The following is a 57,671-nucleotide window of genomic DNA, read 5'->3' on the forward strand; positions in this document are numbered from 1 at the left end:
CGGGCGAATGCCGCAGGCATTCAGGTCCGCATGTCTGAGGTCCGCGCAGCGGGCCGAGTTGGCGGACCGGCCCGTCAGCCCGTCCCGCCCGAGGGAACCCGCCTGCCCCGCAGGCGGGCGCAGCCAGTCGCCGCCGCCGCCCGACCCCAGCCAGCGCCGGCCCGGCCCATCACCCCCGAGCCAGGCTGAGCAGCGTGGCGAGGCTGTCCGCCTCCTCGACCCGCTTGTCGTGGCGCCAGCGCAGGATGCGCGGGAAGCGCACCGCGATGCCGCTCTTGTGGCGCGGGCTCGGCGCCACGCCCTCGAAGCCCAGTTCCATCACCAGCGTCGGCGTGACGCTGCGCACCGGGCCGAATTTTTCCAGCGTGGTCTTGCGCACGATGGCGTCGACCTGACGGATCTCGTCGTCGCTGAGGCCGGAGTAGGCCTTGGCGAACGGCAGCAGCACGCGGCCGCCGCCGTCGGGCGCGTCGGCCCACAGCGCGAAGGTGTAGTCGGTATGCAGCGAGGCGCGCCGGCCGTGGCCGGCCTGGGCGTAGATGAGCACCGCGTCGATGCTGAGCGGGTCGATCTTCCATTTCCACCAGCCGCCGCCCGGCGTGCGTGCGCGGCCGATGCCGTAGGGGCTGGCGCGGTGCTTGAGCATCAGCCCCTCGACGCCGCGCGCCCGGCTTTCGGCGCGCAGTGCGGCGAGCGCGGGCCAGTCGAGCGCCGCAGCCTGGGACGCGGCAGCCGGCGACGCGGCGGCGGCGTGCAGCTCGGCGCTGGCCGCCCCGCCCAGCAGCAGCGACAGCTTGAGCGCGCCATCCGCATCGCCGGCGCTGGCCGCCGTCACCACCGCCTCCAGCCGCGCGCGCCGTTCCTGCTGCGGCCGCGCGCGCCAGTCGCTGCCGTCGGCTTCGAGCAGGTCGTAGGCGATGAACGCGGCCGGATGCTCGGCCAGCAGCTTGCGGCCGAGCGTCTTGCGGCCGATGCGGGTTTGCAGCGCGGCAAAACTCGCCGGACGGCCGTCGCGCCAGACCAGGATTTCGCCGTCGAGCACCGTGCCGTCGGGCAGGCGCACGAGCGGCGCGGCCAGCTCCGGAAAGCGCTCGGTCACCAGCTCCTCGCCGCGCGACCACAGCCAGAGCTGGCCGGCGCGCCGCACCGCCTGGGCGCGGATGCCGTCCCATTTCCATTCGGCCAGCCAGTCGGCGGCATCGCCGAGCGCACCGATGTCGCCGCCGTGCGGCTGGGCCAGGAAGAAGGGATAGGGCTGGCCGTCGCTGCGCGCGGGCGCGTCGGCGCTGCCGGGCGCGGCCGGGTCGGCGGCCAGCGGCGCGATCAGCGCGAGGTAGTCGGCGGCGCCGGGCAGCCGGGCGGCATCGGTGTAGCCGACGATGCGTTCGGCCACGCGCTTGGGATCTAGCCCGGCCTGCTCGGCCAGCGCGCGCACCACCAGCGCCCGGCTCACGCCGACGCGAAAGCCGCCGCCGATCAGCTTGGTGAACAGAAAGCGCCCGGCCCAGTCCAGGCCGCGCCAGTGGTCGCGCAGCCGCGCGATCAGCGTGTCGGGGTCGAGCCCGCGCAGCGGCGCAAGACGCTGGTCGAGCCAGTCGGCCAGGCCCAGATCGTCGTCGCGCTCGGGCGGCGGCAGCACATGGGCGATGGTCTCGGCCAGATCGCCGACCGCCTCGTAGCTTTCGTCGAACAGCCATTCGGGCAGCCCGGCCTCGGTGCGCGCGGCTTCGCGCAGCAGCCGCGACGGCACGCTGCGGCGCGGCCGGCCGCCGGCCAGAAAATAGACCGCGACCGCCGCATCGCGCGCCGGCGCGGCAGCGAAATAGCCGCGCAGCGCCGCGATCTTGTCGAGCGTGGCGCTGCTGGCATCGAGCGCGGCGTAGAGGCGTGAAAAGGCTTTCATCGACGACGGAAAAAGACGGCCAACCGCGTTGGACCGCGCGCGCCGGCCGGCGTTGCAGCCGCTGCGCGCCCGCTTCGGCCCGGCACCACCGCCGCGCCCGCGCCGGCTTGCGGCAAGCCGCGCGAGCCGCAATCATCCGCGACCGGCTGCCATCCCGCAGCCGCCGCGCCCGGGAGACAGGGCGCCATCGCACCGAGAGAAGGACCGACGATGTCCACCCGATTCCGCCCCGCGCGCCGCGCCGGCCTGCTTGCGCTGGCTGCCGCACTCGCGCTGCTGCCCGCCGCCGGCCGGGCCGCCGCGCCCGCGCCCGACATTCCCGCCGACCCGCTGCGCTCGCCGTCCTGGGACGTGATGGTCCGCGCCTTCCTCGGCGGCGCGCCCATCGTGTTCGACGACCGGGTCAAGGTGTTTTTGCCGCGCGCCGCCGAGGACGCGCTCAACGTGCCGGTGCAGGTCGATGCGCGCGAGCTGACGGGCGTCACCCGCATCCTGGTGTTCGCCGATCTCAATCCGATCCCGCACATCCTCGAATACCGGCCGCTGCATGCGCGGCCCGAGATCGCGTTCCGCTTCAAGGTCGAGCAATCGACGCCGGTGCGCGCCGCCGTGCTGGCCGGCGACGGCGTGTGGCATGTGGGCGGCGGCTGGCTCACCGCCTCGGGCGGCGGCTGCACCACGCCCAGTCTGGGCACCGGCAGCAAGCAATGGTCGGATGTGCTCGGGCAGGTATCGGCGCGGCTCTGGACCCGGCCCGACGGCGGCAGCCGGCTGCGGCTGCGCACCATGCATCCGATGGACACGGGCCTCGCCGCCGGCATCCCCAAGTTCTACATCGAGCTCATCACCATCACCGACGATGCCGGCCGCGAGCTGGCCCAGATCGAGCCCTGGGAGCCGGTGTCGGAGAACCCGATGCTCAGCCTCGACCTGGACAGCGCCGGACCGGTGCGCATCGTCGGCCGCGACATCCAGGGCAATCGCATCGCCGGCCGCGTGCTGCCGGGCGTGCTGCCCGAGGTGAAGCCATGAAGCCGCGCAGCACCGCACTCGCGCGCCTGCTGGCGGCGCTGGCGCTGGCCGCCGGCAGCGCCGTGGCCGATGCGCCCGACTACCGGCTGGCGCCGGCCCGGGTCGCGCCCGAGGTCTTCGTCGTCGAGGGCGTGCGCGAGCATTTCTCGCTGCGCAACGGCGGCGCCATCGTCAACACCGGCTACATCGCCACGCCCGACGGCGCCATCGTCATCGACACCGGCCCGTCGCGCCGTTACGGCGAGGCGCTGCGCGCGGCGGCCGGCGGCAAGGTCGCGGCGGTGTTCGTCACCCATGCGCATCCCGACCACTTTCTGGGCAATCAGGCCTTCGCCGGCGCGCCCATCGCCGCCCTGCCCGGCAGCATCGAGGCGATCCGCACGCGCGGCGAAAAGCTGTCCGACAACCTCTACGGCCTGCTCGCCGGCTGGATGGCCGGCACCGTGGTGGTCGTGCCGCCCAAGGTCGCCGCTCCCGGCCGCGTGACGGTGGCCGGCCGCGAGCTGGAGCTGATCGCGCTGGCCGGCCATACCGGCGCCGATCTGGCGGTGTTCGACGTCAAGACCGGCACGCTGTTCGCCGGCGATCTGGTGTTCTTCGAGCGCACGCCGACCACGCCCGATGCCGACATCGACCAATGGCTCGCGGCGCTCGACCGGCTGGCGCAGGTGCCGTTCCGCACCCTGGTGCCGGGCCACGGCCCGGTCGTGCACGGCACCGAAGCCATCGCCCAGACCCGCGACTATCTCGACTGGCTGCGCGCCAGCCTGCGCGATGCCGCCGAGCGCGGCCTCGACATGACCGAGGCGATGCGCATTCCGGCGCCGCCGCGCTTTGCCGGCATGGCAGTGCTGCGCGAGGAGCTGGAGCGCTCGGTGGTCCACCTCTATCCGCGCTACGAGGAAGCGAGCCTCGGGCGCTGACGCCGTCAGCGCCCGAATTCGTCCAGATGGCGCGCGACCGCCGCGCCGAAGGTGGCGCGGAACTCGGCCTCGGAAAAGCGCTCGGCCCAGTCGCGGCAGCTGGCGGCGCTGAATTCGCCGGCGCGCGCCTCGAAGGTGGCGACCGCCGCCGCGATCGCCTCGGCGCTCTGCTCATGAAAGAACAGCCCGGTCGGCGCCGGCCCGTCGGCGCGCACCGTCTCCAGCGAGCCGCCGCGCCCGTAGGCGATGACCGGCGTGCCGCAGGCCTGGGCCTCGACCGGCGCAATGCCAAAGTCTTCCTCGGCCGCAAACACCAGCGCCCGCGCGCGCTGCATGTAGGACACCAGCGCCGCATCCGACTGATAGCCGAGCACCGTCACATTCGGCGTCGCCAATGCTCGCGCGCGCTCGTAATCGGGCCCGTCGCCGATCACCACCAATTTGCGCTCCGGCATGCGCGCAAATGCCTCGACGATCAGCGGCACCCGCTTGTACGGAACCATGCGCGACGCGGTCAGATAGAAATCCTCCTTCGCCGCCTGCATCTCGAACCGGTCCACATTCACCGGCGGATGAATCACTTCGGATTCGCGCCGATACACCTTGCGAATGCGCCGGCCGATGAAGGCCGAATTGGCGACGAACCGGTCCACGCCCAGCGCCGAGCGCGCATCCCAGTTACGCAGGTAATGCAGCATCAGCCGCACCACCGCCGAGGCAATGCCGCGCTCCAGCCCCGATTCGCGCAGATATTGATGCTGGAAATCCCAGGCATAGCGCATCGGCGAATGCACATAGCTCACATGCAATTGATGCGGCCCGGTAATCACGCCCTTGGCCACCGCATGATTGGAGGAAATGATCAGATCGTAGGCCGACAGATCGAATTGCTCGACCGCAATCGGCATGAGCGGCAGGTAATGGCGAAAATGCGTGCGCGCAAACGGCATGCGCTGGATGAAGGAGGTGATCGGCTTGCGCCCGCCAAGAAAGCGCCGATCCTTCGGCGCGAGGAAATCGACCACCGCGAACAGATCGGCCTGGGGATAGAGCAGCAGCAATTGCTCGACCACCTTCTCGCTGCCGGCATAGGACGCGAGCCATTCATGAACGATGGCGACCTTCATCGTGCCGCCCCGGAAACCAGCCCGGCGGCTTCCTGCTTGCGCTCGAGCGCCACTTGCAGCGCCTCGATGAATCTGTCGCCGGAGCGTTCCCAGGCATGCCGGCGATAGAAATCGGCTGCCCGCAAATGCCGCCCGGTCGCCAATCCGCGCACGATGCCGTCGGCAATCGAGCTGGCATCGAAATCCACCACGATGGATTCGTTCTCGCCGGCCTCGATCAATTCGGGCACCCGGGTCACCACCGTCGGCGTGCCCCAGGCGCGCGCTTCGAGCACCGGAATGCCAAAGCCTTCATAGCGCGACGGAAACACCAGCAATTCGGCATTGGCATAGAGCGGGCCCATCAATGCCTCGGGCACATAACCGGGCAGGGTCACGCCTTCGGGCGCCAGGGCGGCAATGCGCCGATAGGCATCGGAACCGATCCAGCCCTTGGCGCCGGCAATCACCAATTGCATTGGCGCCGGCAAACGGCCCGAGCGCTTGAGCGCGACAAAGGCATCGACCAGGGCCGGCACATTCTTGCGCGGCTCCAGCGTGGAAACGGTAAGCAGATAAGGCGGCACGATGCCCAGCGCCTGCAAGGCCGACAATTGGCTGCCACGGGCCGAATAGCCCTGGAATTCGGACGGCACAGTCACGCCGAGCCGGATGATGTCGTCGGCATCGATGCCGAGCTGGCGCAATAGCCGGTCGCGCGTGCCGGCCGAATTGACATAGACGCAATCGGCGCCCGCCACATCGCGCTCGAACCACAGCCGATGCGAAATGCGGGTACTCGCCTGCATGGTTTCGGGCACGACCAGATGATTGAGATCGTGCACCGTGGTGGCCAATACCCGGGCCGCGCCCTTGCCGGGCGTAAGTGTGCGGCCGGCCCAGAAAACATCGAGATCGTCCTTGCGCGCCAATTGCCGGCCGAAAGTCTTGAGCCAGAGAAACGACGGCAGTTTTTGCCGCAGCGGATTCGTCTCCTGCCGATAAATCCAGCGCTCGGACGGGAAGCGCAATGCCGCGCGCGGATAACGGCCATAGCCAAACAGCTGCGCCGCCGGCAGCCGTTTTTCGATATGCGCGCAAAACTCGTAAACATAGCGCCCGACGCCCGACATCGGACTGCGCAATGCCTCCGCATCGATGCCGAGCCGAAGCTGGCTGAATTTGTACTCTGAGGTCATGCCGACATCTGCAAAGGATTACCGGAGTTCGAGCACGCGCGCCGGATGCAGCCGCTTGCGCAGCAGATCGACCAGCGCGAGTGCGTTTCCACGCAATCGCCCGCGCCGGTCGACCCAGGGTTCCGGGGCCAGCGATTTGACGAAATTGCTCAGGCAGTTTCTCCAGATATGCCTGAACGCATATTTGAACGAAATACTGCCCTTGCCCACCATGTAAATCGGATTCGCCACTTGGGAATACCCGAGCCGAATTCCGGGGCTGCGGCCCTTTTTTACCGCCAGGTGAACGCCTTCGAGTTGGCGAGAACTCACAACCTCACCAAAACGGGCCAGACGACGCGTGAAATCGATATCTTCGAGCCAGCCATAGAGCGGCAGGTTTTCATCGAAGCGAAGTGCGTTTTCATATACCGGACGCAACCGGATCGCCATGTTGCAGCCATAGCCGCCATAAGTCGGCACGAAAGCCGGCTTTTGCGTCGGGCGCGGATAAGCCGCCAGCAGACGCTCGGCTTCATCGGGTGCAATTCCGGGGCCGGTCGCGCCGTCATGCGCCGGATGGCCGGTCGCCACCACAATCCGGTCATCGGCAGCAAGAATTGCTTGCAGCGTGTCGAGATACCAGGGTGAGGGGTAGTAATCGTCATCCAGAAACAGCGCCACATCGGCGTCGGTGCAGCGCTCAAGAATCTGGTTGCGCTGGGCCGGCAGGCCGGGCTTGCGACAGGCAATCACTTCCACCGGCACCGGCCAGCGCGCCAGATTGCCGGCATCGAAATCTTCCGGCCGCGCCGGGCAGACATAAATGCGCTCGGGCAATCGCGTCATTGCGCAAATGCGGTCGAGCGTGAGCGGCATTTGTTCCCGGCGCCCGGCCGTGGCAATGGCAACGACGATGCGAAGCGATTCACTCATGCCGACAACCTCCCTTGTGCTGCCAATTGACGCAATACGATTGCGCTGACGATCGTCATGACCAGATATCCCGCCAATCGGCCCGCCACCGCGCCGGCCGAGGAATGGGCCGAAGCCAGCAGCAATACCGCCAGCGTGGTCACGACAGTGCCGACCAGACTGATGAGCGCAACCCGGCGATCGCAGCGCAATGGCACCAGAATCCAGCCGGTGGTCACCTGGGTGAATAGCGCGAGCGGAAACACGAAGATCAAGGCGCGCACCAGCGCAATGCTGGCGCCGAAATCGCCGCCAAAAATCAGGGGAATGGCGAATGGCGCAATTGCATAGGTCAGCAGCGCCACCAGCAGACCCAGCGAAGGCGCGATCAGCAGCGCCCGGCACATGAGCCGGAAGGCGTCGGCACGCCGCTGCGGCTCGGCCAGGCGGCTGGAAATCGTGCCGATCAGCACCTGGTTGGCTGGCGCGATCAGGCTCAGGCCCACGGTCACCAGCCGGTCGGCGGCGCCGTAATGGCCGATCTCGGCCGGCGTGGCGTACAGGCTCAGCAGATAGGTGGTGGCACCGGCCAGCACCAGCGAAATGCCCGAATGGATGAACAGCGGCACATTGCGCCGGACAAAGCGCGCGCCCTCGGCGAGCCGGCCGAGCAGCGAAACCCGCCAATGCAATTCGCGCAGCACCAGAAAATGCGCAATTGCCGTGCTGACGCAGCCGGAAAAGATCAGCACATAAAGAATGCGCGCACCGTCCTGCGGTCCACGCACCAGCAGCAGAATCGCCGGCAGATTGATGGCAAAGCCCAGCAATTCGAGCGCGATCGACTTGCGGAATTGCAGCGTGCCCTGGAAATACCAGCCTAGGTTGAAGGCCGAGATCAGCGCCATCAGCACGGCGCACACGCCGAATTCATGGGGATTGGCCAGCGCCTCGGAAAAATGCGCGGCAATCAGGCCGAGCGGCACGAAAACCGCAGCGGTAATCAGGCGACCGCACATCTGCGTGCCGTAAAGCTCGGCACGCGCCGCAATGCTGCGATTCTGGGCCACATCGCGGCCACCGGCCGAGGGCATGCCCCATTCGATCAGCAGCCAGACCACCTGATACAGCGACATCGCCGCCAATACCCGGCCATATTCGCCGGCGCCCAATACCCGGCCATAGAAGGGAATGAGAATCAGCAGATAGACGTAGCGGAAGAAATAGCCCGCATACACCACGATCAGCGAAGCCCGGGTCGAGGCCGGCCGGCGTTCCTTGGCCTCGGCGGCGGCAATTGCGCTCATGCGCGCCCCCGGCCCAATTGCCGCGCAATCAGATCGAGATAACAAAGCGCGGCCTTGTCCCAGCTGTAATGCTCAAGCCGGGCCCGCGCGGCATTGCGCAGCACCGCGGCGCGCGCCGGATCGGTCTGCAATTCGGTGATCGCGGCGGCCAGTTGCGCCGGCGATTCCGGATCGAAATAGCTGGCGGCATCGGCGCAGACCTCGCGCAATGCCGGCGCGGTCGAGGCGATGACCGCCGCACCGCAAGCCATTGCCTCCAGCGGCGGAATGCCGAAACCCTCGTAGAAGGACGGCATGATGAAACCGAGCGCATGCTCGTAAAGCGCCTTCAATTGGCCGTCGGAGACATAGCCGACATGCTCGATGCCGGCCTCATTGCCGCCGGCGCCGCGAAATACCCGCTTGTCGGCCGCGCCGACGGCAATGCAGCGTGGCGCGCGCTGGCCGAGCGATTCGAGCGCCGCAGCCACGACGGCAAAATTCTTGTGCCGCGCCGGACTGCTCACCACCAGAAAGTATTCATGATGGCCGAGTGCCGAATCGCGCAATACCGAGGGATCGGATTCGACTGCCTGGATATGCTGCCAGCCCTCGCCGCAGACATGCAGCCGATCGGCCGGAATGCCGAAACATTCGGTCGCCTCGCCGGCGCTGAATTGCGATACGGCCATGGTGGCGGCGGCCCGGCGGCCGATCAAGCCCACCGCAAACCGATACCAGAGCCGGAATTGCGCGCTATAGCCTTCGGGCATGCGCACCACCGCGCCGTCATGCACGGTCACGATCTGATTGCGCTTGATGACCGGCCCGGTAAATCCGGGATTGACGAGCAGATGGCTGCCGACGCGCCGGGGCAGCGTCAATTGCTCCCAGCGATGGCTGCCATTGCCGGCGAGCGTCTCGATCTCGAGGCTGGCGAATTGCGGCAGCACCGCGTCTTCGGGTGCCAGCACCGTGATGTGGAATTGCCGATCGCCCGCGCGATCCTGCGCAAGGCAACGGTCGATGGCTTGCAGCAATTCGCGGCCAAAGCGTTGCACGCCGGTAATGCGTTGCGCCAGAAAGCGGCCATTGATGAAGACCCGTGGCCGGCCAGTCGTTTTGTCGTTCATTTCAGCCTGCGGCCGCCCCCAATTGCAGGCGCGCGCCGGTCTTTGCCGATGCTTGCGCCTTGCTGTTTCCGCGATACGCCGCGACGGCGCAATACATGTAAAACGCCATTCCAAGATCGAATACCGCGCCGGCCAATGCCGCCCCCATGAGCGCAATCATCATGGCGTGGCGGGCGCCGCAGCGGATCACCTCCGCCTCGGCCGATTGCGCAGGCCGCTTGCAGAATGCCGCCTGAATCGCAAAGGCAATGAAGCTGCCGGCGCCAACCACGCCCAGATTGGACAGCAGCACCATCAGATAATTGCTGGCGCGGGCACTGCCGACACCCACGCCGATTCCGTAACTGTCGAGAAAGTTTTCCCAGGCCTGCATGTTCCAGGAATGCCGTTCGAGCGCCGAATCGGAATCGAGCTTTTTGTAGAGCAGGTTGTAGCCGTATTCATAGACGCGATCGACCGCTGACGGAAAGGCGAGCGCGCCGGCAACCAGCAGCACCAGTACCAGCCAGACCAGGGCGGCAATCATGCCGAATCGCAACTGGCGGCCCGAAAACAATCCGCCAATACCCTTGAGCAGCATGAACTGGAAATACAGCACCAGCGCGCCCATTGCGGTGGACGAGGTCGAGGCGATCAGCGACAGCAGGGTCAGCAGCGCGACCGTGCCGCTGAACTGGCGCCGGAAATTGCCCAGATAAAGCGTGAATGCGAACGCAAATACCGGCAACGAAAAGCCGGCGAAACTCGATGGCTCGGAAAAGGTGCCAGAAATGCGCACCAGCCCGGCGACTTCGCCGTTTTCCATCACCGCGTATTCCGCGTTCTTGATCAGCGCCAGCATCGGCGGCGCATGCGCATAGTTTTCGAGCAGATTGAGCAGCACCGCCACCAGATTGAGTCCGCCGAGCCAGAGCACGCCATTGGCGGCGGCTTTCAGCCGTTCTTCGGATTGGAGCAGGCAGCGCGCGGCGACAAAGGCCACGGTGCTCAGCAATGCATAGGCGGATTGGGTCAGATTGCCGGAAATCGGCCGCAGCAGCATCTTGGTGACGCCGCCACCATTGAGTGCCGCCGACCGGTCAGTGCTGAAGACATACATGTCGCCCTGAAACAGGCGCGGAAAGAAAAAGGCGCCGACCAGAATCCAGAGCGTGAGCACGCCAAGCCAGAAACCTGGCTGCGGAAATGCCAATTCGGCAAAAAGCATTCGCCCGCCGCGATCCTTGAGCGCATACCAGAGCAGAAATGGAATCATCCCGACCGCCGGCGTGATCGGCGCGCCGCCGAGCGCGGTCATGGCCACGACCGCCGTGGCACCGAACAGCGCGGCGGCGATCACGCCACCGACCACGCGCTGCGGACCGAGCCAGAAGCCGAAGCCGAGCAGCAGGATCAGGAAGGGCTCGATCCTCATTGCGCCGCCTCGGCTGGCGCGCAACCCGGGCGACCGCGCGACGCGACGACGGCGCCGGCGCGGCTCCAGTCGCCGGCCAGATAGACCGGCCCGGCGTCGAGCGCGAGGCAGGCGTGGCCGTCGGCGCCGCGCACCGGTTGCAGGACCGCGCCGTCGAAACCGACCGCCGTGCCGGCGCCGGCGAGATCGAGCTTCCAGGGCTCGGTTCCGGCATTCCAGATCACGATTCGGGCGGCGCCGTCGGCATTGACGAGGCGAAATCCGTGCAGGCCCTCGACATTGTCGGCACTGCCGAAAACGCGCGATTCGAATTTCAATTGCCCCAATTGGGCGGCAAGCGTGCGATAGGCATCGTAGGCCGGGCGCCGGCCACCCTGATTGGTGGTCAATCCCATTGGGCCGTCGACGCTGTCCTGACTCGAAAACCAGCAATTGGCGGCAATGCCGGCTTCGGCCGCGAGCAGAAATGCGCGCGGCAGATACTGCGCGACTTCGGTTGCGCTGAATGCCGGCGGCCGGGTCTGCACCGGCCAGCCCCATTCGGTAATCCAGATTTCGGGCACCCGGCCCAGCCGCAGCAAGGCATGGGCGCGCAGGCGCCGTACCGCCGAAAGAAATGCGCGGCTGCGATCGACCAGCTGATAAGGTCGGGTCCAGTCGGTGTCATGTGCGACGGCAGCCCGCTCGGGAATGCCGTTGACATAGGGATGGACCGAAAGTCCGTCGATCTCGGGCGACAGGCCGGCATCGAGAAAGCGGTATTGGATGATCCACATGTCATCCTGGGCCAGCAGCTTGACGGCGGGATTCCAGCCCTTGACCGCGGCGACTGCCGCATTGGCCATGCGCACATAATGCGCAACCCATGGCGATGGCGGTGCGGCATTCCAATTGCCGCCCAACAGCGGCAGCAGCGAGGAATTGTGCGGCTCGTTGCCGATTTCGAGCACGAAACGCACGCCCTCGCGTTCGAGCGCCTGGGCCGCCGCGAGCGCGAATCGGCCAAACGCCTCGGGATCGTAGGATTGCACCGAATCGCCACCACCCGCACCCGGATAGGCGACCGGATTGCGCAGGGAGAGCAGCGCCACCAGTCCGATATCGTGCTCGCGATAGAAGGCCAATTGACGCAGCAATCCGGGCGCAAGTCCCGCGTATTGGCCCGGACGCGGCTCGAATTGCTCCCAGGCCACATGCTCGCGCACCCAGCCGACGCCCAGTTCGCTCATCATCGGAATCTGGCGCTCGGGCTGACCTTGCGAAAACTTGGCCACCAGACAAAGCGATGCGCCGAACTCGGGCGGATCGGCCGCCAATAGCCGGGCCGGAATGCCGGCCAGCAGCAGCCAGATCAGCAGCGCGAGCGACCGGAATGCCTGCCGGTCGGCAAACGGGATCGGGCCAATGCGCCAGGGCTTCGCGGTGAATGAATCATTGGCCTTCATTGCCGAGCGCCAGTTGTTGCAATTCGCGCGGGGCATGTTCGACCAGCCCGGTGAGAAAGCCGCTGAGCAGGGCCGCCGTCTGGGCATCGTCGGCCGGATCGGGCGCCGCGACCGAAGCCCGCAGCAGCACGCCATCGGGAATCCGGCCGGCCAATCCCTCGGCAATCAGATGGATCCGGGTTTCGACCGCGTTTTCGCTGAACAGCGAGCCGATGCGAATCCAGTAGGCAATCAATTGGCGCCCGCCGGGGCCGCGACTTTCGGCCACCATCAGCTTGCCAGGCACGCGCCGGTTACGGTCGCCGAGCCGGATATCGAATTGCGCCGGCTGCACCTGCGAAACCGTATAGCCCTGGGCCGCATAGCAGAGTTCGGGCCGGTGAATCTTGACTTCCTGGCGCTGATTCTGGCCCCAGGCAATTGCCAGCGACAACACCTGACCATTGGCATTGCCATAGGTACGATAAAGCACCTGGTCATAAGGCTGGTCGGTGGAATCGCCGCCGACGATCAGCATCGGATTGCCCGTGGCAAGCCCCAATACCTTCCAGCCGTCGAATATCAGCGGAACGTCGCGGTCGAGTGCCACGCTGTCGACCGATTTGAGATCGGCCGGCACCAATGCCCGCGACAGATAGCCGCACAATGCGCAAAGCAGGACGATGCCGAGCAGCACCCGGTAATCGTAGGACCGAATCCGGCCGCCATCGGTCTGAATTGCACTCATTGCTGCACCTGCCCGGCACGCGCCTGCCAGCGGCGCCGAAGACCGCGAAAGATGTTGTCGACCGAGGTAATCAGCAGCAAGGCCGTCAGAAACAGCACCACGCCCGAGAATTCATGCAGAAAGCCCTGACCGGCCGCCTCGCCGAAATGAAAACTGATGAGCCCGATGAAAACCACCCGGGTCACATTGGCCACATAGCTGATCGGCACGATCAGCATTGCAAGCAGGGCATTGCGTGTCAGCGATTCATGCCGCACCACATTGATATAGGTGAGCCCGAGCGCTTCGAGCGCGAACAGCGAACTCAATCCGGAACAGGCATCGGCCACCAGCAGCTTGTAGGGCCCGAGCGTGAGAATGACCCCGGCGCGCGCCACCGGATAACCGAGCCAGTCGAAGACATGGGCCGCGCCGAAAGACGCGGCAATCTTCATGGGCTGGGTCAGGGTATCGATGACCGATCCGGGCCAGGGAATCGCGAATAGCGCGAGTACATAGCCGAACCAGGCACGGCGCAATCCGCCGAGCCCGGTCATGCAGGCCTGCATGCCGGCAACCACGAAGGGCAGTCCGGCCATTTCGAGTGCGACGAATTGCTGCGAATGCCCGATTGCCGCCGCCGCCAGCCCGAGCAGCAGCAGCAGGATGCCGACCGGCAATGCCGCGATACCGATTTGCGCCGATTGCGGCGGACGGAAAGCGCCCTTGGAAACCAGCAGATAGGCCGAAAGCATGAGAACGATCGGACCGTAACTGCCCATGTCCTCCTGCCATATCCCGCCAGCCAGCAGGATGAAGGTGGGCAGGTACAGCGCAATTGCGCAGGCAGCGAGAACGGCGCCACAAATCGCCATCCGACGTGGCCCGTGTGCGAATTGCCGGAATGGCGCCGATGCGCCCGCTTTTGCGAGCGGGGCGACATCGCCGAGTTTCGGCAGATTGGAATTGGTATTGCTCATGGATGCGGTCTGGCCCGGTCAGCTGGCAATCGGAGAAGTCGCCGGAGCTGGCTGCAATCTCCGAAGTCCTTGCCGGTGCCGATAGCTGCTTGCAAGCCAGAAAGGACAGTGGTTGCTTCAGCCAATAGCGTCGGGCCATTTGGCGCGCATCGACAAACCCCGGCGCGCAAATTTGCGTATTGATCGAGGTATTTTGCATCGCATATCAAGATACGGCATTCGAAGCGAGTACTCGACGATCACGCCGTTTCGCCCGGATGACGGCCGTTGGCCGAGGCTGGCGGCAGGCGCAAATACCCCGGCGGCGCTCGGGGCGACCGCCTGCGGTATCGCCTGGCGAAATGACCTACTCCAGTCGGCATCGATCGCCAATCGCCGGCGATTGCGGGTCCGGCGATGCCACGGCGCCAACAAAAAGGAATTGACACAAGCGCCCGTTATTGGCTGCAGCGGCCGCGAACGGAGCCCGAGTGAGGAAACGCGGAGAATTTCCGATATTTCGCAGAATGAAGTCGGCAAGAAACCCGATTCCGCGAGATGGCATGCAATCGAATTACTGCCGGGATTGCGCCGCCGACAGTCGCCTGGGCTGCATGCGAGGCCCGGGCGCCGGCATGGCCGACAAGCTTGCACCCACATCCGGAGGTTTCCGGCAAGTGGAATCGCGGCCTAGCATCTTTCAATAAGCGGACAGCGACACTTATTGCACATGCTGAGTCATGGCCGGCAAATGAGAAATGCCACAACAATTCAACCGGGATTCGCGGGCCGCACCGGATGGCCGGGCCGGCTCGCGTAAGCTAGTCCGGCTGAGTCCGTCGGCAGATCGGCCGGCTCGCGATCCTCCCCGGCATGCCGGTCCGCATGGGATTGCAATACCGCCCGCAGATGAAACGGCGCGGGTCGATGCGGATTCGCCACCCCGAATTCCAAGCCGCCGAAATCAATTCACATGAGTCCATTTCAGCTTGTCCTGATCCTGCGAGCGCGCTGGATTTCAGCGGTCGCAACGATCCTGATTGCAGTCACCGGCATTACCGCCGTCACGCTGCTGCTTTCGCGGCAATACACCGCGAGTACCGCCTTGCTCATCAGTCCGCAAACCAGCGATCCGGTGAGCAATGCATTGACCGCTGCCGGCGGCACCGTGACCAGCGTGATTGCCACCGAACTCGATGTCATTCAGAGCGAGCGGGTGTTGCGGCGCGCAATCCGCAATGCCAATCTCGACGCCGATCCGGTGCTGAATGCGCGCTGGCAGCGCGAAACCGAAGGCAAGGGCGATTTCCAGACCTGGGTCGCCAATTCGCTGCGGCGCAATCTCGATCTGCGGCCGACCCGCGATTCCAAGGTGATTTCGCTGCTGTTCACCAATGCCAGCCCGGAATTTGCCGCCCTGATGGCCAATGCGATCACCGATGCCTATGTGAGCACCACCACCGATCTGCGGGTCGAGCAGGCCAAGCGCTATTCAGAATTCTTCGACGAACGCACGCGCGACATGCGCGACGCGCTCGAATTGGCGCAGAACCGGCTGTCGGATTTCCAGCGCAAGGCCGGCGTGGTGATTCCGGACGACCGTTTCGATACCGAGAACATGCGGCTCAGCGAATTGTCGAGCCAATTGGTGGGCTTGCAGGCCACCCTGGCCGATAGCGAGAATCGGCAGAAACAAGCCGGCAGCAATGCGGGCAATGTGCAGGAAGTGCTCAACAGCCCGGTCATCATTGCGCTGTCGTCCGAATTGGCGCGCCAGCAGGCCAAGCTGGAAGAAACTCTCGCGCGTTATGGCGGCAATCATCCGGCGGTCCTCGAACAGAAAGCCGTGGTCGAGAAACTGCAATCGCGCATCGACGAGGAAGCGAAAAAGGCGACCAACAGTCTGGGCGCCAATACCGCCGTCAATGCCGGTCGGGTGGCGGCCGTCAAGGCGGCGCTCGAACAGCAGCAGGCGCGGGTATTGCGAATGACCAGCATGCGCGATGAAGCGGCGGTGCTGAAACGCGATGTGGAAAACGCCCGCCGAGCCTATGACGCGCTGCTCAACAAGGGCACGCAAAGCACGATGGAAAGCCAGAACAATCAGCCGAATGTCTCGGTACTGCAGAATGCCACGCCGCCGGTTTCACCGTCGTCGCCCAAGGTGGCGCTCAATATCATTCTGGGCTTTGTGCTGGGACTGCTGCTGGGGATTGGCGTGGCGATCGGACGCGAATTGAGCGATCGCCGCATCCGCTGCGAAGTGGATATCGAGGAACTCGCCGACATTCCGGTGCTGGGCATTCTGACCGGGCAGAAAAAGGCCAAGCTCAACCTTCAACCGCGCATGGTGGCCATGCTCGATTCTGGCAGTGGCAGCAGCCGGGCCAATGCCGCGCTGGCGCGCGCCGAATGAATGAGCCGCGCCAAATCGGCCGAGGAAGCGATTGCACAATGAATGAACAGACGATATTCCTGGATCAGCCGCGCGGCGCGACCCGGCCGGTCAATGCCTTCAGCACCGAAAAGCCGCTCGGCCGCATCCTGAAGGAATTGCTCGGGCTGAGCGACGAGCAGCTGGCGGAGATTTCGCGCCATCAGGCCGAGCAGGGCATCCGGTTTGGCGAAGCGGCCATCGCGCTCAATTACGCGCGCAGCGAGGATGTGCTGTGGGCGGTGGCGCAGCAATTCCAGTATCACTACACGCCGGCCAAGTCCACACCGTCGATTCATGCCGAATTGATCGTGGCGACCGCGCCGTTCTCGGACGAGGCCGAGAAATTCCGCGCCTTTCGCACGCAATTGATGCTGGGTGCCACCGCCACCAGCAAGCGGCCGGTCATTTCGGTTGCCAGTCTCGATTCTGGCGACGGCAAGACTTATTTCGCGGCCAATCTGGCGACGAGTTTCAGCCAATTGGGCGCACGCACCCTGCTGATCGACGCCAACATGCGCGCGCCCCGGCTGCATTCGCTGTTTGGCTGCGAGACCGATTCGGGCTTGAGCGCGGCGCTGCTCAAGGGCCGGCTGCATACCGACGATATCGTCGGCCTGCCCTATCTGCCCAATCTGTTTGTATTGCCGGCCGGCAGCATTCCGCCCAATCCGCTCGAATTGCTGCAACGGCCCGAATTGGCGCGGCTGATCGATGTGGCGCAGGAGCGTTTCGATCACGTCATCATCGATACGCCGGCGGCCAGCCTGGGCGCCGATGCGCGCGTCATCACGGTGGAATGCAGCAATTGCCTGGTGATGACGCGCAAGGGCGTGACCCGGGCCGGCGCGCTCAAGAATTTTCTCAACGATCTCAAGCGCGACGGGCCGGCGTCGCTGGCGGCGATATTGAATTCGAATTGAGTCCGGATTGAATTGCGCCGCCCGCAACTTCACCAGATGGTGACCCGACGCTCGGGCGCGAGATAGAGCCGGTCGCCCGGCTGCACATCGAAGGCCGAATAGAAGCCCGGCTGATTGGCCAGCGTGGCATTGGCGCGCACCTCGGGCGGCGAATGCGGATCGATCTTGATGCGGCGCAGCGCCTCGGCCTCGCGCAGCTTGCCGCGCCAGACCTGGGCCCAGCCGGCATAAAAGCGCTGCTCGCCGGTCATGCCGTCGATCACCGGCGCGGGCCGGTTGCCGAGCGAGCGCCGGTAGGCCTTGTAGGCGATGGCCAGGCCGGAGTTGTCGGCGATGTTCTCGCCGAGCGTGAGCCGGCCGTCGAGATGGAAGCCGGGCACCGGCTCATAGGCCGAGTACTGCTCCACGAGGCGCGCGGTGCGCTGCTCGAAGCGAGCGCGGTCGTCGGCGGTCCACCACACACGCAGATTGCCGCGCTCGTCGTACTGGCTGCCCTGGTCGTCGAAGCCGTGGCTGATTTCATGGCCGATGACCGCGCCGATGCCGCCGTAGTTGGCCGCGTCGTCGGCGGCAGCGTCGAAGAACGGCGGTTGCAGGATCGCGGCCGGGAAGACGATCTCGTTGAGCCGCGGGTTGTAGTAGGCGTTGACCTTCTGCGGATTCATGAACCACTCGTCGCGGTCGACCGGCTGGCCGAGCTTGGCGATCTCGCGCGCGGCCAGGAAGCGGTTGGCGCGCTGCACATTGCCGACCAGATCGTCGCGCCTTATGTCCAGGCCATCGAAGCTGCGCCAGCGCACCGGATAGCCGATCTTGGGCTTGAAGGTGGCGAGCTTGCGGCGTGCGGCGGCGCGGGTCTCGGGCCCCATCCAGTCGAGGCTGTCGATGCTGTCGGCATAGGCGGCGAGCAGGTTGGCGACCAGCGCCTCCATGTGGCGCTTGTTCTCGGGCGGGAAGTAGCGCTCGACATAGACCTTGCCGAGCGCTTCGCCGAGGCTTTCGTCGACCAGGCCCACGCCGCGCTGCCAGCGCGGGCGGTTCTCGGGCGTGCCGCTGAGCTGGCGGCCGTTGAAGTCGAAGCTGGCATCGACGAAGGGCCGCGACAGATAGGGCGCATAGGCGGCGATGGCCTTCCAGCGCAGATAGTCGCGCCAGTCGGCGAGCGGCACGCTGGCAAAGCTGGCGGCGACCGCCGTGAGATAGCTCGGCTGGCCGGCGTTGACCTCGGCGACGCTGGCCGGCACGCCCGAGGCGGCGAGAAACGCCGCCCAGTCGTGGCCGGGCGCGGCGGCGGCGAACTGGGCCCGGCTCAGCTTGTTGTAGCCCTTGACCGGATCGCGCCGCTCGACCCGGCTCCACTGGGCGCGCGCGAGCGCGGTTTCGAGCGCGAGGATGCGGTCGGCCGCGTCGGCGCCGTCGCTGCGGCCGGCCAGCGCGAACATCGCCGCGATGTGCTGCCGGTAGGCGTTGCGCGCGGCGACCAGCGCCGGCGCATCGGCCAGGTAGTAGTCGCGGTCGGGCAGGCCGAGGCCGGACTGTTGCAGCTCAAGCAGGTAGCGCGAGGAGTCGCGCGCGTCCTGCTCGATGCTGATGGTGTAGGGGCCGTTGATGCCGATCAGGCCCAGCTCGCCGAACAGCGCGGGCAGCTCGCCGGCGTCGCGCAGCGCATCGATGCGCGCCAGCAGCGGCGCGAGCGGCGCGGCACCCAGGCGCTCGGCGAGCGGCTCGTCCATGTAGCTGGCGTAGAGGTCGGCGACGCGGCGGGTGTCGGCATCGGCGCGGCTGCGGTCGATGGAATCGAGGATGGTGTGGAGCTGGCCGAGGCTGCGCTCGTTCAGCTCGTAGAAGCTGCCCCAGGCCGACTTGTCGGCCGGGATCGGCACGCTGGCGAGCCATTTGCCGTTGATGTGGCGGAACAGGTCGTCGGCCGGGCGCACCGCCGGATCGACAAAGGCCAGATCGATGCCGCTGGCCACTGGCGCCAGGCTGGCCGGCGGCTGGGCCAGGGCAGCGCTGCCGGCGCCGTCATAGGCGGGCAGATGGGAACAGCCGGCCGTCATGCAGGCGGTCACGGTGATGCAGCAGGCGGCGAGTCTCAAGCGCGGGCTCCTTGGCAGGACGCCGGTCGGCGACCGGGTTGCAAGGGACTGTGCCAAAGGCGGGCGGGGAGCGCCATTCAGACGGCGTAACCGGGCGCCGACGCGGGCTTGAAAAACAGGGGAGGAAACAGCTGGTGCCCGGAGCCGGACTCGAACCGGCACACCTTGCGGCGGGGGATTTTGAATCCCCTGCGTCTACCGATTTCGCCATCCGGGCAGGATGCGGGGCTGAGCTAGACTGGCCGCCCCGTGAAAGGAAGGCGCGGATTATCGCAACCGAAGCCGATTTCGCCAAACGCGCCGGGTTGTCAGCCTGGCCACGACCGCATGACCGCAGAAACTTCCCCCAATCTCCCCGCTTCATCCAGCGCCGGCCTCACGCCGTCCGACTTTGAATTTGCCCTGCCGCCCGAGCTGATCGCCCAGCATCCGGCGGCCGAGCGCAGCGCCAGCCGGCTGCTGCATCTGCCGGCGCCCGCGTCGGACAACGACCCGTCCCCTGCCCTGCGCGATCTGCATTTCCCCGAGCTGCGCGGCCTGCTGCGTCCGGGCGATCTGCTGGTGTTCAACGACACGCGCGTCATCAAGGCGCGGCTGTTCGGCCGCAAGCCCACCGGCGGGCGCATCGAGCTGCTGGTCGAGCGCGTGCTCGACGGCAATTGCGCGCTGGCCCAGGTGCGCGCCAGTCATGCGCCGGCGCCGGGCAGCAAGCTGCATTTCGGCGACGGCGCCGATGAAGCCAGCGCCCAGGTGCTCGATCGCGACGGCCGCTTCTACCTGCTCGAATTCGACAGCGACGTATGGGCGCTGCTCGACCGGCTCGGCAGCCTGCCGCTGCCGCCCTACATCGAGCACGCCGCCGAACAGGCCGACGACGAGCGCTACCAGACCGTGTACGCCGCCAACCCCGGCGCCGTGGCCGCGCCGACCGCCGGCCTGCATTTCGACGACGCCATGCTGGCCGCGCTGCGCGCCGACGGCGTGCGCCTCGCCTTCGTGACGCTGCATGTCGGCGCCGGCACCTTTCTGCCGGTACAGGTCGACCGCATCGCCGACCACCGCATGCACAGCGAGGTCTATTCCATCGGCGCCGACACCGCTGCCGAGATCGCCGCCGCGCGCGCCGAGGGCCGGCGCGTGATCGCGGTCGGCACCACCTCGCTGCGCGCGCTCGAAGCGGCATCGCAGCACGGCCCGGTCGCGGCCGGCCGTGGCGAGACCGACATCTTCATCACGCCGGGCTACCGCTTTCGCACGGTCGATGCGCTCATCACCAACTTCCACCTGCCGCGCTCGACGCTGCTGATGCTGGTGTCGGCCTTCGCCGGCATCGAGCGGGTGCGCGCCGCCTATGCGCATGCGGTGGCCGAGCGCTACCGCTTCTTCAGCTACGGCGACGCGATGTTCATCGAACGCAACCCCCACGGAGCCGCCGCATGAGCGCCCTCGAATTCACCCTGCACAAGGGCGGCGCCGCCGGCCCGCGTCGCGGCACGCTCAAGCTCAACCACGGCACGATCGAGACGCCGATCTTCATGCCGGTGGGCACCTACGGCAGCGTCAAGGCCGTCGGCCCCGACGAGCTGGAAAACGACATCCAGGCAAGGATCGTCCTCGGCAACACCTTCCACCTGTGGCTGCGGCCGGGGCTGGATGTCATCAAGGCGCATGGCGGGCTGCACCGCTTCATGGGCTGGAACCGGCCGATCCTCACCGACAGCGGCGGCTTTCAGGTCTGGAGCCTGGGCGCTTTACGCAAGATCAGCGAGGAAGGCGTCAAGTTCGCCTCGCCGGTCAATGGCGACAAGCTGTTCATGGGCCCGGAAGAGTCGATGCAGATCCAGCGCGTGCTCAACAGCGACGTGGTGATGATCTTCGACGAGTGCACGCCCTATCTGGTGGACGGCCAGCCCGCGAGCGAAAAGCTCGCCGCCGACTCGATGCGGCTGAGCCTGCGCTGGGCGCAGCGTTCGCGCGACGAGTTCGACCGGCTGGAGAACCCGAATGCGCTGTTCGGCATCGTGCAGGGCGGCATGTTCGAGCACTTGCGCACCGAGTCGGCCGAAGGGCTCAAGCGCATCGGCTTCCACGGCTATGCCATCGGTGGCCTGAGCGTCGGCGAGCCGAAGGAAGACATGCTGCGCATCCTCGACCACACCGCGCCGCTGCTGCCGGCCGACAAGCCGCGCTACCTGATGGGCGTCGGCACGCCCGAGGATCTGGTCGACGGCGTCGCGCGCGGCATCGACATGTTCGACTGCGTGATGCCCACGCGGAATGCGCGCAACGGCCATCTGTTCACGCGCTACGGCGACCTGCGGCTGCGCAACGCGCGCAACAAGAACGACCTGCGCCCCATCGACCCGAGCTGCTCCTGCTACGCCTGCCGCAACTTCACGCGCGCCTATCTGCATCACCTGGACAAGACGACCGAAATCCTCGGCAGCCGGCTCAACAGCATCCACAACCTGCACTACTACCTTCAGCTGATGCAGGACATGCGCGACGCCATCGATGCGGACGATTTCGAGGGCTTCCGCGCGCGCTTCGCGGCTGATCGGGCGATCGGCGTCGATGCCGCGCCCGAGGCGCCCGCGACGCCAGACGCGCCCGACCCGTCCGCGCCGACCGCCGCGCCGGCGAGCGCCGCATGAAGCCGCGCGCGCTCCTGCTCGCGGCACTCGCGCTCGGCCTGGCCGCGCCGGCGCCGGCCGCCGACATCGCCGCCCACGACGCCGCCACTGGCGAGGCCGCCATCGCCGCCTACTGGACCGCCGCGCGCATGAAGGCGGCCCGACCCTATTCGCCGCGTCAGGCACCGCGCGCCAAGCTGGTGACCGGCGACGCCACCACCACCGCCGCCAGCGCCGGCCTGCCGCAGACCACCGCCGGCCACACGCCGCTGGCCGCCGAGCCGCCGGTCAATGAACGCCTGTTCGACGCCGCCACCCAGGCCCGGCGCCCGCAGGCCGCCGCCAGCAGCGGCGCCACCGCCCAGGACTGGGGCACGGTCAAGGCGCCGTTCAGCACCCGGCGCGCCGACATCGGCTTTGCGCGCATCGAGCGCGTCTATCCGTGGCGCACCGTCGGCAAGCTCTACTTCAGCTACGCCGGCATCGACTACGAATGCTCGGCCGCCGTCATCCAGCGCCGGATCATCCTCACCGCCGGCCATTGCGTGCATGAAGGCTCGGGCGGCAGCGCCGGCTGGCACGACAACTTCGTGTTCGTGCCCGGCTTCGACGGCGCCAACGATGCCGAAAGCGCCATCGCGCCCTGGGGCCGCTGGACCGGCGGCCATGCCATCACCACCGCCGCCTGGCTCAACGGCGGCGGCGAGGTGCCCAATGCCGGCGACTACGCCGTGATCGAGATCGCCGACCGCGCCGTCGCCAGCGGCGGTCCGCTGCGCCGCCTTGGCGAGCTGACCGGCTGGCTCGCCACCCAGACGCTCAGCCTCGGGCTCAACCACACGACCAAGCTCGGCTATCCGAGCAACTTCGCCAGCGGCCTCAAGCTCATCGAATCGACCAGCGCCAACTACCAGCGCGTCTATCCCAACAATGTCGAATACGGCTCCGACCTGAGCCACGGCTCCAGCGGCGGCCCCTGGGTGCAGAACTTCGCGGTGGCGGTGTCGGACACCGACGGCAGCGGGCTGAAAGGCGGCAGCAACCGGGTGGTCGGCGTGACCTCCTACGGCTATGACGGCGGCACGCTGCGGGTGCAGGGCGCGTCGATCCTCGACAGCAACTTCACCGCGATGTTCAACAGCATCTGCGCGCACCAGACCGGCAATTGCAAATAGCAAGGGATGGCGTCACGCGGCGGGCCGGCCTCCCGCCGCAGCGACGGACAGTTCGCGCCAGTCTGTAAAAGCCGCCGGCGGATCGATGGAATCGGATGTTTCCCGTCCGTTTCCGGAGTCGTCCCATGCATCGCCCCGCCCTTGCGCTCGCCGCGCTGTCCGTCCTGTTTGCGCCTATTGCACGCGCCGCCGATCTGCCCGCGCAGGCCGGCTCACCCGATGCGGCGCTGGCCTACTGGACGCCCGAGCGCTTCAAGGCCGCCAGGCCGCGCCCGATGCCGCAACCGCTGCGCGCCAATGTCGTCACCGGCGACGCCAGCGCGACCGCCGCCTCGGGCGGCCTGTCGCAGGCGGCGGCCGGCCATGCGCCCGCGCCCGGCCTCAAGCCCATCCACGAACCGCTGTTCGACGCCAGGACGCCGGCGCTGCGCCCGGCCGCCGAGACCGAGCCGGTCACGCCCAGCCCGCAGGACGTGGGCTCGGCCAAGGCGCCGTACAGCACCCGCACCGCCGACAGCAGCGGCGCCGGCGACATCGAGCAGTACTACCCGTGGAGCACGGTCGGCAAGCTCTACTACAGCCACGGCGGTCAGAACTGGATCTGCTCGGCCGCCGTCATCAAGCCGCGCATCGTCGTCACCGCCGGCCATTGCCTGCACGAGGGCGACGGCAGCCAGGGCGGCTGGCACAGCAACGTGGTGTTCGTGCCCGCCTATGACGGCTCGAACAGCTTCGTCACCGCGCCCTGGGGCCGCTGGAGCGCGGCCCTGTTCTGGGTCTCGCCCGCCTGGTTCAACGGCGGTGGCGGCGTGCCCAACAAGGCCGACCTCGGCGTGATCGAATTGCAGGATCGCGCCCTGTCGCCGTTCGGCAGCGCCCAGCGCATCGGCGACGTGACCGGCTGGCTCGGCTACCGCACGCTCGGGCTGACCAACAACCACACCACCAAGCTCGGCTATCCGTCCAACTTCGCCGGCGGCGAAAAGATGATCGAGTCGGCCAGCGGCTGGCACAACGCCGCCTTCCCCAACAACGCCGAATACGGCGGCGACCTGGGCGGCGGCGCCAGCGGCGGGCCGTGGATCGAGAACTTCGCGGTCACCACGCCGGCCGAGGGCGGCGCGCTGGCGGGCGGCGCCAATCAGCTGGTGGGCATCACGTCCTACAAGTCGGTCGACGGCGCCCGGCGCATCAACGGCGCCTCCATCCTCGATTCGAGCTTCACCGCGCTGCTCAACACCGCCTGCAAGCACAAGGCCAGAAACTGCTGAACCGCAAGTAACAAGCAGCCCTGTCGCACTGCACAAAAACACCGGTCTGCGGCCGATAAGCCCGCTTATTCGGGCTTTGGCCCAGCCTAAAGATCCGTAACTTGCGTCCTCAGTCGCCGGGTCGATCCGATCGCCGAAGTTCAACTTCAATTGCGTTCGGGCCGATCCAATCCCGCAAGTTGCGACCTTGCCTTTCGCCGGATTGCGAAAACCATGAACACCATTTCCCTGGATGTTCTGAGCCCCAGCGCTCAGACCGCCGAGCCGCTTGAGCTCGTCCAACTGGCCCGTCAGGCCGTCCTCGAACAGTTCTCGTCCTTCCAGATGGCGCCCGAAGTCGTGCGTCTCGCGCTCAGCGACATCGCCGAAAGCCATCTGCTGCGCGATGCCCGCGCGCTGGTCGCCAACCAGGAAGACAGCATCCTGCGCGGCACCGCGCTGGGCCAGTACACCCTCGCCTGCAAGCTCGCGCGCCGCCTGTTCCGCTTCATCGAGGAACGCCAGCACAGCACCGTGCGGCGCCAGCTGCTGCGCGTGATGGGCGCGCGCTTCGCCTACGACGTGGGCCTGCGCGAAGACTGAACGCCGCGCGCGGGCGGCCGGCACCACGCCCGGCCGCCCGCGCAGCGCAAGGCGCCCGTCCCGGCGCGCCCTGCCGCTCCGCGCTACTGCGCCGCGCTCGCCACCACCGGCAGCACCGGCACGCCCACGCCGCCGAGCGCCTTGTAGATCGCCACCACGCCGGTATTCACCTCGGCCTCGCCGCGCGCCAGCGCGTCCTCGGCCGCGAGCTGGCCGCGTTGCGCCTCCAGCAGCGTGAGGAAGTCGGTGCCGCCTTCCTTGTAGCGGACCTGGGCCAGCTCGGCCGCGCGCCGCGCCGCCGCCACCTGCTCGCCGACGGTGCGCAGCGCCTGCTGCTGGCGGGCGTAACCGGCCAGCGCGTTCTCGGTGTCTTCCAGCGCCAGCAGCACGCTGCGTTCGTACTCGGCCAGCGCCACGTCGGCGTTGGACTTGCTCGCGCGCAGCCGCGCCCGCGTCGTGCCCAGATCGAGCGCCGACCAGCTCAGGCTCGGCCCGATTTCCCAGGCGCGCGCATCGCGGCCGCCGCCGCTGCGGAACAGCGAGCCCAGATCGCCCGACAGAAAGCCGACGAAGCCGCTGAAGCTCAGACGCGGAAACAGGTCGGCCGTGGCGACGCCCACGCGGGCGGTCGCGGCGGCGAGCCGGCGTTCGGCCGCGCGCACGTCGGGGCGCCGGCGCAGCAGCTCGGCCGCATCGCCGATGGGCAGGGCGCGCGCATAGGCCGGCGTGGCGACCGGCGCCAGTTCGGCATCGAGCGCGCCCGGCCGTTCACCGAGCAGCACGGCGATGCGATAGGCCGCGCGCCGCGTCGCACTGTCGAGCTGCGGCAGCGTGGCTTCGGTCTCCTTGTAGCGGGCGCGCGCCTGCTGGGCGTCGAGTTCGCCGCCACGGCCGAGTTCGCGCCGCACCTCGGTCAGCCGCAGCACCTCGGCCTGATTGGCCAGATTGCGCCGCGCCACGTCCAGCCGCGCCTGGGCGCCGCGCAGCTCGAAGTAGTTGCGCGCCACTTCGGCGGCCACGCTCACCTGGGCGTCGCGCAGCGTGGCCTGGGCCACTTCCACCTCGGCGCCGGCGGCTTCGGCGGCGCGCTGCACGCGGCCGAACAGGTCGATTTCCCAGCTCGCATCGAAGCCGACCTTGTAGCTCTCGATGTCGACCCGGCGCGTGCCAAAGCCCGGGAACTGCTCGCGCGTGTGGCGGTAGTTGGTGGTCAGCGGCACATGCGGCAGCTTGTCCAGCTCGGCCTCGGTGAAGGCGGCGCGCGCCTGCTGCACCCGATCCACGGCGATGCGCAGATCGAGATTGGCGCCGAGCGCCCGGTCGACCAGCCGGCCCAGCACCGGATCGTCGAACTGGCGCCACCAGGCCGACTCGGGCTCGGCGCTGAGGTAGAGCGGATCGGTCGTCGCCGTCGCCGGCGCATTGGCCGCCGCCGTCAGCGGCGAAGCCTCGGTGCCGGTCGCATTGACCAGCGTGGCGACCGGCGTGGCCGGCGTCTTGTAGTCGGGCCCGACCGCGCAGGCGGCGAGCGCCGCCGACATGGCGACCAGCAGCAGCCCGTTCACCCGCCGGCGACCGGCGGGCCGCGTCGCTTCAAACCCGTATTCGAGGTTCATCTTCATCTCAATGGCTCCCGGCATCGGTGGCCACCGGCGGCAGGCCGGCCGGCGCATCGGTGCGCGCGCGACGCGAGGTCAGCTTGCGCACCACCAGATAGAACACGGGCGTGAGCAGCAGCCCGAAGAAGGTCACGCCAAGCATCCCGGAGAACACCGCCACGCCCATCGCATGGCGCATTTCCGCGCCCGCGCCGGTGCTCGTGACCAGCGGCACCACGCCCATGATGAAAGCGAACGAGGTCATCAGGATCGGGCGCAGCCGCAGCCGGCAGGCGTCGAGGATTGCCTGCTTGAGCGACTCGCCCTGGGCCTCGCGGTCGCGCGCGAACTCGACGATCAGGATCGCGTTCTTGCACGCCAAGCCCACCAGAACGATCAGCCCGATCTGCGTGAAGATGTTGTTGTCGCCGTGCGCGATGTTGACGCCGGCAATCGCCGACAGCAGGCACATCGGCACGATCAGGATCACCACCACCGGCAGCGACAGGCTTTCGTACTGGGCAGCGAGCACCAGGAACACCAGCAGCACCACCAGCGGGAACACGTACAGGCTGGTGTCGCCGGCCAGGATCTGCTGATAGGTCAGCTCGGTCCATTCAAAGCTCATGCCGTTCGGCAGCTCGCGCTTGGCCAGGGCTTCCATCGCCGCCTCGGCCTGACCGCTGCTGAAGCCCGGCGCCGGGCCGCCGTTGATCTCGGCGGTGGCATAGCCGTTGTAGTGCATCACGCGGTCGGGGCCGGAGGTGGGCTGCATCTGCACGAAGGCGGCGAGCGGAATCATCTCGCCACGGTCGTTGCGGGTCTTGAGCTTGAGGATGTCCTCGGGCTCCAGCCGGAAGCCTTGCTCCGCCTGCGCATTGACCTGATAGGTGCGGCCGAAACGGTTGAAGTCGTTCACGTAGAGCGAGCCCAGATAGATCTGGAGCGTGTCGAACACGTCGCCCAGCGCCACGCCCGAGGTCTTGGCCTTGTCGCGGTCGATGTCGGCATAGAGCTGCGGCACGCTGACCTGAAAGCTCGACAGCATCGGGCCGAGTCCGGGCGTCTGCATGCCCTTCATCACGAGGTTCTGCGTCTGCTTGAACAGCTCCTCGAAGCCGAGATTCGAGCGGTCCTCGATCTGGATGCGGAAGCCGCCGATCGTGCCCAGCCCCATCACCGGCGGCGGCGGGAAGATCGCCATGAAGGCGTCCTGGATCGAGCCGAACTGCTGGTTGAGCGCGCCGGCGATGGCGCCTGCCGACAGCTCGGGCGTGGTGCGCTCCTCGAAGGCATCGAGCGTGACGAACACGATCCCGGAGTTGGGGCTGTTGGTGAAGCCGTTGATCGACAACCCCGGGAAGGCGACCGCGCTGGCCACGCCCGGCTGCTTGAGCGCGATGTCGCTCATGCGCCGGATCACGTCCTCGGTGCGGTCGATGGTGGCGGCGTCGGGCAGCTGCGCAAAGGCCACGAGGTACTGCTTGTCCTGGCCCGGCACGAAGCCGGTCGGCGTGCGCGCAAAGCCGAAGAACGTGAGCGCGACGAGGCCGCCGTAGACCAGCATCACCACCGCGCTCATGCGCATCAGCCGGCCCACGCCGCCCACATAGCCGTTGGCCGACTTGAGGAAGAAGCGGTTGAACGGCCGGAAGAACCAGCCGAGCCCGGCGTTCATCAGCCGCGTGAGCCGATCCGGCGCGGCGCCATGCGCGGGCAGCAGCAGCGCCGACAGCGCCGGCGACAGCGTGAGCGAGTTGAAGGCCGAGATCACCGTGCTGATCGCAATCGTCAGCGCGAACTGGCGATAGAACTGCCCGGTCAGGCCGCTGATGAAGGCGGTCGGGATGAACACCGCGCACAGCACCAGCGCCGTCGCGACGATGGGCCCGGTCACTTCCTTCATCGCCTGCCGAGTCGCGTCCATGGGGCTCAGGCCGGCCTCGATGTTCCGCTCGACGTTCTCGACCACCACGATGGCGTCATCCACCACGATGCCGATGGCCAGCACCAGGCCAAACAGGCTCAGCGCATTGAGCGAGAAGCCGAACATGTGCATGACCGCGAAGGTGCCGACCAGCGACACCGGCACCGCGATCAGCGGAATCACCGACGCGCGCCAGGTTTGCAGGAACACGATCACCACGATGACCACCAGCACGATGGCTTCGAGCAGCGTGTGGATCACCGCCTCGATCGAGCCGCGCACGAACACCGTCGGGTCGTAGACGATGGAATAGTCCACGCCCTCGGGGAAGTCCTTCTTCAGCTCTTCCATCTTGGCGCGCACGCGGGTCGAGATGTCGATGGCATTGCTGCCCGGGCGCTGGAAGATCGGGATCGCCACCGCCGGCTTGTTGTCGAGCAGCGAGCGCAGCGCATAGCTGTCGGCGCCCAGCTCCACGCGGGCCACATCGCGCAGCCGCGTGATCTGCCCGGCCTCGCCGGTCTTGAGGATGATGTTGCCGAACTCTTCTTCCGTCGTGAGGCGGCCCTTGGCGTTGACCGCGAGCTGGAAGTCGGCGGTGCCGGGCGCGGGCGGCGCGCCGAGGCTACCGGCCACCACCTGCACGTTCTGCTCGCGGATCGCGCGCACCACGTCGCTGGCGGTCATGTCGCGGCTCGCGACCTTGTTCGGATCGAGCCAGACGCGCATCGAATAGTTGCCGGCGCCGAAAAGCTGCACATCGCCGACACCTTCAAGCCGCGCGAGTTCGTCCTTGACCCGCAGCACGCCGTAGTTGCTCAGGTAGAGCATGTCGTAGCGGTTGTCGGGCGACAGCAGGTGAACCACCATCGTCAGGTCGGGCGACGACTTGTTGGTCGTGACACCGAGCCGCTGCACTTCCTGCGGCAGCTTGGGCAGCGCCTGACTCACGCGGTTCTGCACCAGCACCTGCGCCTTGTCGATGTCGGTGCCGAGCGCGAAGGTGATGGTCAGCGTCATCGTGCCGTCGGTCGTGGCCTGGGACGACTGGTAGAGCATCCCTTCCACGCCGTTGATCTGCTGCTCCAGCGGGCTGGCGACGGTCTCGCCGATGGTCTGCGGATTGGCGCCCGGGTACTGGGCGCGCACCACCACCGTCGGCGGCACCACGTCGGGATATTCGCTGACCGGCAGCAGCGGCAGCGAGATCAGGCCGGCGATCAGGATCAGCGCCGACAGCACGGCGGCAAAGATCGGCCGCGAGATGAAGAACTGGGAAAGTTTCATGGCTGGGTTCCCGCTCAGTTGGCGCGCGCGGCAAGGCGAACGCTGTCGCCGCCCTTGCTTGCGCTCGGGCCGGCGTCGCGGCTGGCTTCGGCCGCCGCCTTCAGGCCATCGACCGGCGTGCCGGTCACCTGCGCCACGCTGCGGCCGTCGGTCTTCATCGCGACCTTGGTCGGCACCACCTTGGCGCCGGGCCGCACGCGTTGCAGGCCGTTGACGACGATGGTTTCGCCGGGCGCGAGGCCGCTCTTGACCACGCGCAGGCCGTCGACCGCCGCGCCGAGGGTGACGGCGCGGTAGTCGACCGTGTCGCCGTCCTTGAGCACGAAGACGAACTTGCGGCCGAGGTCGGTGCCGACCGCGCGGTCTTCGATCAGCACGGTGTCGCGCGACTCGTTGCCGACCAGCCGGATGCGCGCGAACAGCCCGGGCGTGAAGGCGCCGCCAGCGTTGTCGAACACCGCGCGGCCGCGGATGGTGCCGGTGCGCGGATCGACCCGGTTGTCGATGAAGTCGATCTTGCCTTCGTGCGGATAGCCGTCTTCGCTGACCAGCCCCATCTGCACGCGGAATTCGCCGTGCTTGGCGAGGCCGGCGTAGCGCAGATAGGTGTGCTCGTCGGCATCGAAATAGGCGTAGACGCGGTCGTCGGCCACCACGGTGGTGAGCAGGCTGTCGGGCGTGACCAGGTTGCCGGCGGTGATCGCGGCGCGCGAGATGCGGCCGTCGATGGGCGAGCGCACTTCGCTGAATTCGAGGTTGAGCTTCGCGGCGTCGAGCGCAGCGGTCGCGGCGGCGACGGCGCTGGCGGCGGTCGCGCGGTCGGTGGCAAGCCGGTCGGCTTCTTCCTTGGCGATGGCGTTCTGCGCCAGCAGGCGCTCGGCGCGCTCATGGTTGCTGGTGGCGAGCGCCAGTTGGGCGGCGGCGCGGTCGCGCTCGGCGCTCAGGCGCGCCACCTCGGCGCGAAACGGCCGCGCATCGATGGCGTAGAGCAACTGGCCCTTCTTCACGCGCGCGCCGTCGGCAAACGCCACGCGGTCGATGAAACCGCCGACGCGCGGATGGATGTCGACCGTGCTCACGGCATCGAGCCGGCCGGTGAATTCATCCCAGTCGTTGAGCGACTTGTGCGCCACCTCGGCCACCGTGACCGGCATGGCCTGCGGCAGCGCCGGCGGCGCCTCGGCCTGACTCGAACCGCAGCCCGGCAGCAGGGTGACGGCGCCGGCGGCGCCAAGCGTGAGCGCGGACGACAGCAGCGCGCGGACAGTGAGCTTCTTGATGGCCATGTGAGTTTTCCTGGAAATCCCTGAGCAGCTGATGCAGGCCGACTTGTCCGCTTGACGCGGTTTCGGAAGTTGGCGGATGCTGGCTTCAATGACGTTACCGATCGGTAACGTCCTGACCGAACGTTAGTTACCGGTCAGTCACATGTCAACAGGAGAATGGGCCGTGAGCAGCAAGCCCGTCGGTGCAGTCGAGTCGCAGTGCAGCAGCACGCCGGACAGCGCCGAGCCGAACAAATGCAAGCCCACGCGGGTGCGCGACCGCATCTTTTCGAGTGCGCGCGAACTGTTTTCGCGCCACGGCTTGCGCGGCGTCGGCGTCGATGCAATCGCCTGCGACGCCGGCACCAACAAGATGAGTTTCTACAGAAACTTCGCGTCCAAGGACGAATTGGTCGCCGAATGCCTGCGCGAATCGGAGCGCGAATTCTGGCAATGGTGGGATGAATTGACCGGCCCGTTCGAGGGCCAGCCGAGAAAGCAGATCGAAACCCTGTTCGACGCCTTCGTCACGAAAGTCTGCAATGACGAAGACCGCACGCGTGGTTGTGCGCTGGCAAATGCGATCGTCGAAATTCCGGATGTCGATCATCCGGGCCGCATTGTCACGGTGGAATTCAAGGCGCGAATCCGCGCCCGCTTCGTGCAATGGACGCGCGAATTGCGCGCGCGCGATCCCGAGGTATTGGCCGACAGCCTGTTTCTGCTGATGGACGGCAGCTATCTGTCGCGGCTGGCCTTCGGCGACAGCGGCCCGATCCGACATGCGGGCCATGCAGCGCGCGCGCTGATGGACCAGCATTGCGCTGGCCGCGATTGCACCGGCTGATTAGGCCGCGCGGCGCTTGCAGGCATTGGCCAATTCGGCATCCATCGTCATCAGATGGGTGTGCAGCCAGGCCGGCAATACCTCATCCACATAGCCGCGCACGAATGCGGTTCGGCCTTTGACGGCGCGGGCGCGCATCTGATCCATTTCGCCGAGCACGCGGGCGTGATCGCCTTCGTGCTCCTTGCGCGACGACAGACTGGTTTCGGTCATCAATTCGGTTTCGCGCGCGAAATGCGCCTGCGTATGCGCATAAAGCGCTTCCATCGCTGCGCCGAGTTCGGCATCGGCGGCCGATTGGGCGCGCGCCAGCAATTCGACGAATCCGTGGTGAATCGAATCCATTTCGGCTTGGCCGAGGGCGTGGCTGTCCTGCCAGGTGATGGGCGTGGTCATGGCGGTCTCGTGAGGGAAAGGGCGGCGCAAAGGATAGAGGCGCGCCGCCCGGCGCTCAGTTGGCCGCCACCAGCCAGGGCATGAGCGCGTCGAAATTGAGCGAGCCGAGCCCGGTCGGAAAGTCGTAGCCGGCGCGGGCGATGCAGCCGGTGCTGCATGTGCCGTTGGCGCCGGTCTTCACGTCCGCGAACACGCTCGCGTAGTTGCCGGCCACGGCGGCGACCGCGCCGTAGAGCGTGGCGTGCGGCTTGCCGAGCGTGGCCTTGCCGGCCAGTTGGCGCAGCGCATTGGCGGCCGCGAAATGGCCGGCCACGGCCGGCGCGCCGGCGCTGGTGCCGCCCATCGACAGCCAGCTCGCCGCGCTGGCGCCGCTGGCGGTGAAGGCGGTGAACACGCCGCTGTACGGATCGGCGTTGAAGGCCACATCGGCATCGACGCGGCGGTTGCCGGTGGGCATCGACGGCAGGCCGGCGAGGCCTTGATAGGCCGGCCGCGCCACCACGGTCGAGGCGGCGCCGCCGGCTGACGCCCAGGCCTTTTCAGTGCGCGTGCCGCTGCCGGTCCAGCCGAGCGTGGTGCCGCCGACCGCCAGTACCGAGGCCGAGATCGCCGGCCAGTTGGCCTGCGTGCCGCTGTCGCCGGTCGAGGCGACATAGGTCATGCCGGCGGTCGAGAACAGCGCGCCGTCGTAGCCGCTCATCCAGCCGCCCTCGCCGGCGCCAAAACTCATGCTGACCACGCCGCGGCCGAGCGCATTGGCGAGCCTGATGGCGCCGGCCAGCTCGACGGTGCTGGCGCTGACCGCCTCGATCAGCACGATGCGCGCGAGTGGCGCCAGCGCATGCGCCCATTGCACGTCGAGCGCGGCTTCCTGGGCCCAGCCGGCGCTGTAGCCGGGCACGGCCGGGTTCACGCCGCCGGCGGCGGTGGCGGTCAGGCGCACGAAGCTGCATCCAGCGGCAGCGCTGGCGGCAAGCAGCGGCGGCTTGAAGCCGGCGGCAAGCGCCGTGGTCGGGCAGGCGGGCAGGCCGAAGCGCGCGTTGAAGGCGGCGAGATCGGCTTCGAGCTTGGGTGCGCGGTAGGCGCCGATCACGTAGATGGTCTGGCCGGCGCCGAGCGCGGCGCGGTCGGCCGCCGCCAGCTTGGCGATCTGGGCCGCCGCCGGCACGACGGGCAGCCGGTAGGCGGCACGGATCTGCGCCGGCGTGTAGGTGACGGCGCCGGTGCTGCTGGCGGCGGCGCTGGCGCGCGGCGGCAGCGCCGCGACCTGGGCGCGCGCCGACTCGAGCGTGAGCCCGCGCGTCTCGATGGCGCCGGCGCCGGCCGGCAGCGTGACCGGCGTGCCGGCGCCGGCGGCCGAAGCGCCCGAGCCGTCGGCATCGGACTCGGGCGGCTCGACCGTGACCGGCAGCATGGCGAACACCGGCGTGGCGACCGGCTCGACGGCGGCGGCGCTGGCGGCGGTCGCGCTCGATTCCGGCGCCTGCGATCCGCCGCCGCAGGCGCCGAGCGCGAGCGTTGCGACACCGGCGACCAGCGCGCGGCGCGCGGCGGCGCCGGATTGCTTGCGGCTTTGCATGAGTGCTCTCCTGGCTGTTCGCGCCGGACTCTGGCGAGGCCGTCTTGACGCCTTGTTGCGCTGGCGCGGATCGGAGGAACTACGGCACGCCGGGCGCATTTCGTAGCGCCGGCGAGACGGGCGGCGGAATCAGCGCGCGCCGTCCTGCCAGCGGAAGGCCAGCGTCGCGAAGCGGCCTTCGGCATCGATGGCGGCGAGCCGGTGCGGGCCGGGCTCGGCCACGGCGATGGACACGGTCTGCGCGGCTGGCGCGCTGGCCACCACCCGGTCGTCGAGCAGCCAGACCACGCTGGCGCGGGCGCCGACGGCGCGCAGCGCGAGCACGGCGGCGGTCTTGCCCGGCGCCGGGCGCAAGGTGGCGCCGGGATCGAGGCCTTCGATGTGCAGCGTGCGCTGCGGCGCATCGGGCCGGCAGCCATCGGCCCAGGGCCAGGCGGCCTCGGGCGCGCGGCGTTCGGGCGCGAGCCAGGGGTCGAGCAGCGTGGGCCAGCGCGGGATGTCGATGCGTTCGGGCGCGGCGGGCGTGGCGGCGGCGACGGCAGAAGACGCGAGCGCGGCGGCGTTGGCGTGCGTGGCGCCGTCCGCGCCGCCGCGCAGGCAGTCGGGCCGCAGCCGGCGCTGGTGGGCGCGGTCGATCCACAGCGTCTCGGTCCAGCCGCCGCTGCGCAGCCGGTCGGGCAGCGTGGGCGGCGTGGCGCCGTCGAGCGTCCAGGCGCGGCGGCGCTCGCGGCACAGCGCGGGCTCGGTCTGGCTCGCGGCGAGTCCGCCGGGCCAGCAGATGTCGGCCGCGACCACGCCGGGCGGCGCGCCGCGCTGGACGAGCGCGCCGGGCGGTGCCGAGCCGGGCAGTGCGGAGCCAGGCGCAGTGGTCCGGGCCGGATCGGGCGCGGCACCCCGAGCCGCATCGGCAGCGCTCGCGGCGGCGGCGGCGGCGTCCGGCCCGGCACCGACCGCGCGCGGCAGCGCCAGCATCAGATCGCGCACCAGCGGCGCCGAGGTGTTGGCGCCGAAATGCCCGGGATTGGGCGTGCCGTCGGGCCGGCCAACCCACACTCCCACCGTGTACGCATCCGTCACCGCCACCGCCCAGGCATCGCGGAAGCCGAAGCTCGTGCCCGTCTTCCACGCGATGCCGGCGGTGTCGAGGTTGAACGGCCGGTCGGGCTTGCCGCCGTTCTCCAGGATCTCGCGCACGATGAAGGCGGCGCCGGGGCTCATCAGCCGGGTTTCCACGACCGGCGCGTCGGGCACGAAGCGGGGACGTCCGGCAATGCCGCCGCGCGCGAACGCGGTGTAGGCGCCGACCAGTTCCTCCAGCGTGGTGCCGCCGCCGCCGAGGATGAGGCTGAGATTGGGCTCGGCGCCGCCCGGCATGCGCAGCCGCAGACCGGCGTTGCGCAACGTGCCGGCAAAGCGCGCCGGCCCGAGCCGGTCGAGCAGATCGACCGCCGGCACGTTGAGCGAGCGTTGCAGCGCCTCGCTGACGCTGACCGGCCCGCTGAACGCCGCCTGGAAATTGCCCGGCGCATAGCCGCCGAAATCCTGCGGCGCGTCGATCAGCAGGCTCTCGGAATGGATCAGCCCCTCGTCGAGCGCAAGCGCATACAGGAAGGGCTTGAGCGTGGAGCCGGGCGAGCGCACGGCGCGGACCATGTCGACATGCGCGGCGCGGCTGGCGTCGCCGAAATCGGCCGAGCCGGCATAGCCGCGCACCGCGAGCGTGGCGTTCTCGACCACCAGCGCGGCGATGGACACATGCGCCGGCAGGCTGCCGAGGCGGTCGAGCAGCAGTTGCTCAAGGTGGCGCTGGATGCCGGCGTCGAGCGTGGTGCGCAGCACTTCGCGGCCGCTGGCGTCGCGCTCGGTGGTGGCGCGCGCGGCGCTGCCGGCCGGCGCGGCGGCGCCCGCTGCATCCCGCGCTGCACTCTGAGCCGCGCCGCGTGCCGCGCCGGCCGGGCGCGCTTGCTGGCGCAGCCGCTCGGCCGCCAGCGGCGCAAGCCAGTGCGCGCGGATCGGCTGGGCAATGATGGTTTCGATGCGCGCGTCGGCGACCGTGGCCGCATCCCAGGCGCCGCTGGCCTGCATGCGCGCGAGCAGCTTGTCGCGCGCGGCGCGGGCGGCGGCCGGTGCGCGGTCGGGTCGCAGCCGCGACGGCGCCTGCGGCAGCACCGCCAGCAGCGCGGCCTCGCCGGCGCTCAGCTCGCGCGCCGGCTTGCCGAGGTAGGCGCGGCTCGCCATCTCCACGCCCTCGACCATGCCGCCCATCGGCGCGCGGTTCAGGTACAGCTCAAGAATCTCGCGCTTGCCGAGGCGCGCCTCGATCTGCATCGCGCGCACGGCCTGCCTCAGCTTGGTGGCGAGCGAACGGCGCGCACCCGGCGCCGGCGGCTCCAGCAGCCGCGCGACCTGCATCGTGAGCGTCGAGCCGCCCGACACGACGCGGCCGTTGCGCGCCCATTGCCAGCCGGCGCGCGCGAGCGCCAGCGGATTGACGCCCGGGTGCTGCCAGAACGCACGGTCCTCATAGCCGACCAGCGCCTGCACATAGAGCGGCGACACCGCGTCGAGCCGGACCGGCACGCGCCACACGCCGTCGCGGCTGGGGTAAGTGCGCAGCGGCGTGCCGTCGGCGGCCAGCACCACCAGCGCGCCATCGGCACCGGCGCGCGGCAGCGGCGGCGGAAAGACGCGGTCGAGCAGCAGCACGGCGGCGCAGATGCCGGCGGCAATCGCAGCGGTGATGCGGCGCGCGCGGCGGTCGAGCGCGCGCCGCGCGGCCTGCTCGGCGCGGGCGGTCGACGCCGGGTCGGCCACGCCGTCCACGCCAGCCGCCCCGCCCGAGCCGTCCGCGCCGCCGCCCTCCTCCGCGCTCACTTGCGAACCGGATCGACCACCGTGATGTCGGCCTCGGCCTTGCCGATGCCGCGCAGCGCCGGCCGGTACATGTCCTCGGCAAAGCTCGGCGGCACGCCGTAGCGGCCGGGCGTCACCACCCGCACCACGTAGTACAGATCGACCGGATTGCCGTCGAGGTTGAGCGCCGCCACAAAGCGGTCGTCGCGGAACTCCACATGCCTGATGCGCGGATTGGCCATCGCGCCGGCCAGCGCCACGCCGTCCACCGTGTAGGCGCCGGCGCCCTGCCCGTCGACGAGGTTGAGGTTCTCGATCTCCACGCCGGCCGGGATGCGGTCCACCACCAGCCCCTGCGCGATCGGCTGCTTCGCCGTCGCGCGCACCCGCACCAGATAGACCTCGCCGGTGCGCAGCTCGCGCGTGCTCAGGCGCTTGCCGTCCACCGTCCACCAGCTGCGGTCCAGCTCGATGCGCGGATCGGCGATGACCGGCGGCTTGACCGGGAAGCCCTCGGTCGCCACTTCAACCCACAGCGCCGCGCTGCCCGTGTTGGTCACGGCGATGCCGCGCTTGAGCGTGTCGCCGGTCCAGCCGCGTTGCAGGCTGCCGCGCGTGCTCACGGCCTCCTTGGCGCCGCCGGCGTCGATGTCGAGCTTGAGCTCGGCGCCCTTGGCATCGGCCGGGCCGGAGCCGGCGCCGCGCGCGGCCAGGAACAGCGCTGCCTGCTCCTGCGTGGAGTGGTAGTTGCCCCAGCCGCGCTCGCGCCGCTCGTCGAAGGCGTTGACCAGCTCGGCCAGCATTTCGCCGCTGCGCGCGGGCGCGGCGTTGTGGCGCAGCAGCAGCGCCAGCGCCAGCGCGGTATCGCGTTCGCGCGAGCCGTATTGCGTCAGCCAGTCGTCCCACCAGCCGCTGGCCGAGGGCACGAGGCCGTAGGGCCGCGCAAAGGCGTCGTCGAGCGCGACCTTGGCGCGCGCCTCGTCGCCCATCAGCCGCAGCGCGATGCCGAGCTGCACCAGCGGCAGCGGCGAGCGCGCATTGCCGCGGAACTCGTCATGCAGCCGGCGCAGCGTGGACAGCGGCGCGCGCGCCTCGCGCGCCAGCACATAGCCCTGGTAGGCGGCGGCGTCGAAGCGCGCATGCGCGTTGCGCAGCAGCTCGCGGTCGTTCCAGTTGGGCCGGCCCTTGTCGTCGGGCTTGATACCGGCCGGCAGCGTGAGCTGGCGCCCCGGCTGCTGCTGGAACTCGGCCAGCAGGTTGTCGAGCGAGCTTTTCAGCATCGCCTCGGGCGGCAGGAAACCGGCCTCGCGCGCATCGAGCAGGAAGGCGGTGGCATAGGCGCTGAGCCAGTCTTCATACGGGCTCGACGCGCTCCACAGGCCAAAGCCGCCGCGCGACTGCTGCATGCCGGCCAGCCGCGAGAAGGCCGAATCGAGCCGCTTGCGGCGTTCCTCGGGCGCGGCCGGCGTCAGGCCCCAGAGCAGCGCGGTCGGCTCGTCGATGTAGACGTTGGGATAGGCCGAACTCACGGTCTGCTCCAGGCAGCCGTAGGGGTAGCGCAGCAGGCCGCGCACCGCCGAGCGCACGTCGATCGGCGGGCGGTCCGACGCGCTCAGGCCGACGGTCGCCGAGCCGAGCCACAGGCCGTCGAGCGCGCTGGCGTCGAGCTTGACCGTGGCGCCCGGTTCGATGCGCAGCCGCTTCACGTCGCGTTGCAGCGGCGTGGCCGGACGCACTTCGAGCGCGGCCTCGCGCTTGAGCGAAACGGCGCCGGCCGTGAGCGCGAGCCGCAGCGGCGCGATGCCGGCCGCGTCGCTCGCCTCGACGCTGAAGCGCAGCGTCTGGCGTTCCTTGTCCGCGAGCTTGACCGTGCGTTCGCCGCCGGCAATCCGCAGCGGGCTGTCGGCCGTGAGCTTGAGCGCCACGTCCTGCGGCGCGCCCGTCATGTTGGTCACGTCGAGCGCGATGCTGGCCTGATCGCCGGGCGAGATGAAGCGCGGCATGGCCAGCTCGGCCACGATGGGCGCGGCCACGGTCATGTCGGCCTGGGCGCTGCCGAAGCGGTCGGCGCCGCTCGCCACCACCATCAGCCGCAGCGTGCCGTTGAAGTCGGGCAGATCGAGCGGCACCGTGGCCTGCCCGTTGGCATCGACGGCCACCGGGCCGCTGAACAGATCGACCAGCTTCACCTTCTGCGGCGGGCTTTTGGTGTCGCGCATGCCGCTGTCGCCGCCAAAGCGCTGCTTGGCCAGATTGCCGTCGAGCTTCTCGATGAGCTTGCCGTAGAAGTCGAGCAGGTCGGCGTCGTAGCGGTGCTTGCCAAAGAAGAAGTCGAACGGGTCGGGGGTTGCGTAGCGGGTGATGTCGAGGATGCCGGTATCGACCGCCGACACGGTGACGATCACCGGTTTGCCGGCGCTGGTGGCGGGCGCGGCGTAGGGCTTGCCGTCGGCGCCGGTGAGCTTGACCTTGAGGTTCACGCGCGTCTCGGGCACGACCTTAGCCGGCGCTTCGAGCGCCACCTTCAGCCGGCGGTCCTCGCGCGCGATGGGCAGATAGGCCACGCCGACGGCGCGCGCCGGCGTCACTTTGTCGCCCTCGGAGCCGGGGCGGAAGGCGACGACCGTCAGATAGAGGTCATGCCGGTTCCAGTCGGCGCCGATGGGCAGCTCGACCTTGGTGCCGCTGCTGCGCAGACGCAGCCGGCTGCTCCAGAGCACGCGGTCGCCCTCGACCGTGACGAGCGCTTCGCCGTCATGCGGCGGCGTGAGCGTGACGCTGGCCTTGGCGCCATTGGCATAGGGCGCGCCTTCGAGCTTGATCTGCACGCGGTCGGGCCGGTTGCCGGCTTCTTCCGCGTCCTGCGCGCCCCAGCCGGAATAGAAGGCGTAGCGCGCGGTCTGGCCGCTGTCGCGGTCGGCGATCTCCAGCCGGTAGCGGCCGTAGACGACCGGCAGCGCGAGCTTGATGCGCTCCTTGCCGGCCACGAGGCTGCGCGTCTCGACGATTTCATCGCTGTCGTCATAGCCCGATTGCCAGCCGCCCTGGTCGCTGTGGCGCCAGTACCAGCGCCGCTCCTCGCGCACCAGCTTCACGTCGAGCTTGCCGCCGGGCGCGGGCTTGGCGTCGCGGCCGACGCGGATGACCTCGAACTCGGCCAGCCCGCCTTCGGCCGCCACGTCGCGGTCGAACAGCGGGCGGATGCCGACCAGCGCCTCGGCCGGCCACCAGTCGCGCTCGATCGAGCGCACGACCGGGCGGCCGCCGGTTTCCAGCAGGCTGAAGCTCGCGCGCACCAGCAGCGGCGAGGTACGGCCGTCGGTGTCGAAGGGCACGGTCACATCGGCATGGCCGGCGCCGTCGAGTGCCGCCTCGCTCAGATCGGCGCGCTTGCGGGCGCTGTCGTCGGCAAAGTCGCCGAACACGAAGCCCGGCCATTGCTGCGGCAGCGCGAACTTGTGCCGCTCGACGTAGACGCTGCCGAGCAGCCGGTTGCCCGAGGCCGGCGCGCCGTAGCGGTAATCGCCCTGCACCGCCACGCTGAAGCTGTCCGCGCCGCCGAGCACGCCGGCCGGCGCCTGCAAGTCGAGCTTGAGCCGCTCGGGCAGGAACTCCTCGACCTGGAAGCTCCATTGCGCATCGGGCAGCTTGGCGCCCGGATCGGTGCGGGCTTCGAGCGTCCAGCGGCCGGTGGCTGCATCGGGCGGCAGCGCGATGCGCTGGCGGTAGTAGCCGGTGCCGAGCTGCACCGAGGTGACGGCATTGGCGGCCGGCGGTGCGCTGGCTTCGGCCGGCCTGGCCGGCGCGGCGGCGCCCGGCACCGTGGCGATGCGCGCCGTCGCCGGCCGCAGCAGCGTCTCGCTCACCTTCTCGCCGTCGGGCCGCTTGAGCCGCAGCATGACCGGCGTCGCCGCATCGACCGCGCGGCCGTCCATGTCGCGCGCCAGCACCGACACGTCGAAGCCTTCGCCCGGCCGATACAGATCCCGCCCGGCATAGACAAACAGCTTGCTGGCGCGCGGCAGATGGCCGTTCACGTCGAATTCGGACAGGTCGAGCGCCGGATCGCGCAGCGCCAGCAGCGAATGCTCATCGCCGCGCTTGGCCAGCAGCACCGTGGCCTGATCGGCATTGCCGGTGAATTCGGCATGGCCCTGGCTGTCGGTGCTGGCGCGCGCCAGCGTCTTGCCGGCGGCGTCGAGCAGCTGCACTTCCACGCCCTTGATCGCCTCGCCGCGCTTGAGCGAGGTGGCGAACACATCGGTCTGGGCCGCATGCCGGCGCGCATGCAGGCCGATGTCGGTCACGTAGAAATAGCTCACCTGGTATTCGCCGGCGAAGCTGCCCGGCGCGTTCATCACGGCCAGATAAATGCCCGGCTCGCGCAATTCCTTGATGCGCTCGACCGGCAGAAAGCTGACGTTGCGGCGGTTGGCGCGCGCGTCGGTGCTGAAGCGGCCGAGGTAGACGCTCTGCGCCAGTTCCTTCAGCTCGTCGAGCTCGTAGTACGAGGTCTGGCCGCGCCAGCGGTTGGGGCGCTGGTAGCTGTAGCCGTCGTAGCCCTCCTCGGCGTCGGCGGTATCGGCGTCGTTTTCCTGCGCGCGCCGGCCCGCGACCATGTCGAAGAAGCGCGGCAACTGCGCCGGCGCGATGCGCAGGAACTGCACATCCACTTCGGGCGTGTTGATGGTGACGACCGGCAGCCCGCCGCTCTCGCCGGCCGGCAGCACGATGCCGCGGCTGGCGAAATAGAACGACGCCGGCATGGCCTCGCTGCGCGCCGCGCATTCGGCCGCGTTGCCGAGCTTGTCGCCGCCGCGCGCCGCGAGCGCGCCGTCGAGCTTGACGGTGTAGTCGTGATCGGGCGTGGCGAACGGCAGCCAGAGCACGCGCGGGTTGTCGCCGAGCACCCAGCGCGGCGCCACGTCCTGACCGTTGTCGCTCGCATGCAGCAGCTTGCCGAAGTCCTGCTTCGGGTCGAGCGGCCGGGTGAAGTCGAGCGCGATGGCCGGCGTGCCGTCGAGCAGGCGCGGCTTGCAGCCGGCCAGCTCGAACGGTGCGGCGGCGCCGATCTCGGCGCTGGAGCCGGCCTTGTCGCCGCCGCAGCCGGCCAGACCCGCCAGCATTGCAAGCGCGCCCAGCGCGCGGGTGGACCATCGTTTCGCGATTGCGAAGCTCATTGCGCTCTCCTGTGCAGGCGGGCGCGAGTCTAGCGATGCCGGCTGGAGCCGTCATGCCGCGTGGCTATAATCCGCGCCTCGCATAACGCCTTGATTCATCGAAAAAACTTGGAGTTCGCATGATTTCTGTCGCCTACGCGCAGACCGCCGGCGCGCCGGCCGGCCCCGAAGCGCTGCTGTTCCAGTTCGGGCCGTTTGTTCTCATCTTCGCGGTCATGTACTTCCTCATGATCCGGCCGCAGATGAAGCGCCAGAAGGAAATGAAGGCGATGCTCGATGCGCTGCAAAAGGGCGATGAAGTCATCACCGTCGGCGGCGTGCTCGGCAAGGTCAGCAAGGTCACCGACCACTACCTCACGGTCGAAGTGGCCAGCATCAAGGAAGGCCCGATCGAGCTGCTGGTGCAACGCCAGGCAGTGCAGTCCGTTCTCCCCAAGGGCACGATCAAGAGCCTATGAACCGCTACCCGCTCTGGAAGTACCTGCTGATCGCCTTCGCGCTGCTGTTCGGCCTGCTGTATTCGGTGCCGAACTTCTTCGGGCAGAGCCCGGCGGTGCAGGTATCGAGCGGGAAAGCCACCGTCAAGGTCGAGCCCGCGCTGCTCGACCGCACGACCCAGCTGCTGGGCGACGCCGGCCTCAAGGCCGACGCCGCCGTGTTCGAGGCCACGCAGACCGGCGGCACGCTGCGTCTGCGCTTCCACGACACCGACACCCAGCTCAAGGCCAAGGACGCGCTGCAGAAGGCGCTCGCGCCCGACGTCGACAACGCCGATTACGTCATCGCGCTCAATCTGGCGACCGACACGCCGCTGTGGATGCAGTCGATCCGCGCGATGCCGATGTATCTCGGCCTCGATCTGCGCGGCGGCGTCCACTTTCTGATGCAGGTCGACACGGCCGCCGCGCTCGGCAAGAAGCTCGACGCGCTGCAATCCGATCTGCGGCTGCAATTGCGCGACAAGAACATCCGCCATGCCGGCATCAGCCGCGCCGGCAATGTGGTGAGCATCGCCTTCAATGCCGACGACCAGCGCCAGCGCGCGCGCGACCTGCTCGCCGACAATTTCCGCGACTTCACCGTGACCCAGTCGGGCGAAGGCAGCGACCTCAAGCTGAGCGCCACGCTCGGCGACAAGGCGCTGATCGCCGCCAAGGACGCGGCCGTCAAGCAGAACATGACCACGCTGCACAACCGCGTGAACGAGCTCGGCGTGAGCGAGCCCGTGGTGCAGCAGCAGGGCGCCGACCGCATCGTGGTCGAGCTGCCCGGCGTGCAGGACGTGGCCCAGGCCAAGAAGATTCTCGGCCGCACCGCCACGCTCGAAGTGCGCATGGTCGACGACTCGCCCGAAGCCACGCAGGCGCTCGCCGCCGGCAGCGTGCCCTTCGGCCTCGAGCGCTATGTCGAACGCGGCGGCCGCGCGCTGCTGCTGCGCAAGGACGTGGTCCTGACCGGCGACAACCTGCAGGACGCGCAGGCCGGCTTCGATTCGCAGAAGCAGGTGCCGGCCGTGCATCTGGCGCTCGACGGCAAGGGCTCGGCGATCTTCCGCACCGTCACGCGCGACAGCATCGGCAAGCGCATGGCCATCGTGCTGATCGAGAAGGGCCGCGGCGAAGTCATCACCGCGCCGGTCATCCAGAGCGAAATCTCCGGCGGCCGGGTGCAGATCAGCGGCTCGATGACGACGCAGGAATCGGCCGAACTGGCGCTGCTGCTGCGCTCGGGCTCGCTCGCCGCGCCGATGGAAATCGTGGAAGAACGCACCATCGGCCCGAGTCTCGGCGCCGACAACATCGCCAAGGGCTTCCATTCGGTGCTGTGGGGTTTCGTGGCGATCGCCGTGTTCATGGCCATCTACTACGCGGCCTTCGGCGTGTTCTCGGTGGTGGCGCTGGTCTGCAACCTGATGCTGCTGGTGGCGCTGCTGTCGCTGATGCAGGCCACGCTCACCCTGCCCGGCATCGCGGCCATCGCGCTCACGCTCGGCATGGCCATCGACGCCAACGTGCTCATCAACGAACGCATCCGCGAGGAGCTGCGCGCGGGCCTCGCGCCGCAGCAGGCCATCAAGGCCGGCTACGAGCACGCCTGGGCCACCATCCTCGACTCCAACGTCACCACGCTGATTGCGGGCGTGGCGCTGCTGGTGTTCGGCTCGGGCCCGATCCGCGGCTTTGCGGTGGTGCACTGCCTCGGCATCCTCACCTCGATGTTCTCGGCCATTCTCGTGAGCCGCGCGCTCGTCAACCTGGTCTATGGCCGCCAGCGCAAGCTGCAAAAGGTGGCGATCGGGACGGTCTGGAAATCCGGCGCCTCGGCTTGAGCCGCCACTAGAGAAACAGGCAAATGGAATTCTTCCGAATCCGGCGCGACATCCCGTTCATGCGCCACGCGATCGTGTTCAACGCGATCAGCGCCCTCACCTTCGTGCTCGCGGTGGTCTTCATCGCGATCCGGGGCTTCCACTTTTCCATCGAGTTCACCGGCGGCACGCTGATGGAAGTGAACTATGCGCAGGCCGCCGACGTGGCCAGCGTGCGCGGTCTGGTCGAGGCCCAGGGCTATGCCGATGCCCAGGTGCAGGCCTTCGGCACGCCGAGCGATGTGCTGATCCGCCTGCCGCTGCGCAAGGGCGAGAGCAGCGCCCAGCAGAGCGACGAGCTGCTCAGCGTGCTCAAGGCCGATCCGGCCGGCGCCGGGCTCGAACTGCGTCGCGTGGAATTCGTCGGCCCGCAGGTCGGCGAGGAGCTGTTCGAGAACGGCGCGATGGCGCTGCTGGTAGTCGTCATCGGGATCATGGTCTACCTCGCGCTGCGCTTCGAATGGAAGTTCGCGGTCGCGGCCATCGTCGCCAACCTGCACGACGTGGTCATCATTCTTGGCTTCTTCGCGCTGTTCCAGTGGGAGTTCTCGCTGTCGGTGCTGGCGGCGGTGCTGGCCATCCTCGGCTACTCGGTCAACGAGTCGGTCATCATCGCCGACCGGATCCGCGAGAACTTCCGGAAGATGCGCAAGGCCAGCGTGGACGAGGTGATCGACAACGCCATCACGTCCACCATCAGCCGCACGATCATCACGCACAGCCTCACGCAGGTGATGGTGCTGACCATGCTGATCTTTGGCGGCCCGACGCTGCACTACTTCGCGGTGGCGCTGACCATCGGCATCTGCTTCGGCATCTACTCGTCGGTGCTGGTGATGGCGCCGCTCACGCGCTGGCTCGGCGTGTCGCGCGAGGATCTGGTCAAGCCGGTCCGCAAGGACGACGGCAACACGGTCGAGCCCTGATGAAGCTGCGCGTCTGGGATCTGCCGACCCGGGTCTTCCACTGGAGCTTTGCGGCGGCGGTCACGGCGGCCATCGTCAGCGCCAAGGTCGAGGCCTTCGACTGGCATTTCCGCTTCGGCTATGCGGCGCTGGCGCTGCTGGCGTTCCGGCTGGTCTGGGGCGTGGTCGGGCCGCGTTATGCGCGCTTCGCCGGTTTTGTGGCGGCGCCGGCGCGGGCGCTGGCCTATCTGCGCGGCGCGCCGCATGACGCGCCCGGGCACAACCCGCTCGGCGCCTGGTCGGTGCTGGCGCTGCTGGTAATCGTGGGCGTGCAGGCGGTCACGGGCCTGTTCACCAGCGACGATGTGATGGCCTCGGGTCCGCTGATCGACACGGTGGCGAGCGGCACGGCCGATCTGCTCGGCCGGCTGCATCGCTTCAATGCCACGACGGTCTACGCCATCGTGGCGCTGCATGTCGGCGCGGTGGTCTTCTACGCCCGCGTCAAGCGCAAGCCGCTGGTGCCGGCGATGCTCACCGGCGATGCCGAGGTCGCCATGGCCGCGCCGCCGGCGCGCGACGATGCGCTGGTGCGCCTCGGCGCGCTGGCGCTACTCGCGGCCTGCTCGGCCGGCGTGTGGTGGCTGGCGACGCTGCTGCCGGCCAGCGCCGGCTGACGCGCCCCGCCGCCTTCAAGCAAAAAAGCCCGACGCGCAAACGTCGGGCTTTTTTGTTGTGCGCGGCTGCCGCCGGCCTACTTGCGATAGGACTCGTGGCAGCTCTTGCAGCTGCTGCTGGTGGTGGTGAGCTGGCCGCGCAGGCCATCGAGCGTGGCGGCGCTGGCCGGCAGCAGCTTGGCCTGCACCTCGAACTTGTCGGCCAGCTGCTTGAACTCGGCGGCGTTCTTGATCGGATCGGCCTTCAGCTCGCCGAGCGTGCCGGGCACGAAGGCTTCCCAGGGCAGCGTGGACAGCGTTGCGATCAGCTGGGCCGAGGCTTGCGCCTTGGCCGCGTCGAACGGCACATCGCCCTTGGCCATCGCGCCCAGACGCTTCATGTGCGTGCTCATGATGTTGAACACGCCTTCGCGGTACTCGACCGCTTCCTTGGGCTTGGCAAAGCCATCGGCGGCGTGGACGGGCGCGGTGGCAAGCACCAGCGCGCCCAGCGTGGCGGCGCGCAGCAACTTCGACTTCATGACGAATCCTCGGGCAGTGGGAAGAAGCCCGGGATTCTAGGTGCGGCCGATTGCAGGCTTATTCGGCCTTCACGCCCTCGACCTGGATGCGCAGCGTCACATCCATCTTGAAGCCGTAGCCCTTGCCGTAGTCGATGCCGAAATCGGCGCGGTTGAAGGTGCCGATCGCATCGGCGCCGCAGGCTTCGCGCTTGAGCATCGGATGCGGCTTGCAGAGGAACTTGTCGATCTTGAGCGTGACCGGCTTGGTCACGCCATGCAGCGTGAGTTCGCCGTCCACTTCGGTCGGCGTGTCGCCGTTGAACTTGACCAGCTTGCCCTTGTAGGTCGCGGTCGGAAACTTCTCCACGTCGAACATCTCGGGGCCCTTGGCGTGCTCGTTCATCTTGGCGTGGCCGAAGTTGATCGAGGCGGTGTCGATGGTCACGTCGACCGCGCCGGTCTTGGCTTCCTTGTCGAGCACGACCGTGCCGCTGTTCTTCTCGAACTTGCCGCGCCAGGTCGACAGGCCGCCCATGTGGTCGGCTTCGAAGCTCGGATAGGTGTGGGCCGGATCGAGGTTGTAGGTGACCGGGGCGGCAACGGCGGCGGCCGAGGCCAGCGCGAGCGAGGCGGCAATGACGAGTGACTTCATGAACGAACTCCTGGGCAGAGGTTGAGGCGGGAAAAGCGGCCGCGCGGGCAGGCGCGGACCGGAAAAAATCGATGCGGGCTTACTTGCCGGCCGGCACGGCCAGCTTGAACTTGATGACGACCTCGTCGGCCACCATGCCGGTGTCCTTCCATTCGCCCTCGCCGATGTCGAAGGCGAGGCGCTTGATCGGCAGCGCGCCGCTGAACACGGTGGCGCCGGCGCCCGGCGCGACGGTGACCGGCACGGTCAGCGTCTGGGTCTTGCCCTTGATGGTCAGCGTGCCGGTGGCGTCGAACTTGCCGGCCGCGCCCGGCTTGACCGCCGTGGTCACGAAGCTGGCCTTGGGAAACTGGGCCGCGTTGAACCAGTCCTTCTTGAGCACTTCCTTGTTGTATTCGGGATCGCCGAGGTCGAAGCCGGCCACGTCGATGTCGATGCGCGCCTTGGCCTCGGCGGGCTTGGCCGGGTCGTAGGTCACGTCGCCGGAAATCTTGCGGAAGGCCGCGTCGACCGGCACGCCCATCTGCTTGAAGGTGACGCTGACGGCGCTCTTGGCCACATCGACCGGCGCGGCAAAGGCCAGGGCGGGAAGTGCCAGGGCGAGCGCCGCCGCAGCACGCACGAATACGGGCTTGTTCATGTCCAACCTTTCAGGGGATGGCGCCGCCTTGCGCGGCGCGATGGAAGTTCAGTCGCTCAGCGCGGGCCACCCGGCAACATGCGACGCAGCACATCGTCGCGATCGATGAAGTGATGCTTGAGCGCCGCCGCCGCATGGCCGGCCACCACGGCCGCCATGGCCCAGGCGATGAGTTCGTGCGCTTCCTTCAGCACCGGCTTGAGCGCCGGATCGGGCCCGATCACCACCGGCAGCGGCAGCACGCCGAGGTAGACCACCGGAAAGCCGGCCGCCAGGCTGTACAGATAGCCGACGAAGGGCACGGCAAAGATGAAGAAGTACAGCGCCAGATGACCGCCGTGGGCCAGCAGCTTTTCCCAGGGCTTCATGTGCGCGGGCAGCGCCGGCGGTTCATGAAACAGCCGCCAGATCAGGCGCAGGCAGGCCAGCCCGAACACCGTCACGCCGAGCCACTTGTGCCAGTTGAAGTACTTGAGCTTGGTCGGCGTCATGCCCGGCATGTCGGTCATCACCAGCGCCAGCCCGAAGGCCAGCACGATGAGCAGCGCCACCAGCCAGTGCAGCAGCTTGGCGATGCCGGTATAGCCGCGAATGTCAGTCATCGTTTTCTCCGTTGTTGGCAGCGGCGGACTGCGATCCGCCAAAGTTTTCAAGGCTGTGCAGCAGCCGCGCGAGCCGTTCGTTCAGCTCGGCCAGTTCCTCGCAGCCGTGGGCGTCGAAGGCCGACGAGCAATGCGCGAGCTGCTGCGGAAACACCTGCTCGAACAGCGCCTGACCACAGGCGGTGAGCCTGACGCGGGTGCTGCGTCCGTCCGATTCATGCGCGCAGCGGCCGACCAGCCCGCGCGCCTCAAGCCGGTCGACCACGCCGGTCAGCGTGCCCTTGGTAATCAGAGTCCGCTCGCCCAGTTCGCGAAAGGTCATGCCGTCGGTATTGCCGAGCGTGGCCAGAATGTCGAACTGCGGCCCGGTCAGGCCGAACTTGCGCACGTTGGCATTCGACAGGCGCTCGAAGGCCTGGAAGCAGCGGGTGAGCAGCCGGATCGTCGGCAGCGCGCGCTTGTAGTCGAGTGGATCGGTCGGATTCATGTTGGTTCGCATTAGAACTAAATCGGCAGCGGCTGTCTATCGGCAGCAAATACTTGTGATGTAACAAAAAGGCCGCCGCGTCCGGAGACGGCGGCGGCCTTGAAGGCGGCAAATCGATGGCGGCAGCGGTGCAGCGGCTGAGTTGCGGCCACGGCTGCGGGCGGCATGGCGCCAGCCCGGCGCGCACGCGGCAGGCGCCACCGCCCGCCCGGCGATCAGGCGCGGCGCGCCAGCTCGACCGCCTTGCCGATATAGCTGCCCGGCGTCAGCGCCAGCAGCGGCGCCTTGGCCTCCTCGGGAATCGCCAGCCCCTGGATGAAGGCGCGCAGCGTCTCGGCGGTGATGGCCTTGCCGCGCGTCAGCTCCTTGAGCTGCTCATAGGGATTGGCCACGCCGTAGCGCCGCATCACGGTCTGGATCGGCTCGGCCAGCACTTCCCAGGACGCGTCGAGGTCTTCAGCGATGCGCGCCGGGTTCGTCTCCAGCTTGTTCAGCCCGCGCAGGCAGCTGTCCCAGGCCAGCGTCGAATAGCCGAAGGCCACGCCGATGTTGCGCAGCACGGTCGAATCGGTGAGGTCGCGCTGCCAGCGCGAGACCGGCAGCTTCTCGCTCAGATGCTTGAGCACCGCATTGGCCAGGCCCAGATTGCCTTCGCTGTTCTCGAAGTCGATCGGGTTGACCTTGTGCGGCATGGTGCTGGAGCCGATCTCGCCGGCCTTGAGCTTCTGCTTGAAGTAGCCGAGCGAGATGTAGCCCCAGACGTCGCGGTTCAGGTCGAGCAGGATGGTGTTGGCGCGCGCCACGGCATCGAACAGCTCGGCCATGTAGTCGTGCGGCTCGATCTGGATGGTGTGCGGATTGAAGGTCAGGCCGAGCGAGTTCTCGACCACGTTCTTCGAGAACGCCTCCCAGTCCAGCTCCGGATAGGCCGACAGATGGGCGTTGTAGTTGCCGACCGCGCCGTTCATCTTGCCCAGGATCTGCACCGCCTCGATGCGGGCGATCGCGCGCTTGAGCCGCTCGGCCACGTTGGCGAATTCCTTGCCCAGCGTGGTCGGCGACGCGGTCTGGCCGTGGGTGCGCGACAGCATCGGCGTCTCGGCCTCGGCATGGGCGATCTCCACCAGCCGCGCCAGAACCTTGCCCAGTGTCGGCAGCAGCACCTCGGCGCGCGATGCGCTCAGCATCAGGCCGTGCGAGGTGTTGTTGATGTCTTCGCTGGTGCACGCAAAGTGGATGAACTCGGCGGCGGCCTCCAGCTCGGCATCGCCCTTCACCTTCTCCTTCAGGAAGTACTCGACCGCCTTCACGTCATGGTTGGTGACGGCCTCGATGGCCTTGATGCGCGCCGCGTCTTCGAGCGAAAAGTCGGCGCCGATGGCGGCCAGTCGCGCGCGCGCGGCGGCGCTGAACGGCTTGAGCTCGGGCAGGCCGGCATCGGACAGCGCGACCAGCCAGGCCAGCTCGACGCGCACGCGGCTGCGCATGAAGCCGGCTTCGGAAAGATGCTCGCGCAGCGGCTCGGTCTTGCCGGCATAGCGGCCATCGAGCGGCGACAGCGCCAGCAGCGCATTGGCCAGTTGCGGCGCGATGGCCGGGGAAGAAGCGGAAAGGTTGTCGTTTGCCATGGTGATCCGTCGAAAATCTGGCGCGGATTCTACGCGCCGGCCTGTCCTGCTCCGCGCCACAAGCCAAGTGGAATCAGGCACTTGCGCGAGGGTGGCCGGCTATACTCGGCGCCACTTCGATCGCTGCATCCCAAGACATGAAACTTATCGGGTCCCTCACTTCTCCCTACGTGCGCAAGGTGCGCGTCGTCCTCGCCGAGAAGAAACTCGACTACAAGTTCGAACTCGACAATGTCTGGGGGCCCGACAGCCGCATCCTCGACACCAATCCGCTCGGCAAGGTGCCCTGCCTGGTGATGGAAGACGGCAGCGCCATCTTCGATTCACGCGTCATCGTCGAATACCTCGACGGGCTCAGCCCGAACGCCAAGCTCATCCCGCCCAACGGCCGCTCGCGGCTTGAGGTGCGCGTGCTCGAAGCGCTCGGCGACGGCGTCTGCGATGCGGCGGTCGCGATCCGGCTCGAATCGCTGCGCGCGCCCGAGAAGCAGGACGAAGCGGTATTCGTGCGCAATCGCGCCAAGCTCGATCACGGCGTCGCCGCCTTCGCCACCAGTCTCGGCGACAAGCCCTGGTTCAGCGGCGTGACGCTCACGCTCGGCGACGTTGCCGCCGGCGTGGCGCTCGGCTATCTCGACTTCCGCATGACCGATCTCGACTGGCGCGCCGCCCATCCCAACCTGGGCCGCTGGTTCGACAAGTTCGCCAAGCGCCAGAGCTTCATCGACACCGCGCCGCCGGCGGCCTGAAGCCGGCCGCCGCGCCATCCGCGCGGCAGATCGTCCGGGCATTCCCTGCAATCCATGAACAGCGCGCCTCGCCGGCCGCTGTTTGCCCGCATGCGCGCCGGTCGCGCCACTTACCGTGGGGTCCCTGTCCGGCGTGAGCCTGCGTCTGCCGTCTGCCCACGCGCCACGCCGCTGCCCAACATCCACCCGGAGGGACCGTGCGCCTCGAAACCCTGTTCAAGCAGCCCTATGCGCTGCCCGCCATTCCCAAGGTCGTCCACGAACTGATCGCCAGCTTCGAGCAGGAAGACATTCCGGTCGAAGCCCTGAGCAACAAGCTCGCGGCCGATGCCGTGCTCACCGCCAAGCTGCTGCGCATGGCCAACTCCACCTACTTCCATGTGTCGAAGACCGTGGGCACGGTGCAGGACGCGGTGCTGATGCTCGGCTTCATGAATGTGCGCACGCTGGTCATCAGCTCGGGGCTGGCGGCGGCCAACAAGCCGCTGCCCGGCATCGACATGAAGCATTTCTGGCGCTACAGCCTGCACACGGCGGTGGCCGCGCGCTGGCTGGCCGGACCGGCCGGCGTCAACAGCGAGCTGGCCTTCACCGCCGGGCTGATGAACGCCATCGGCGAGCTGGTGATGCATGCCGGCATGCCGGCCGAGATGCTGGAGCTGTCCAAGCATGCCGACACGCTCGATGCGCGCCGGCCCGACATGGAGCGCACCTCGTTCGGCTATGACCATTCGGCGGTCAGCGCCGAGCTGGCCCGGCAGTGGAAGTTTCCGGCCGATCTGGTCGAGGCGCTGCGCGGCTGCGTCGATCCGCTGAGCGTGGCGCCGGCGTCGCGGCTGGCGGCGGTCATCCACATTGCGGCCTGGCGCGCGCGCGCCGACGAGAAGGGCCTGGCGCAGGAGGAGATCGACGCGACCTTCCCGGCCGCCGTGGCCGAATCGATCGGCCTCGCGCCCGACCTGGTGCTGCGCCGCATGCCGGCGCTGAGCGCCCTGGCCGAAGGACTGGAAGCGATGGTGAACTGAACCGCACCCGCACCACGCAAGGGCGGGCGGCCGCGATGGCCGCCCGCCCTTTTTCCTTGCCGCCACGCATTGCCTGGGCCCGTGCCGACGCGCGCCCTCTCGGCAATGCCCCGCTCAGGCCGCAGCCGCCGGCGCGCGCGGCGCAAAGCTGTCGCTGCGCGCAAGCGGCCAGTACTCGCGGAACACATGCTGCTGCACCTCGGCCGCATCGCCGGCGCCGCGCAGCAGCTCGCCCGGCTCAAGCCAGGGCAGCAGATGGCTCAGCAGCCGCACCTCGGCTTCGGACAGCCGCCGCACGATGTGCATCGGCCCGAGCTCATCCGGATGCGCGAGGCCGGCAGCGGCCAGCAGCTCAGCCAGCGCCTTGAGTGTGTTGCGGTGAAAGGCCGCGACGCGCTCGGCCTTGTCGGGCACGACCAGCGCGCGCTGACGCCAGGCGTCCTGCGTCGCCACGCCGGTCGGGCAGCGGCCGGTATGGCAGTTCTGCGCCTGCAGGCAGCCGAGCGCGAACATGAAGCCGCGCGCCGAGTTGCACCAGTCGGCGCCCAGCGCCAGCGTGCGCGCCACGTCGAAGGCAGTGACGATCTTGCCCGCCGCGCCGATGCGGATGCGGTCGCGCAGATTCACGCCCACCAGCGTGTTGTGCACCAGCAGCAGCCCGTCCTGCATCGGCGTGCCGACGTGATCGGTGAACTCGACCGGCGCCGCGCCGGTGCCGCCCTCGCCGCCATCGACCACGATGAAATCCGGCGTGATGCCGGTCTCCAGCATCGCCTTGACGATGCCGAACCATTCCCACGGATGACCGACGCAGAACTTGAAGCCCGTGGGCTTGCCGCCCGACAGCGTGCGCAGCCGGTCGACGAATTGCAGCAGCTCGACCGGCGTGGAAAACGCCGAATGCGCGGCCGGTGAATTGCAGTCCTGCCAGGCCGGCACGCCGCGCGCCTCGGCAATCTCGGGCGTGACCTTGGGGCCGGGCAGCACGCCGCCGTGGCCGGGCTTGGCGCCCTGGCTCAGCTTCAGCTCGATCATCTTCACCTGCCTGTCGCGCGCGTTCTCGGCAAAGCGTTCGGCGCTGAAGCTGCCGTCGTCGTTGCGGCAGCCGAAGTAGCCCGAGCCGATCTCCCAGATCAGGTCGCCGCCATGCACGCGGTGATGCCGGCTGATGCTGCCCTCGCCGGTGTCGTGCGCAAAGCCGCCCTGCTTGGCGCCGCTGTTGAGCGCGAGGATGGCGTTGGCCGACAGCGCGCCAAAGCTCATCGCGCTGATGTTGAACACGCTCATCGAATAGGGCTTGGCGCGGCCGGCGCCGACGACGATGCGGAAATCGCTGCTCGCGATGTGCGCCGGCGCGATGGAATGCGCGATCCATTCGTAGCCGCGCGCATGCGTGTCGAGCTGGGTGCCGAACGGCCGCTTGTCCAGCTCCTGCTTGGCGCGCTGGTAGACGATGCTGCGCTGGTTGCGCGAGAACGGCCGCTCCTCGGTGTCGTCCTCGACGAAGTACTGGCGGATCTCGGGCCGGATCTTCTCGAAGAAGAACCGGAAATGCGCCAGCAGCGGGTAGTTGCGCCGGATGCTGTGGCGGGTCTGGGCGAAGTCCCAGACGCCGACCAGCGTCAGCGCGCCAAAGGCGGCGGCCGAGCCGTCGGCCCAGGTCCAGCGCCCGTGCAGCAGCAGGCTGACGGCAAGCGCCGCAAGTGCGGCCAGTGGGGCGAGATAGCGCAATGGCATGGCGATCGATCCGGTTGAAGCGCCCCGCGCAGCACTGCGGCGACGGGGCCGGGCGCCAATTGTCGGCCGCGACCGATACCGCTCGATGACCCGATCAGGCGGCGCAAGCCGGGGCTGATCTCGGGCGCCTGCCTGCTGGCTGGCAAGGCCCACGGGGTTTTCCCTCGAACCGGGGGCATCGACCCTGAGACGGCCATTTCCGTCAGCAATTGGTCAGGCGGTCCACTGAGAGTGCGGGCGATGGGGAAGTCAAAAGCAATTGCCCCATGCATAAATCCAAGCGAGGAGAGAGACATGAGTGACCCGGTGGTGGCCAGGATCCAGGCCAATCCCAAGTACAAGGAGCTGAAGTCGAAGCGCAATACCTTCGGCATCACGCTGCTGATCCTGATGCTGGTCGTCTACTACGGCTACATCGCGCTGATCGCGTTCAACAAGGAGTTCCTCGGCACGCCGCTGGGTGCGGGCGTGACGACGATCGGGGTGCCGATCGGCTTCGGCGTGATCCTCTTCACCATCGCCATCACCGGCTTCTACGTGCAGCGCGCCAACGGCGAATTCGACCGCCTGACCGCCGAGATCCTCGCGGAGGAAGTCAAGTGAACCAGCTTCTCAAATGCCTCTTTGCGCTCGGCGCGCTCGCCGCCGCCGGCGGCGCGCTCGCCGCCGGCGCCGACATGGGCCAGGTCGCCAAGCAGGAAACCAACTGGACCGCGATCGGCATGTTCGCGGTCTTCGTCGTGGCCACGCTGTTCATCACCAAGTGGGCGGCGGCCAAGACCAAGTCGGCGGCCGATTTCTACACGGCGGGCGGCGGCATCACCGGCTTTCAGAACGGCCTTGCAATCGCTGGCGACTACATGTCGGCTGCCTCGTTCCTGGGCATTTCGGCGGCGGTCATGGCCAACGGCTATGACGGCCTCATCTACTCCATCGGCTTCCTGGTCGGCTGGCCGGTCATCACCTTCCTGATGGCCGAACGCCTGCGCAACCTCGGCAAGTTCACCTTCGCCGACGTGGCTGGCTACCGCTTCAAGCAGACGCCGATCCGCGCCTTCGCGGCCTCGGGCACGCTGGTGGTCGTGGCCTTCTATCTCATCGCCCAGATGGTCGGCGCGGGCCAGCTCATCAAGCTGCTGTTCGGCCTTGAATACTGGGTGGCGGTGGTCATCGTCGGCGCGCTGATGATGGTCTACGTGCTGTTCGGCGGCATGACCGCCACCACCTGGGTGCAGATCATCAAGGCCTGCCTGCTGCTCGCCGGCGTGACCTTCATGGCCATCATGGTGCTGTCGCAGTTCGGCTTCAGCCCCGAGGCGCTGTTCGCCAAGGCGGTCGAGGTGAAGACCCAGATCGCGATCAACGGCGGCAAGACCACCGAAGAGGCGGCCAGCGTCGGCGCGTCGATCATGAAGCCGGGCGGCTTCGTCAAGGATCCGATCTCGGCCATCAGCTTCGGCATGGCGCTCATGTTCGGCACCGCCGGCCTGCCCCACATCCTGATGCGCTTCTTCACCGTCCCCGATGCCAAGGAAGCGCGCAAGTCGGTGTTCTGGGCCACGACCTGGATCGGCTACTTCTATGTGCTGATCTTCTTCATCGGCTTCGGCGCGATCACCCTGGTGCTCACCAATCCCGAGTACGCCGACACGGCCAAGGGCGTGATCCACGGCGGCGCGGGCACGGCCAACATGGCGGCGGTGCTGGTGGCCAAGGCGGTCGGCGGCAACATCTTCTTCGGCTTCATCTCGGCGGTAGCGTTTGCAACCATCCTCGCGGTGGTGGCCGGCCTCACGCTGTCGGGCGCCTCGGCGGTGTCGCACGACCTGTACGCGACGGTGTTCAAGAAGGGCAAGGCCGACAGCGCCTCGGAGCTCAAGGTCTCGCGCATCACCACCATCGCGCTCGGCGTGCTGGCGGTCACGCTGGGCATCGTGTTCGAGAAGCAGAACATCGCCTTCATGGTGTCGCTGGCCTTCGCGATCGCGGCTTCGGCCAACTTCCCGGTGCTGTTCATGAGCGTGCTGTGGAAGGACTGCACCACGCGCGGCGCGGTGATCGGCGGCTTCCTCGGCCTGATCTCGTCGGTGGCGCTCACCGTGGTGTCGCCGTCGGTGTGGGAAGCCACGCTCGGCAATCCCAAGGGCTCGGCGCTGTTCCCCTACACCTCGCCGGCGCTGTTCTCGATGGCCATCGGCTTCCTCGGCATCTGGATCTTCTCGCTGCTCGACCGCAGCGCCCAGGCCGCCAAGGAACGCGCCGATTTCGAAGCCCAGCAAGTGCGTTCGGAAACCGGTCTCGGTGCCTCGGGCGCGTCGGGTCACTGATCGCGGCACGGCCGGCCTTCGCGGGCCGGCCGCCGCAAAGCAAAAAGCCGGGCATGCCCGGCTTTTTTCATGGCTGCGCGCCCTGCGGCGGCGGCTTCAGTGGTTGCGCGCCAGCGGCCCGAGGGTCAGCTTTTCCATCTGCACGATCTGGCGCTCGAAGTCGCGCCAGCCCAGCATCGAGCGCTCGATGACGCCGGCGCGCACGCTGGCAGCGTACTGGGCGCGCATCGCGTCGAAGGGCGCGGACAGCGCGTTCGACAAGCAGGCGCGCGCCGCATCGGACACGTCCTGCATGTGATCGAGGCTGGGCTCGCAGGTGAGCGCGAGCGTCTTGTCGCGCAGCTCGGCCTGCTGTTCGAGGCTGGATTGAGTGAGGACGAACGGCCAGCTCGCAAGGCTGGTGGCGTAGGCAACGAAGGGCGTGAAGGGAAAGGAGTTGGTGCTCATGGCGCTCTCTAGGGTTTTCCCGAAGCTATCATGCAGTGCAGCAATTCAAGTCGCGGGAACAGCGCCGGTTTCCATCTTCTGGGATCGCTTACCAACTATTTCGACGATCGGTCGCCCGACCGGCCCGGATGGCAAGCGCTTGCCGACATCTATTGCGCGAGCAGCTGGCGCAGCTTGATGAAGGCCAGCCCGGCCATCACCGCATCGTTCACGGCGTTATGCGCCGGCCACATCGGCAGGCCGAGGTCGCGCATCAGCGTGGCAAACCGCAAGTCGATCTCGCTGCCCTGCTGATAGGGCGGCAGCTGGCGATGCTTGTACTCGTAGAACATGCCCGACACCTCGATCCTGGGCTGGGGCAGCGGCACGCCGAGCATCGGCCACATCAGCCGGTTGATCATCGCCACGTCGAATTCGAGGTAGTAGCCCACCAGCGGCCGGCTGCCGATGAAGTGAAGCAGTCTTTTCAATGCCTCTTCCGGCTCCAGCCCGCCGGCCACGTCGCGCTCGCGCAGGCCGTGAATGCGCACGCTCTCGCCCGACACGCCCTTGCTCGGCCTGACCAGCAGCTCCAGCCGCTCGCTGGTCATGATGCGATTGCCGACGATGCGCACCGCGCCGATCGACACGATCTCGTCGCGGCGGGTGTCGAGGCCGGTGGTCTCGCAATCGACCGACACCCATTCATCGGCGGGCGGCTTGTCGTAGAGGAAGCGGAAGCGCTCGTCGGCCAGGTGGTAGAGCAGCCATTCGCGCTTGACGCGCGACCACAGTCCGCCGCTCACAGCGCGTCCAGCCGGAAGCGGTGGCTGAGCAGCGCACGGAAGCGCTTGACCACGCCGAGCGTGTCCTTCAGCAGGTCGCGGTCGAGGCTG

The 57,671-nt window shown here is 68.2% G+C and carries 44 protein-coding genes, 1 tRNA gene and 2 pseudogenes (1 of these 47 running past the window's edge); 18 read left to right on the forward strand and 29 right to left on the reverse strand.

Annotated elements, in window-relative coordinates:
- Positions 1–169 precede the first annotated feature (169 nt).
- Positions 170–1,903 carry an ATP-dependent DNA ligase gene (locus B9P64_RS15195; RefSeq protein ID WP_085316932.1) on the reverse strand — a complete coding sequence of 578 codons (1,734 nt, stop codon included), beginning with the start codon at positions 1,901–1,903 and terminating at the stop codon, positions 170–172.
- Positions 1,904–2,113: 210 nt separating this feature from the next.
- On the opposite strand from B9P64_RS15195, the gene B9P64_RS15200 reads away from it, so the two are divergent.
- Together B9P64_RS15200 and B9P64_RS15205 are read left to right on the forward strand one after the other, a co-directional pair.
- A complete protein-coding gene (locus tag B9P64_RS15200; protein WP_085316933.1) occupies positions 2,114–2,935 on the forward strand; it encodes a quinoprotein dehydrogenase-associated SoxYZ-like carrier in 822 nt (273 codons plus the stop codon).
- The gene (locus B9P64_RS15205) at positions 2,932–3,858 is read left to right on the forward strand and encodes a quinoprotein relay system zinc metallohydrolase 1 (protein WP_085316934.1); all 927 of its coding nucleotides are present in this window, start codon (positions 2,932–2,934) and stop codon (positions 3,856–3,858) included. Before B9P64_RS15200 ends, B9P64_RS15205 begins: the two co-directional genes overlap by 4 nt.
- Before the next feature lie 35 nt (positions 3,859–3,893).
- On the opposite strand, the pseudogene B9P64_RS15210 reads toward B9P64_RS15205, so the two are convergent.
- The 9 genes and pseudogenes from B9P64_RS15210 to xrt all read right to left on the reverse strand — a co-directional run.
- Positions 3,894–5,078 (reverse strand): annotated as a pseudogene (locus B9P64_RS15210) (glycosyltransferase family 4 protein); the annotation flags it as partial.
- Positions 4,982–6,163 carry a glycosyltransferase family 4 protein gene (locus B9P64_RS15215; RefSeq protein ID WP_085316936.1) on the reverse strand — a complete coding sequence of 394 codons (1,182 nt, stop codon included), beginning with the start codon at positions 6,161–6,163 and terminating at the stop codon, positions 4,982–4,984. The pseudogene B9P64_RS15210 and the gene B9P64_RS15215, both read right to left, overlap by 97 nt.
- A gap of 18 nt (positions 6,164–6,181) precedes the next feature.
- Entirely contained in the window at positions 6,182–7,078 is an 897-nt protein-coding gene (locus B9P64_RS15220; protein ID WP_085316937.1) for a glycosyltransferase family 2 protein, read from the reverse strand.
- A complete protein-coding gene (locus tag B9P64_RS15225; protein WP_085316938.1) occupies positions 7,075–8,364 on the reverse strand; it encodes a lipopolysaccharide biosynthesis protein in 1,290 nt (429 codons plus the stop codon). Before B9P64_RS15225 ends, B9P64_RS15220 begins: the two co-directional genes overlap by 4 nt.
- On the reverse strand, positions 8,361–9,476 hold the full coding sequence (locus tag B9P64_RS15230; RefSeq protein WP_085316939.1) for a glycosyltransferase family 4 protein: 1,116 nt from the start codon (positions 9,474–9,476) through the stop codon (positions 8,361–8,363). The genes B9P64_RS15225 and B9P64_RS15230 overlap by 4 nt, the downstream gene beginning before the upstream one ends.
- A 1-nt stretch (position 9,477) precedes the next feature.
- Positions 9,478–10,890, reverse strand: coding sequence for a hypothetical protein (locus B9P64_RS15235; protein WP_085316940.1), 1,413 nt, complete (start codon positions 10,888–10,890; stop codon positions 9,478–9,480).
- Positions 10,887–12,335, reverse strand: coding sequence for a hypothetical protein (locus tag B9P64_RS15240; protein WP_085316941.1), 1,449 nt, complete (start codon positions 12,333–12,335; stop codon positions 10,887–10,889). The genes B9P64_RS15235 and B9P64_RS15240 overlap by 4 nt, the downstream gene beginning before the upstream one ends.
- On the reverse strand, positions 12,322–13,011 hold the full coding sequence (locus B9P64_RS15245; RefSeq protein ID WP_176256846.1) for an exosortase C-terminal domain/associated protein EpsI: 690 nt from the start codon (positions 13,009–13,011) through the stop codon (positions 12,322–12,324). Before B9P64_RS15245 ends, B9P64_RS15240 begins: the two co-directional genes overlap by 14 nt.
- A gap of 47 nt (positions 13,012–13,058) precedes the next feature.
- Entirely contained in the window at positions 13,059–14,021 is a 963-nt protein-coding gene (gene xrt / locus B9P64_RS15250) for an exosortase (protein WP_085316943.1), read from the reverse strand.
- Between the two features lie 952 nt (positions 14,022–14,973).
- On the opposite strand from xrt, the gene epsF reads away from it, so the two are divergent.
- Positions 14,974–16,416 (forward strand): chain length determinant protein EpsF, encoded by a 1,443-nt coding sequence (gene epsF / locus B9P64_RS15255; RefSeq protein WP_085316944.1) that lies wholly within the window; start codon positions 14,974–14,976, stop codon positions 16,414–16,416.
- Between the two features lie 38 nt (positions 16,417–16,454).
- A complete protein-coding gene (locus tag B9P64_RS15260) occupies positions 16,455–17,357 on the forward strand; it encodes a polysaccharide biosynthesis tyrosine autokinase (protein WP_176256847.1) in 903 nt (300 codons plus the stop codon).
- 29 nt (positions 17,358–17,386) lie between these two features.
- Here B9P64_RS15260 and B9P64_RS15265 read toward each other — a convergent pair whose 3' ends face one another.
- Both B9P64_RS15265 and B9P64_RS15270 read right to left on the reverse strand, forming a co-directional pair.
- A complete protein-coding gene (locus B9P64_RS15265) occupies positions 17,387–19,456 on the reverse strand; it encodes a M13 family metallopeptidase (protein ID WP_235840017.1) in 2,070 nt (689 codons plus the stop codon).
- Between the two features lie 132 nt (positions 19,457–19,588).
- Positions 19,589–19,673: transfer RNA gene (locus B9P64_RS15270), tRNA-Leu, on the reverse strand.
- A 110-nt stretch (positions 19,674–19,783) separates the two neighbouring features.
- On the opposite strand from B9P64_RS15270, the gene queA reads away from it, so the two are divergent.
- From queA to B9P64_RS15300, 5 genes and pseudogenes are all read left to right on the forward strand, one after another.
- On the forward strand, positions 19,784–20,896 hold the full coding sequence (gene queA / locus B9P64_RS15275) for a tRNA preQ1(34) S-adenosylmethionine ribosyltransferase-isomerase QueA (RefSeq protein ID WP_085316947.1): 1,113 nt from the start codon (positions 19,784–19,786) through the stop codon (positions 20,894–20,896).
- A pseudogene (gene tgt / locus B9P64_RS15280) lies at positions 20,893–22,032 on the forward strand (tRNA guanosine(34) transglycosylase Tgt); the annotation flags it as partial. The gene queA and the pseudogene tgt, both read left to right, overlap by 4 nt.
- Positions 22,033–22,106: 74 nt before the next feature.
- Positions 22,107–23,264, forward strand: a complete 1,158-nt coding sequence (locus B9P64_RS15290) for a trypsin-like serine peptidase (RefSeq protein WP_139826329.1) — start codon at positions 22,107–22,109, stop codon at positions 23,262–23,264.
- A 125-nt stretch (positions 23,265–23,389) separates the two neighbouring features.
- Positions 23,390–24,535 (forward strand): trypsin-like serine peptidase, encoded by a 1,146-nt coding sequence (locus B9P64_RS15295; protein ID WP_085316951.1) that lies wholly within the window; start codon positions 23,390–23,392, stop codon positions 24,533–24,535.
- A gap of 213 nt (positions 24,536–24,748) precedes the next feature.
- Complete coding sequence (locus tag B9P64_RS15300) at positions 24,749–25,117, forward strand: hypothetical protein (protein ID WP_085316952.1); 369 nt, start codon at positions 24,749–24,751, stop codon at positions 25,115–25,117.
- A gap of 83 nt (positions 25,118–25,200) precedes the next feature.
- Here the strand turns inward: B9P64_RS15300 and B9P64_RS15305 are convergent, their stop codons facing one another.
- From B9P64_RS15305 to B9P64_RS15315, 3 genes are read right to left on the reverse strand one after another with little or no spacing between them, the layout of a single operon-like run.
- Positions 25,201–26,733 (reverse strand): efflux transporter outer membrane subunit, encoded by a 1,533-nt coding sequence (locus B9P64_RS15305; protein ID WP_085316992.1) that lies wholly within the window; start codon positions 26,731–26,733, stop codon positions 25,201–25,203.
- 7 nt (positions 26,734–26,740) lie between these two features.
- The gene (locus B9P64_RS15310) at positions 26,741–29,929 is read right to left on the reverse strand and encodes an efflux RND transporter permease subunit (protein WP_085316953.1); all 3,189 of its coding nucleotides are present in this window, start codon (positions 29,927–29,929) and stop codon (positions 26,741–26,743) included.
- 14 nt (positions 29,930–29,943) lie between these two features.
- Positions 29,944–31,215 (reverse strand): efflux RND transporter periplasmic adaptor subunit, encoded by a 1,272-nt coding sequence (locus B9P64_RS15315; RefSeq protein ID WP_085316954.1) that lies wholly within the window; start codon positions 31,213–31,215, stop codon positions 29,944–29,946.
- 163 nt (positions 31,216–31,378) lie between these two features.
- On the opposite strand from B9P64_RS15315, the gene B9P64_RS15320 reads away from it, so the two are divergent.
- Complete coding sequence (locus B9P64_RS15320; protein WP_217808697.1) at positions 31,379–32,041, forward strand: TetR/AcrR family transcriptional regulator; 663 nt, start codon at positions 31,379–31,381, stop codon at positions 32,039–32,041.
- Here B9P64_RS15320 and B9P64_RS15325 read toward each other — a convergent pair whose 3' ends face one another.
- From B9P64_RS15325 to B9P64_RS15340, 4 genes are all read right to left on the reverse strand, one after another.
- Positions 32,042–32,437, reverse strand: a complete 396-nt coding sequence (locus B9P64_RS15325) for a bacteriohemerythrin (protein WP_085316956.1) — start codon at positions 32,435–32,437, stop codon at positions 32,042–32,044. It lies immediately after the preceding gene.
- Between the two features lie 55 nt (positions 32,438–32,492).
- Complete coding sequence (locus B9P64_RS15330) at positions 32,493–34,016, reverse strand: S53 family peptidase (protein ID WP_085316957.1); 1,524 nt, start codon at positions 34,014–34,016, stop codon at positions 32,493–32,495.
- Positions 34,017–34,145: 129 nt separating this feature from the next.
- Positions 34,146–36,830, reverse strand: a complete 2,685-nt coding sequence (locus tag B9P64_RS15335; protein WP_085316993.1) for a penicillin-binding protein 1C — start codon at positions 36,828–36,830, stop codon at positions 34,146–34,148.
- Between the two features lie 56 nt (positions 36,831–36,886).
- Entirely contained in the window at positions 36,887–42,049 is a 5,163-nt protein-coding gene (locus tag B9P64_RS15340) for an alpha-2-macroglobulin family protein (RefSeq protein WP_085316958.1), read from the reverse strand.
- A 119-nt stretch (positions 42,050–42,168) separates the two neighbouring features.
- On the opposite strand from B9P64_RS15340, the gene yajC reads away from it, so the two are divergent.
- From yajC to B9P64_RS15360, 4 genes are read left to right on the forward strand one after another with little or no spacing between them, the layout of a single operon-like run.
- The gene (yajC, locus tag B9P64_RS15345; RefSeq protein WP_085316959.1) at positions 42,169–42,507 is read left to right on the forward strand and encodes a preprotein translocase subunit YajC; all 339 of its coding nucleotides are present in this window, start codon (positions 42,169–42,171) and stop codon (positions 42,505–42,507) included.
- Positions 42,504–44,378, forward strand: a complete 1,875-nt coding sequence (gene secD / locus B9P64_RS15350; RefSeq protein WP_085316960.1) for a protein translocase subunit SecD — start codon at positions 42,504–42,506, stop codon at positions 44,376–44,378. The genes yajC and secD overlap by 4 nt, the downstream gene beginning before the upstream one ends.
- Positions 44,379–44,401: 23 nt before the next feature.
- Positions 44,402–45,343, forward strand: coding sequence for a protein translocase subunit SecF (secF, locus tag B9P64_RS15355; protein WP_085316961.1), 942 nt, complete (start codon positions 44,402–44,404; stop codon positions 45,341–45,343).
- A complete protein-coding gene (locus B9P64_RS15360; protein ID WP_085316962.1) occupies positions 45,343–45,999 on the forward strand; it encodes a cytochrome b/b6 domain-containing protein in 657 nt (218 codons plus the stop codon). Before secF ends, B9P64_RS15360 begins: the two co-directional genes overlap by 1 nt.
- A 77-nt stretch (positions 46,000–46,076) precedes the next feature.
- Here B9P64_RS15360 and B9P64_RS15365 read toward each other — a convergent pair whose 3' ends face one another.
- The 6 genes from B9P64_RS15365 to purB all read right to left on the reverse strand — a co-directional run bounded on the left by B9P64_RS15365 (position 46,077) and on the right by purB (position 50,511).
- A complete protein-coding gene (locus B9P64_RS15365; RefSeq protein ID WP_085316963.1) occupies positions 46,077–46,520 on the reverse strand; it encodes a c-type cytochrome in 444 nt (147 codons plus the stop codon).
- 58 nt (positions 46,521–46,578) lie between these two features.
- Positions 46,579–47,154 carry a YceI family protein gene (locus tag B9P64_RS15370; protein WP_085316964.1) on the reverse strand — a complete coding sequence of 192 codons (576 nt, stop codon included), beginning with the start codon at positions 47,152–47,154 and terminating at the stop codon, positions 46,579–46,581.
- A gap of 79 nt (positions 47,155–47,233) precedes the next feature.
- Positions 47,234–47,794, reverse strand: coding sequence for a YceI family protein (locus tag B9P64_RS15375; RefSeq protein WP_085316965.1), 561 nt, complete (start codon positions 47,792–47,794; stop codon positions 47,234–47,236).
- Between the two features lie 56 nt (positions 47,795–47,850).
- Positions 47,851–48,387, reverse strand: coding sequence for a cytochrome b (locus B9P64_RS15380; RefSeq protein ID WP_139826336.1), 537 nt, complete (start codon positions 48,385–48,387; stop codon positions 47,851–47,853).
- 1 nt (position 48,388) lies between these two features.
- Positions 48,389–48,883, reverse strand: coding sequence for a MarR family winged helix-turn-helix transcriptional regulator (locus tag B9P64_RS15385; RefSeq protein WP_085316967.1), 495 nt, complete (start codon positions 48,881–48,883; stop codon positions 48,389–48,391).
- A gap of 215 nt (positions 48,884–49,098) precedes the next feature.
- Positions 49,099–50,511, reverse strand: a complete 1,413-nt coding sequence (purB, locus tag B9P64_RS15390) for an adenylosuccinate lyase (RefSeq protein WP_085316968.1) — start codon at positions 50,509–50,511, stop codon at positions 49,099–49,101.
- Between the two features lie 137 nt (positions 50,512–50,648).
- Between purB and B9P64_RS15395 the strand changes: the two genes are divergently transcribed.
- Together B9P64_RS15395 and B9P64_RS15400 are read left to right on the forward strand one after the other, a co-directional pair.
- The gene (locus B9P64_RS15395) at positions 50,649–51,260 is read left to right on the forward strand and encodes a glutathione S-transferase N-terminal domain-containing protein (protein ID WP_085316969.1); all 612 of its coding nucleotides are present in this window, start codon (positions 50,649–50,651) and stop codon (positions 51,258–51,260) included.
- Positions 51,261–51,457: 197 nt separating this feature from the next.
- Positions 51,458–52,285, forward strand: coding sequence for an HDOD domain-containing protein (locus B9P64_RS15400; protein WP_085316970.1), 828 nt, complete (start codon positions 51,458–51,460; stop codon positions 52,283–52,285).
- Between the two features lie 114 nt (positions 52,286–52,399).
- Here the strand turns inward: B9P64_RS15400 and B9P64_RS15405 are convergent, their stop codons facing one another.
- The gene (locus tag B9P64_RS15405) at positions 52,400–54,022 is read right to left on the reverse strand and encodes an FMN-binding glutamate synthase family protein (RefSeq protein ID WP_085316971.1); all 1,623 of its coding nucleotides are present in this window, start codon (positions 54,020–54,022) and stop codon (positions 52,400–52,402) included.
- Between the two features lie 294 nt (positions 54,023–54,316).
- Between B9P64_RS15405 and B9P64_RS15410 the strand changes: the two genes are divergently transcribed.
- Together B9P64_RS15410 and B9P64_RS15415 are read left to right on the forward strand one after the other, a co-directional pair.
- A complete protein-coding gene (locus tag B9P64_RS15410; RefSeq protein ID WP_085316972.1) occupies positions 54,317–54,625 on the forward strand; it encodes a DUF485 domain-containing protein in 309 nt (102 codons plus the stop codon).
- Positions 54,622–56,349 (forward strand): cation acetate symporter, encoded by a 1,728-nt coding sequence (locus tag B9P64_RS15415; protein ID WP_085316973.1) that lies wholly within the window; start codon positions 54,622–54,624, stop codon positions 56,347–56,349. The genes B9P64_RS15410 and B9P64_RS15415 overlap by 4 nt, the downstream gene beginning before the upstream one ends.
- A gap of 96 nt (positions 56,350–56,445) precedes the next feature.
- Here B9P64_RS15415 and B9P64_RS15420 read toward each other — a convergent pair whose 3' ends face one another.
- The 3 genes from B9P64_RS15420 to B9P64_RS15430 form a co-directional block, all read right to left on the reverse strand.
- Positions 56,446–56,796 (reverse strand): hypothetical protein, encoded by a 351-nt coding sequence (locus B9P64_RS15420; RefSeq protein WP_085316974.1) that lies wholly within the window; start codon positions 56,794–56,796, stop codon positions 56,446–56,448.
- A 149-nt stretch (positions 56,797–56,945) separates the two neighbouring features.
- Positions 56,946–57,581, reverse strand: a complete 636-nt coding sequence (locus tag B9P64_RS24500; RefSeq protein WP_139826330.1) for a 3'-5' exonuclease — start codon at positions 57,579–57,581, stop codon at positions 56,946–56,948.
- Positions 57,578–57,671, reverse strand: partial view of a putative nucleotidyltransferase substrate binding domain-containing protein gene (locus tag B9P64_RS15430; RefSeq protein ID WP_139826331.1) — the end only. It continues 1,733 nt past the right edge of the window; the window shows 94 of its 1,827 coding nt (coding positions 1,734–1,827); its start codon lies beyond the right edge, outside the window; its stop codon occupies positions 57,578–57,580. The genes B9P64_RS24500 and B9P64_RS15430 overlap by 4 nt, the downstream gene beginning before the upstream one ends.

The sequence above is a fragment of the Derxia lacustris genome (genome assembly GCF_002105195.1).
GTDB classification, from domain to species: domain Bacteria; phylum Pseudomonadota; class Gammaproteobacteria; order Burkholderiales; family Burkholderiaceae_E; genus Derxia; species Derxia lacustris.

Coding starts and splice junctions, on each gene's coding strand:
- secD (WP_085316960.1), top strand. CDS start 42,504: ATGAACCGCTACCCGCTCTGGAAGTACCTGCTGATCGCCTTCGCGCTG.
- B9P64_RS15365 (WP_085316963.1), bottom strand. CDS start 46,520: ATGAAGTCGAAGTTGCTGCGCGCCGCCACGCTGGGCGCGCTGGTGCTT.
- B9P64_RS15200 (WP_085316933.1), top strand. CDS start 2,114: ATGTCCACCCGATTCCGCCCCGCGCGCCGCGCCGGCCTGCTTGCGCTG.
- B9P64_RS15230 (WP_085316939.1), bottom strand. CDS start 9,476: ATGAACGACAAAACGACTGGCCGGCCACGGGTCTTCATCAATGGCCGC.
- xrt (WP_085316943.1), bottom strand. CDS start 14,021: ATGAGCAATACCAATTCCAATCTGCCGAAACTCGGCGATGTCGCCCCG.
- queA (WP_085316947.1), top strand. CDS start 19,784: ATGACCGCAGAAACTTCCCCCAATCTCCCCGCTTCATCCAGCGCCGGC.
- B9P64_RS15235 (WP_085316940.1), bottom strand. CDS start 10,890: ATGAGGATCGAGCCCTTCCTGATCCTGCTGCTCGGCTTCGGCTTCTGG.
- B9P64_RS15395 (WP_085316969.1), top strand. CDS start 50,649: ATGAAACTTATCGGGTCCCTCACTTCTCCCTACGTGCGCAAGGTGCGC.
- B9P64_RS15410 (WP_085316972.1), top strand. CDS start 54,317: ATGAGTGACCCGGTGGTGGCCAGGATCCAGGCCAATCCCAAGTACAAG.
- epsF (WP_085316944.1), top strand. CDS start 14,974: ATGAGTCCATTTCAGCTTGTCCTGATCCTGCGAGCGCGCTGGATTTCA.
- B9P64_RS15300 (WP_085316952.1), top strand. CDS start 24,749: ATGAACACCATTTCCCTGGATGTTCTGAGCCCCAGCGCTCAGACCGCC.
- B9P64_RS15325 (WP_085316956.1), bottom strand. CDS start 32,437: ATGACCACGCCCATCACCTGGCAGGACAGCCACGCCCTCGGCCAAGCC.
- B9P64_RS15220 (WP_085316937.1), bottom strand. CDS start 7,078: ATGAGTGAATCGCTTCGCATCGTCGTTGCCATTGCCACGGCCGGGCGC.
- B9P64_RS15370 (WP_085316964.1), bottom strand. CDS start 47,154: ATGAAGTCACTCGTCATTGCCGCCTCGCTCGCGCTGGCCTCGGCCGCC.
- purB (WP_085316968.1), bottom strand. CDS start 50,511: ATGGCAAACGACAACCTTTCCGCTTCTTCCCCGGCCATCGCGCCGCAA.
- B9P64_RS15305 (WP_085316992.1), bottom strand. CDS start 26,733: ATGAACCTCGAATACGGGTTTGAAGCGACGCGGCCCGCCGGTCGCCGG.
- B9P64_RS15225 (WP_085316938.1), bottom strand. CDS start 8,364: ATGAGCGCAATTGCCGCCGCCGAGGCCAAGGAACGCCGGCCGGCCTCG.
- B9P64_RS15385 (WP_085316967.1), bottom strand. CDS start 48,883: ATGAATCCGACCGATCCACTCGACTACAAGCGCGCGCTGCCGACGATC.
- B9P64_RS15310 (WP_085316953.1), bottom strand. CDS start 29,929: ATGAAACTTTCCCAGTTCTTCATCTCGCGGCCGATCTTTGCCGCCGTG.
- yajC (WP_085316959.1), top strand. CDS start 42,169: ATGATTTCTGTCGCCTACGCGCAGACCGCCGGCGCGCCGGCCGGCCCC.
- B9P64_RS15215 (WP_085316936.1), bottom strand. CDS start 6,163: ATGACCTCAGAGTACAAATTCAGCCAGCTTCGGCTCGGCATCGATGCG.
- B9P64_RS15195 (WP_085316932.1), bottom strand. CDS start 1,903: ATGAAAGCCTTTTCACGCCTCTACGCCGCGCTCGATGCCAGCAGCGCC.
- secF (WP_085316961.1), top strand. CDS start 44,402: ATGGAATTCTTCCGAATCCGGCGCGACATCCCGTTCATGCGCCACGCG.
- B9P64_RS15330 (WP_085316957.1), bottom strand. CDS start 34,016: ATGCAAAGCCGCAAGCAATCCGGCGCCGCCGCGCGCCGCGCGCTGGTC.
- B9P64_RS15340 (WP_085316958.1), bottom strand. CDS start 42,049: ATGAGCTTCGCAATCGCGAAACGATGGTCCACCCGCGCGCTGGGCGCG.
- B9P64_RS15240 (WP_085316941.1), bottom strand. CDS start 12,335: ATGAAGGCCAATGATTCATTCACCGCGAAGCCCTGGCGCATTGGCCCG.
- B9P64_RS15405 (WP_085316971.1), bottom strand. CDS start 54,022: ATGCCATTGCGCTATCTCGCCCCACTGGCCGCACTTGCGGCGCTTGCC.
- B9P64_RS15290 (WP_139826329.1), top strand. CDS start 22,107: ATGAAGCCGCGCGCGCTCCTGCTCGCGGCACTCGCGCTCGGCCTGGCC.
- B9P64_RS15260 (WP_176256847.1), top strand. CDS start 16,455: ATGAATGAACAGACGATATTCCTGGATCAGCCGCGCGGCGCGACCCGG.
- B9P64_RS15420 (WP_085316974.1), bottom strand. CDS start 56,796: ATGAGCACCAACTCCTTTCCCTTCACGCCCTTCGTTGCCTACGCCACC.
- B9P64_RS15295 (WP_085316951.1), top strand. CDS start 23,390: ATGCATCGCCCCGCCCTTGCGCTCGCCGCGCTGTCCGTCCTGTTTGCG.
- B9P64_RS15315 (WP_085316954.1), bottom strand. CDS start 31,215: ATGGCCATCAAGAAGCTCACTGTCCGCGCGCTGCTGTCGTCCGCGCTC.
- B9P64_RS15360 (WP_085316962.1), top strand. CDS start 45,343: ATGAAGCTGCGCGTCTGGGATCTGCCGACCCGGGTCTTCCACTGGAGC.
- B9P64_RS15375 (WP_085316965.1), bottom strand. CDS start 47,794: ATGAACAAGCCCGTATTCGTGCGTGCTGCGGCGGCGCTCGCCCTGGCA.
- B9P64_RS15205 (WP_085316934.1), top strand. CDS start 2,932: ATGAAGCCGCGCAGCACCGCACTCGCGCGCCTGCTGGCGGCGCTGGCG.